Annotated in this window: 38 protein-coding genes and 1 riboswitch; of the genes, 22 read left to right on the top strand and 16 right to left on the bottom strand. The window is 60.4% G+C overall.

Features of this window, described 5'->3' with window-relative positions; translation table 11 throughout:
• The first annotated feature begins 125 nt into the window (after positions 1–125).
• Positions 126–326, top strand: a riboswitch (cobalamin riboswitch).
• 92 nt (positions 327–418) lie between these two features.
• The 6 genes from cobW (at position 419) to NUV89_RS07350 (ending at position 10,553) form a co-directional block, all read left to right on the top strand.
• Positions 419–1,480 carry a cobalamin biosynthesis protein CobW gene (cobW, locus tag NUV89_RS07325; RefSeq protein WP_017738595.1) on the top strand — a complete coding sequence of 354 codons (1,062 nt, stop codon included), beginning with the start codon at positions 419–421 and terminating at the stop codon, positions 1,478–1,480.
• Positions 1,481–1,483: 3 nt separating this feature from the next.
• Complete coding sequence (gene cobN, locus NUV89_RS07330; protein ID WP_257780781.1) at positions 1,484–5,245, top strand: cobaltochelatase subunit CobN; 3,762 nt, start codon at positions 1,484–1,486, stop codon at positions 5,243–5,245.
• Positions 5,245–6,243: an ATP-binding protein gene (locus NUV89_RS07335; RefSeq protein ID WP_257780782.1), complete on the top strand. Its 999-nt coding sequence runs from the start codon at positions 5,245–5,247 to the stop codon at positions 6,241–6,243. Before cobN ends, NUV89_RS07335 begins: the two co-directional genes overlap by 1 nt.
• Before the next feature lie 53 nt (positions 6,244–6,296).
• The gene (locus NUV89_RS07340) at positions 6,297–6,899 is read left to right on the top strand and encodes a VWA domain-containing protein (protein WP_257780783.1); all 603 of its coding nucleotides are present in this window, start codon (positions 6,297–6,299) and stop codon (positions 6,897–6,899) included.
• Between the two features lie 287 nt (positions 6,900–7,186).
• Positions 7,187–9,844 carry a hypothetical protein gene (locus NUV89_RS07345; protein ID WP_257780784.1) on the top strand — a complete coding sequence of 886 codons (2,658 nt, stop codon included), beginning with the start codon at positions 7,187–7,189 and terminating at the stop codon, positions 9,842–9,844.
• 1 nt (position 9,845) lies between these two features.
• On the top strand, positions 9,846–10,553 hold the full coding sequence (locus tag NUV89_RS07350) for a hypothetical protein (RefSeq protein WP_257780785.1): 708 nt from the start codon (positions 9,846–9,848) through the stop codon (positions 10,551–10,553).
• Positions 10,554–10,739: 186 nt separating this feature from the next.
• Here NUV89_RS07350 and NUV89_RS07355 read toward each other — a convergent pair whose 3' ends face one another.
• Positions 10,740–11,687: a DUF1853 family protein gene (locus NUV89_RS07355; protein ID WP_257780786.1), complete on the bottom strand. Its 948-nt coding sequence runs from the start codon at positions 11,685–11,687 to the stop codon at positions 10,740–10,742.
• A 145-nt stretch (positions 11,688–11,832) separates the two neighbouring features.
• Between NUV89_RS07355 and NUV89_RS07360 the strand changes: the two genes are divergently transcribed.
• The 8 genes from NUV89_RS07360 (at position 11,833) to NUV89_RS07395 (ending at position 20,107) form a co-directional block, all read left to right on the top strand.
• Entirely contained in the window at positions 11,833–12,723 is an 891-nt protein-coding gene (locus tag NUV89_RS07360; RefSeq protein WP_003217892.1) for an NAD(+) kinase, read from the top strand.
• Positions 12,723–13,694, top strand: a complete 972-nt coding sequence (locus NUV89_RS07365; protein ID WP_257780787.1) for a metallophosphoesterase — start codon at positions 12,723–12,725, stop codon at positions 13,692–13,694. Before NUV89_RS07360 ends, NUV89_RS07365 begins: the two co-directional genes overlap by 1 nt.
• Complete coding sequence (locus tag NUV89_RS07370; protein WP_257780788.1) at positions 13,691–14,566, top strand: rhomboid family intramembrane serine protease; 876 nt, start codon at positions 13,691–13,693, stop codon at positions 14,564–14,566. The genes NUV89_RS07365 and NUV89_RS07370 overlap by 4 nt, the downstream gene beginning before the upstream one ends.
• A 13-nt stretch (positions 14,567–14,579) precedes the next feature.
• Positions 14,580–14,840 (top strand): YeaC family protein, encoded by a 261-nt coding sequence (locus NUV89_RS07375; protein WP_017738604.1) that lies wholly within the window; start codon positions 14,580–14,582, stop codon positions 14,838–14,840.
• Positions 14,837–15,667 (top strand): DUF2797 domain-containing protein, encoded by an 831-nt coding sequence (locus NUV89_RS07380; RefSeq protein ID WP_257780789.1) that lies wholly within the window; start codon positions 14,837–14,839, stop codon positions 15,665–15,667. Before NUV89_RS07375 ends, NUV89_RS07380 begins: the two co-directional genes overlap by 4 nt.
• Positions 15,668–15,680: 13 nt before the next feature.
• The gene (gene pepN / locus NUV89_RS07385) at positions 15,681–18,338 is read left to right on the top strand and encodes an aminopeptidase N (RefSeq protein ID WP_257780790.1); all 2,658 of its coding nucleotides are present in this window, start codon (positions 15,681–15,683) and stop codon (positions 18,336–18,338) included.
• Positions 18,339–18,343: 5 nt separating this feature from the next.
• Positions 18,344–19,450: a cell division protein ZapE gene (gene zapE, locus NUV89_RS07390; protein WP_257780791.1), complete on the top strand. Its 1,107-nt coding sequence runs from the start codon at positions 18,344–18,346 to the stop codon at positions 19,448–19,450.
• Positions 19,451–19,615: 165 nt separating this feature from the next.
• Entirely contained in the window at positions 19,616–20,107 is a 492-nt protein-coding gene (locus tag NUV89_RS07395; protein WP_257780792.1) for a GNAT family N-acetyltransferase, read from the top strand.
• A 96-nt stretch (positions 20,108–20,203) separates the two neighbouring features.
• Here the strand turns inward: NUV89_RS07395 and NUV89_RS07400 are convergent, their stop codons facing one another.
• The 4 genes from NUV89_RS07400 to NUV89_RS07415 all read right to left on the bottom strand — a co-directional run bounded on the left by NUV89_RS07400 (position 20,204) and on the right by NUV89_RS07415 (position 25,003).
• Positions 20,204–20,425 carry a hypothetical protein gene (locus NUV89_RS07400; RefSeq protein ID WP_257780793.1) on the bottom strand — a complete coding sequence of 74 codons (222 nt, stop codon included), beginning with the start codon at positions 20,423–20,425 and terminating at the stop codon, positions 20,204–20,206.
• 152 nt (positions 20,426–20,577) lie between these two features.
• Positions 20,578–22,815 carry a TonB-dependent siderophore receptor gene (locus tag NUV89_RS07405; RefSeq protein ID WP_257780794.1) on the bottom strand — a complete coding sequence of 746 codons (2,238 nt, stop codon included), beginning with the start codon at positions 22,813–22,815 and terminating at the stop codon, positions 20,578–20,580.
• A gap of 128 nt (positions 22,816–22,943) precedes the next feature.
• The gene (locus NUV89_RS07410) at positions 22,944–24,686 is read right to left on the bottom strand and encodes a phosphoethanolamine transferase CptA (protein ID WP_257780795.1); all 1,743 of its coding nucleotides are present in this window, start codon (positions 24,684–24,686) and stop codon (positions 22,944–22,946) included.
• A gap of 140 nt (positions 24,687–24,826) precedes the next feature.
• Positions 24,827–25,003: a DUF6026 family protein gene (locus tag NUV89_RS07415; protein WP_256204497.1), complete on the bottom strand. Its 177-nt coding sequence runs from the start codon at positions 25,001–25,003 to the stop codon at positions 24,827–24,829.
• 269 nt (positions 25,004–25,272) lie between these two features.
• Here NUV89_RS07415 and gnd point away from each other — a divergent pair, with 269 nt between their 5' ends.
• From gnd to NUV89_RS07430, 3 genes are read left to right on the top strand one after another with little or no spacing between them, the layout of a single operon-like run.
• Positions 25,273–26,256: a phosphogluconate dehydrogenase (NAD(+)-dependent, decarboxylating) gene (gene gnd, locus NUV89_RS07420; RefSeq protein WP_257780796.1), complete on the top strand. Its 984-nt coding sequence runs from the start codon at positions 25,273–25,275 to the stop codon at positions 26,254–26,256.
• Positions 26,253–27,776, top strand: a complete 1,524-nt coding sequence (gene zwf / locus NUV89_RS07425) for a glucose-6-phosphate dehydrogenase (RefSeq protein WP_257780797.1) — start codon at positions 26,253–26,255, stop codon at positions 27,774–27,776. Before gnd ends, zwf begins: the two co-directional genes overlap by 4 nt.
• On the top strand, positions 27,773–28,597 hold the full coding sequence (locus NUV89_RS07430; protein ID WP_257780798.1) for a Cof-type HAD-IIB family hydrolase: 825 nt from the start codon (positions 27,773–27,775) through the stop codon (positions 28,595–28,597). Before zwf ends, NUV89_RS07430 begins: the two co-directional genes overlap by 4 nt.
• A 75-nt stretch (positions 28,598–28,672) precedes the next feature.
• Here the strand turns inward: NUV89_RS07430 and NUV89_RS07435 are convergent, their stop codons facing one another.
• On the bottom strand, positions 28,673–28,933 hold the full coding sequence (locus tag NUV89_RS07435; RefSeq protein ID WP_257780799.1) for a hypothetical protein: 261 nt from the start codon (positions 28,931–28,933) through the stop codon (positions 28,673–28,675).
• A gap of 345 nt (positions 28,934–29,278) precedes the next feature.
• On the opposite strand from NUV89_RS07435, the gene NUV89_RS07440 reads away from it, so the two are divergent.
• Entirely contained in the window at positions 29,279–30,604 is a 1,326-nt protein-coding gene (locus NUV89_RS07440) for a sigma-54 dependent transcriptional regulator (RefSeq protein ID WP_257780800.1), read from the top strand.
• 64 nt (positions 30,605–30,668) lie between these two features.
• On the opposite strand, the gene NUV89_RS07445 is transcribed toward NUV89_RS07440, so the two are convergent.
• The 7 genes from NUV89_RS07445 to NUV89_RS07475 all read right to left on the bottom strand — a co-directional run bounded on the left by NUV89_RS07445 (position 30,669) and on the right by NUV89_RS07475 (position 36,692).
• Positions 30,669–31,976 carry a hypothetical protein gene (locus tag NUV89_RS07445; RefSeq protein WP_257780801.1) on the bottom strand — a complete coding sequence of 436 codons (1,308 nt, stop codon included), beginning with the start codon at positions 31,974–31,976 and terminating at the stop codon, positions 30,669–30,671.
• Positions 31,977–32,025: 49 nt separating this feature from the next.
• On the bottom strand, positions 32,026–32,772 hold the full coding sequence (locus tag NUV89_RS07450) for a hypothetical protein (protein ID WP_257780802.1): 747 nt from the start codon (positions 32,770–32,772) through the stop codon (positions 32,026–32,028).
• A 38-nt stretch (positions 32,773–32,810) separates the two neighbouring features.
• Positions 32,811–33,491 carry a C39 family peptidase gene (locus NUV89_RS07455; protein WP_017738620.1) on the bottom strand — a complete coding sequence of 227 codons (681 nt, stop codon included), beginning with the start codon at positions 33,489–33,491 and terminating at the stop codon, positions 32,811–32,813.
• A gap of 62 nt (positions 33,492–33,553) precedes the next feature.
• Positions 33,554–34,291 carry a hypothetical protein gene (locus tag NUV89_RS07460; RefSeq protein WP_124529715.1) on the bottom strand — a complete coding sequence of 246 codons (738 nt, stop codon included), beginning with the start codon at positions 34,289–34,291 and terminating at the stop codon, positions 33,554–33,556.
• A gap of 67 nt (positions 34,292–34,358) precedes the next feature.
• On the bottom strand, positions 34,359–34,910 hold the full coding sequence (locus NUV89_RS07465; RefSeq protein WP_257780803.1) for an adhesin: 552 nt from the start codon (positions 34,908–34,910) through the stop codon (positions 34,359–34,361).
• A complete protein-coding gene (locus NUV89_RS07470) occupies positions 34,907–35,344 on the bottom strand; it encodes a hypothetical protein (RefSeq protein ID WP_257780810.1) in 438 nt (145 codons plus the stop codon). The genes NUV89_RS07465 and NUV89_RS07470 overlap by 4 nt, the downstream gene beginning before the upstream one ends.
• Before the next feature lie 352 nt (positions 35,345–35,696).
• Positions 35,697–36,692 carry a FecR family protein gene (locus tag NUV89_RS07475; RefSeq protein ID WP_257780804.1) on the bottom strand — a complete coding sequence of 332 codons (996 nt, stop codon included), beginning with the start codon at positions 36,690–36,692 and terminating at the stop codon, positions 35,697–35,699.
• Between the two features lie 141 nt (positions 36,693–36,833).
• Between NUV89_RS07475 and NUV89_RS07480 the strand changes: the two genes are divergently transcribed.
• Positions 36,834–37,103, top strand: a complete 270-nt coding sequence (locus NUV89_RS07480; RefSeq protein ID WP_257780805.1) for a PepSY domain-containing protein — start codon at positions 36,834–36,836, stop codon at positions 37,101–37,103.
• Between the two features lie 18 nt (positions 37,104–37,121).
• On the opposite strand, the gene NUV89_RS07485 is transcribed toward NUV89_RS07480, so the two are convergent.
• Positions 37,122–42,290 (bottom strand): dermonecrotic toxin domain-containing protein, encoded by a 5,169-nt coding sequence (locus NUV89_RS07485; protein ID WP_257780806.1) that lies wholly within the window; start codon positions 42,288–42,290, stop codon positions 37,122–37,124.
• A 204-nt stretch (positions 42,291–42,494) separates the two neighbouring features.
• Here NUV89_RS07485 and NUV89_RS07490 point away from each other — a divergent pair, with 204 nt between their 5' ends.
• Positions 42,495–43,535 (top strand): Ldh family oxidoreductase, encoded by a 1,041-nt coding sequence (locus tag NUV89_RS07490; protein ID WP_257780807.1) that lies wholly within the window; start codon positions 42,495–42,497, stop codon positions 43,533–43,535.
• Positions 43,536–43,568: 33 nt separating this feature from the next.
• Here the strand turns inward: NUV89_RS07490 and NUV89_RS07495 are convergent, their stop codons facing one another.
• Positions 43,569–43,889 (bottom strand): YqjD family protein, encoded by a 321-nt coding sequence (locus NUV89_RS07495; RefSeq protein ID WP_017738628.1) that lies wholly within the window; start codon positions 43,887–43,889, stop codon positions 43,569–43,571.
• 163 nt (positions 43,890–44,052) lie between these two features.
• Here NUV89_RS07495 and NUV89_RS07500 point away from each other — a divergent pair, with 163 nt between their 5' ends.
• Positions 44,053–44,307, top strand: coding sequence for a hypothetical protein (locus tag NUV89_RS07500; protein WP_003190904.1), 255 nt, complete (start codon positions 44,053–44,055; stop codon positions 44,305–44,307).
• On the opposite strand, the gene NUV89_RS07505 is transcribed toward NUV89_RS07500, so the two are convergent.
• Entirely contained in the window at positions 44,300–45,193 is an 894-nt protein-coding gene (locus NUV89_RS07505) for a LysR family transcriptional regulator (protein WP_257780808.1), read from the bottom strand. The two genes, NUV89_RS07500 and NUV89_RS07505, sit on opposite strands and share 8 nt — an antisense overlap.
• 82 nt (positions 45,194–45,275) lie before the next feature.
• Here NUV89_RS07505 and NUV89_RS07510 point away from each other — a divergent pair, with 82 nt between their 5' ends.
• A complete protein-coding gene (locus tag NUV89_RS07510) occupies positions 45,276–46,202 on the top strand; it encodes a carbon-nitrogen hydrolase family protein (protein ID WP_257780809.1) in 927 nt (308 codons plus the stop codon).
• Positions 46,203–46,271 lie beyond the last annotated feature (69 nt).

Consider the following 46,271-nt stretch of genomic DNA (forward strand, 5'->3'; position numbering starts at 1 on the left):
CTTTGGGGCTTTTCCAAAGTGACCCGCCGTAAGGGCGGAACCATAAGTGGCCGTTGCCTAAAAAACGGATATGTACACAAACCAAACCAATCCCAGCCCATCATTGACCATCCCCCAAGCACTGCGTAGCCTTGCACCCTCGAGGTTCTTCAGCCCAGGCCGAAGCTAAGAAGGGAACGCGGTCCAAGCCGCGGCTGCCCCCGCAACTGTAAAGGGTTCATCTGACTGCCACGCCACTGCCAAACCGGCGGGAAGGCGCAATCAGCGCCGGTCGCAAGACCTGCAAGCCCCAAGCCAGGAGACCTGCCTCGCAACCGATTTTTCAATTCAACCGGGCGGGGTGATCCGGTGACGAAATCCGCTGCTGCGCGCCGTCGCAGGGCCTATCGTCCCGTATGCCCGCCCCCAAGGGCATCCGATGAAAACACTGGCCAAACTCCCCGTCACCATCGTCACCGGCTTCCTCGGCTCGGGCAAGACCACCTTGCTGCGCCATATGCTCGACAACGCCCAGGGCCGTCGCATTGCGGTGATCGTCAACGAGTTCGGCGAACTGGGCATTGACGGTGAAATCCTCAAGCAATGCTCCATCGGTTGCACCGAAGAAGAAGCCAATGGCCGTGTCTATGAGCTGGCCAATGGCTGCCTGTGCTGCACCGTGCAGGAAGAGTTCTTCCCGGTGATGCGCGAATTGGTCGCCCGTCGCGGCGATCTCGACCATATCCTCATCGAAACCTCCGGCCTGGCCCTGCCAAAGCCTTTGGTACAAGCCTTCCAGTGGCCGGAAATCCGCAGCGCCTGCACGGTTGACGCGGTAATTACCGTGGTCGACAGCCCGGCCGTGGCTGCCGGCACCTTCGCCGCGTTCCCGGATCAAGTCGACGCCCAGCGCAAACTCGACCCGAACCTGGACCACGAATCGCCACTGCACGAGCTGTTCGCCGACCAACTGGCCAGCGCCGACCTGGTGATCCTCAACAAATCCGACCTCATCAGTGCCGAAGACCTGGCCCGCGTGCGCCTGGAAGTGGCCGAAGAGCTGCCGCCAGCGGTCAAGATCATCGAAGCCAGCAGCGGTCGCCTGCCGCTGGACGTGTTGATCGGCCTGGGCGCCGGCTCCGAGGAACACATCGACGGCCGCCACAGCCATCACGATCATCACCATGAAGGTGAAGACGATCACGATCACGACGCCTTCGATTCGATCTCCATCGACCTGCCGCAAGCCGACGAAGCGCTGCTGCTCGACGCCTTGACCCAGTTGGTGGTGCAGCACGGCATCCTGCGCGTCAAAGGCTTTGCCGCGATCCCGAACAAGCCGATGCGCCTGCTCATCCAGGGCGTGGGCACGCGTTTCGACAAGCACTTCGACCGCGCCTGGGCAGCCGATGAAGCACGCATCACCCGCCTGGTGCTGATCGGCCAGGACCTCGACGCGGCGGGCCTCGAAGCGCAACTGCGCGCCGCCCTCAGCGTTTAACCCATGCACCTGCTCAGGACCCAGCCCGGCGGCTTTGTTTCGGACGACAATATTGCCGACCTTGGCCAAACTCCCGCTGAACTGGTGATCCTGTGCAGCGGTGATTCCAGCCTGGCGCTGCTGGCCGAAGCGGCGCAGCAGTTGCCCGACGACTACCCGAGCCTGCGCCTGGCCAACCCGATGCAGGTGCAGAACCACGCTTCGGTCGACCTGTACGTCGATGAAGTGCTGCGCCATGCCAAGGTCATCCTGATCTCGCTGCATGGCGGCATCGGCTATTGGCGTTATGGCATCGAGCGTCTGGTGGAGTTGGCCGAGCGCGGCGTGCGACTGATCCTGGTGCCTGGGGATGATCGCCCGGACCCGGAACTCAGCGGCCTGAGCACCGTCGGTGTGGCCGAGCGCGACCGCTTGTGGCACTTCCTGCGCCAGGGTGGCTTGGGCAATGCGCTGGATTTCTATCGCTGCCTGGCCACTACGTACCTGGGGCGCGACTACGCCTGGGCCGAGCCGCAAACCTTGCCGCGCACGGCGATCTATCACCCGCACAAAGCCAACGCGCGCCTGCACGACTGGCAAGCGGACTGGCACGCCGAATGGCCGGTGGCGGCGGTGCTGTTCTATCGCTCCCATTTGCAGGCGGCCAATACCGGGTTTGTTGATGTGTTCTGCCAGCGCTTGCAGGCGGCGGGCCTTAATCCGCTGCCGATGGCGGTGGCCAGTTTAAAAGAGCCTGGCTGCCTGACGGTGGTCGAGGACCTGCTGGATGAGGTGTGCGCGGCGGTAATCCTGAACACCACCGGTTTTGCCCAATCCAGCCCTGAAGCGCCGCACTTGCGCCCGTTTCGCCGCAATATCCCGGTGATCCAGGCGATTTGCGCCCAAGACAACGAACCGGGCTGGCAGGCCAGCGAGCAGGGCCTCGGCCCGCGGGATTTGGCGATGCATATTGCCTTGCCCGAACTGGACGGGCGCATCATCAGCCGGCCGATCAGCTTCAAGGACCTGGCCTGGCGCAGCGAGCGCAGCCAGTCGGATGTGGTGTGTTATCGCGCCGCGCCCGAACGCATGGATTTTGTCGCCGAGCTGGCGCGGCGTTGGGTCGAATTGGCGCGGGTGCCCAATCGCGAAAAACGCATTGCGCTGATCCTCGCCAACTACCCGACCCGCGATGGCCGGATCGGCAATGGCGTCGGCCTGGACACACCGGCTGCGGCGTTGAATATCCTGCGCGCCCTGCAAGCCGAAGGGTATCCGCTGCCTGCCGACTTGCCGCAGAGCGGCACGGCACTGATCCATGACTTGCTCGGCGGCGTGACCAACGACCTCGACAGCCTCGACCTGCGCCCGTGCCACCAAAGCCTGGGTCTTGACGACTACGAGGCGATGTTCAAGCGCTTGCCCGAAGCCAACCGCCAAGCGGTTATAGAGCGCTGGGGCACGCCCCACAATGATCCGATGTACCGCGACGGCCGCATGATGATCGCCGGCCTGCGCCTGGGCCTGACCTTCGTTGGCATTCAGCCGGCGCGGGGTTACCAGGTGGACGCCAGTGCGGTGTATCACGACCCGGACCTGGTGCCGCCCCACGGCTACCTGGCGTTCTATTTCTGGCTGCGCCATACCTACGGCACCCACGCCGTGATCCACGTCGGCAAGCACGGCAACCTGGAATGGTTGCCGGGCAAGGGCGTCGGCCTGTCACAATACTGCTGGCCCGACGCGCTGCTGGGGCCGTTGCCGAATATCTACCCGTTTATCGTCAACGATCCAGGCGAGGGCGCCCAGGCCAAGCGGCGCACCCAGGCGGTCATCATCGACCACCTGATGCCGCCGCTGACCCGTGCCGAAACCTACGGGCCATTGCGCGACCTGGAGCTGTTGGCCGACGAATATTACGAAGCACAGTTGCTTGACCCGCGCCGCGCCCTTGAGCTGCAAAAAGACATCCTCAAGCTGGTGCGCGAAACCCGTATCGACCAGGAACTCGAGCTGGATAACGATGCCGACGCCGCCATCTGGCTGCCGCGCCTCGACACGTACCTGTGTGACTTGAAGGAATCGCAGATCCGCGACGGCCTGCATATCTTTGGCGAGTCGCCCGAAGGCCGTTTGCGCATCGACACCTTGCTCGCGTTGCTGCGTATCCCCCGTGGCGATGGGCGTGGCGCGCAATCGAGCTTGCTGCGGGTATTGGCCAAGGCGTTCGAGTTGGGCTTCGATCCGTTGGATTGTGCCCTCGCCGAACCCTGGACCGGCCGCCGCCCGCAGGTGTTGCAAACCATAGATTTGCAGTTGTGGCGCACCGCCGGGGACACCCGTGAGCGTCTGGAATTGTATGCGGCGCGGTTGATCGAGCAGGCACTGCAAGGCCCGCTTGAGCAGTTGGAAGAACCCGGTTGGGAGGACGTGAAGGCCGTTATCGAGAGCCTGCGCATCGTCGTCGCGCCGCGCCTGGATGCCTGCGGCCCGGCCGAAATGCGTGGTTTGCTGGATGCCCTGGGCGGCCGTTTTGTGCCGGCGGGGCCAAGCGGTGCGCCGAGTCGCGGGCGTTTGGATGTGCTGCCCACCGGGCGCAACTTCTTCACCGTGGACGTGCGCAACCTGCCGACCACCACGGCCTGGCGCATCGGTTTCCAATCCGCCAACCTGATTCTTGAGCGGCACTTGCAGGACCACGGGGATCATTTGCGCCAACTCGGCTTGTCGGTATGGGGCACTGCCACCATGCGCACCGGTGGCGACGATATCGCCCAGGCCATGGCGCTGATGGGCGTGCGCCCGGTGTGGGCGACCGGCAGCCAGCGAGTGGATGACTTTGAAATCCTGCCGATCAGCCTGCTGGACCGTCCGCGAGTTGATGTAACGCTGCGGGTGTCGGGCTTCTTCCGTGATGCGTTTGCCAACCTGATCCGCCTGTTTGATGCGGCAGTGCAGGCGGTGGCGGCGTTGGATGAGCCGGACGACATGAACCCGCTGGCCGCCAAGGTGCGCAGCGAGCGGGCCGCGTTGATCCAGTCCGGCCTGGACGAAGAGGCCGCCGCGAAACAGGCCGGCTGGCGCATCTTTGGCGCCAAGCCCGGCGCCTATGGCGCGGGCGTGCAGGGCGCAATTGATGGGCGCTTGTGGCAAAGCCGCGAGGACCTGGCCGAGGTGTACCTGAACTGGGGCGGTTATGCCTACGGTGGCGCCGACGAAGGCACCGCCGCCCGTGAACAATTCGCCCAGCGCTTGAGCCAGGTGCAGGCCGTGTTGCAGAACCAGGACAACCGCGAGCACGACCTGCTCGACTCCAACGACTACTACCAATTCCAGGGTGGCATGCTCGCCGCCGTGGAAACCCTGAGCGGTGACAAGGCCGCCAGTTACCATGGCGACCACAGCCAGCCCGACCTGCCGAAAATCCGCACCTTGAAGGAAGAGCTGAACCGGGTGATCCGTTCCCGCGCCGCCAACCCCAAGTGGATCGAAGGCGTGAAGCGCCACGGCTATAAGGGTGCGTTTGAAATGGCCGCGACCGTGGACAACCTGTTCGCCTTCGACGCCACCACCGCGCTGATCGACGATCACCAATACGCCTTGCTCGCCGACGCTTATTTGCTCGACCCCGACACCCGCGCCTTTGTGCAACAGCACAACCCCGATGCCCTGCGCGACATGACCGAACGCATGCTTGAAGCCCAGCAGCGCGGCATGTGGCAAGAGCCTGGGGCCTACCGCGAAGCGTTGGAAAACCTGTTGCTGGATATAGAAGAAGACAGCTGATGACTGAGATCCCCCATTTCCCGCTGTCCGCCGTGGTCGGCGCCGACGAATTGAAACTGGCGCTGTGCCTGACCGCCATCGACCCGAAGATCGGCGGCGTGCTGATCGAAGGCCCGCGCGGCATGGCCAAGTCCACCTTGGCGCGGGGCTTGGCTGACCTGCTGGCCAGCGGGCAGTTTGTCACCCTGCCATTGGGCGCGACCGAAGAACGCCTGGTCGGTACCTTGGATCTGGACGCTGCGCTGGGCGAGGGCCGGGCGCAGTTTTCGCCGGGCGTACTGGCCAAAGCCGATGGCGGTGTGCTGTATGTGGATGAAGTCAATCTGCTGGCCGACCACCTGGTGGACCTGCTGCTGGACGTAGCCGCCAGCGGCACCAATCTGATCGAGCGCGACGGTATTTCCCATCGCCATTCGGCACGTTTCGTACTGATTGGCACGATGAACCCGGAGGAGGGCGAGCTGCGCCCGCAACTGCTCGATCGCTTCGGATTCAATGTAGCCTTGAGCGGGCAGACCTTGCCGACGGAGCGCGGGCAGATCATCCGTCGCCGCCTGGACTTCGACAGCGATCCGGTGGCGTTCTGCGCGCAGTGGGCCGGGCAGCAAGCCGCTTTACAGGCGCGTTGCACCGCGGCGCGGGCGCGGCTCGATGCCATCGAGTTGGATGACCAGGCCTTGGCGCAGATCACCGAGCGCTGTTTTGCCGCCGGTGTCGACGGCTTGCGCGCGGACCTGGTCTGGCTACGTGGCGCCCGGGCCCACGCGGCATGGCGCGGTGCTGATGCCATCGCCGAAGAAGATATCGAAGCCGTCGCGGAGTTTGCCTTGCGCCATCGTCGCCAAGCGCAATCTCCATCGGCCAGCCCACCGAACCCAGGGCAATCCCCCCAGCCCAGCGACACCTCGCCGGGCCAAGGCCAATGGGGCGACATGCCCGCACCCGCCTTGCCCACCGGCGCACGTCGGGAAGTCCCCACCTGGCCAAAAAAGCCCTAGGCATTCGCCCTCGACCTGACGCGGGGGCGGATGCCCGACCCAAGGCTGGACGATTGGATCACGGCAGGCAGGGTAAAGCGCGCAGCGCACAGCGAGGCTCGATCAACTGGCCCGGCACCTTGCTTGGCGGCCGCCCGCAGACGAGGGAGGAATTGCTGTTTCACCTGCGCAGTCGCTCGGCCCACGAATTGTGGCTGGTGATCGTCGACGCCTCGGCCTCCACCCGCCGCCATCACGCGTTGACCGACGCCAAGGGCTTGTTGGCCCAGTTGTTTGACGACGCCTATCGCCAACGCGCGCGCATGGCGTTGCTGACGGCCAGTGGGCAATCGCCAACGTGGCAGGTGCAAGGCCTCAAGGCCGCCAAGGGCCTGACCGGCTGGCTGGAACAACTGGGGGCCGGCGGCGGCACACCGCTGCTCGCAGCGCTGACCGAAGCTGGGCATTGGCTGGTGGCGCGGCGCAAGCGTTATCCGGCTGAGCAACAGCGGTTGCTGGTGATTACTGATGGGCGACTCAAGGCTATCGATGGGTTGCCGGTGTTGGAATGCCCTGGGTTGCTGGTGGATATCGAGCGCGGGCCGGTCAGGTTGGGGCGGGCGCAAGCGCTGGCTGCGGGGCTGAAGATTGATTACCGGCATATCGATGGTTTGTAGGTTTTGAGGGGCGATTGGGAAGGGTCGGTCTTTTAAAGTCGAATCTTCTGACATTCATCGTTGATAGCGACTCTTTACTCTTTGGGCTTTCACACGTTCAGGGGTAAAGGGATGAATTCCTGCGTATTGCCGACTTTATTTTCTGATATCAATCCGGGCAAAACCGCCAGCTTCAGTCTGCCCTTGCCCAAGATCAAATCTCAGCCCCCTCAACTGACCGAGCACACGTCTGTGCCCCCCGGGTTTTTCTTGCTGTTTTCTTTGCGAAACCAGGAGTGAAGCACCCCATGGCCAACTTGTTTTCCCGGTTTTTCGAGCTCTTCAACCCCGCTCGAAACACGCCGATTTACTTGCCCGAATTGCCCACTGCAGAGAGTCGCTCTAGTCAGTCAGATGCGCCCTCGTCAACACCGTTGCCACTGAAGAACTGGAGCCATCCCTTCAAGGATAAAACCCATCCGATTCTACAATTGACCCAACTGGCCAAGGCCGCAGCGGGTTACTACCCGGTAGGCCGCAACGGTCTGTGGCACGGCGGCGTGCATTTCGACGGCGGCACTGCAGGGACTCTGGATCAATCCGGCGTGCATTGCCTGGCTGATGGTGAAGTGGTGGCTTATCGCATCGATCAGCACTCGCCTACCACGACCTACTTCTTTGAAAAACTGACCGTACAAAAGCCGTTTTCACGCAACTTCGTGTTGGTTCGCCACCGCCTTGAAGCACCAAAAGTCGAGGGCAACACAGACACCCCGCCAAGCCTGGTCTTTTACAGCCTGTATATGCACTTGCGCGACTGGGCGGTGTACCAGACGGATCCAGCTATCGTACGGCCAGGATTCTGGCCTGAAGCGCAGGTGCGTCGGGTCAAGGTCACGGTAAGTGATGTCCATGCCGATTATCCCGGTCAGCAAGGTCTGAATGTGTACGGCCAGACTCGGCGTGGCAAGGCGCTGGCCATGCTGCTTCGGGGCGCGGAGGTGATGGTCAGTGGGGTGGGGGAATACCGTAAGTTGGAGGGCAGCGATGGGCCTGAGGTGCTGAAAGACGCGGAGGGTCGCCTGCAAGGTTATGTTGCCCAAGAGTATCTGGTCCCGTTTGGTGGGGGAGAGTATCGGGTCAAAGCCAGTTCACTGAATGTCCGGGCCGAAGCGAGTGCCAATAGCCGAGTCCTGATGCGCTTGCCCCAGGGCACGGAAGTCTGCGTCAGTGGTGAAGGCACCTTCCGCAAATTGGAGCGTGTGAACCAGTATGTTCACTTCGATTCCTTGGAGGGGGCACGCGAACCAGTAGCGGATCGCATCACCGTCCTTGACCCGCCTGTCGCCATCAAGGCCGCCGATTTGGTGGGTCACATCGGCCTGTATCAAGACTGTGCAGCCGATTACCCAGAGGAAAAACTGCATCTGGAAGTGTTCAGCAGTGATGATGTTGAAACGTTCATCGACGATTGCCGCGTCTGGGCCGGGCGATTGCCAACGACCAGCAAAACCTGGCTGAAACTTGCCAAGGGCAGCGTTGTGGTGGCGCATCAAGCGTCTTTCAGCGCAACCCAACCACCGACTCTGAACGCGGCCAGCACCGCCAGCGATGCCGATTTATGGGTGCCCAAAACCTTACTGGACGGGCTCCCAGCCGAGAAAAAAATCCAGGTAGCGGCGATGCCGGGTCGCGGGGCTTGCAACTGGTATCGGCTGGAAGGCCTGCTTCACGACGCAGACCGTAATCTGCTGGACGGTTGGGTTCGCGAAGAGGTCGGCGTCACCCCTTGGGTCAGTCCCTGGTCATGGGACGGCTACGAGGTAATCTTCAACTACGACACGCCTCGCCAGTCCCTTTCCTCCTTTCTCCGGGCGGCAAAGCGTTTCAGTCCTGAGCAAGTCGAACGTCATGGTGCCTTGGCGGACATGGCAGATAGCGGCCCGCTCAAGACGCGGCTCTACGACATGATCGACCGCAACCGCGATGGAAGCATGGGCGCCGAAGAGTTGCAGTCCGCGATGGCGTTGCCGGCGTATGCACAGTCACTGGCACAACTGATCATCTTTTATGAAAGTGAGTGGCGTCATACGCCGAGTAAGTGGGATGGGCTGGACGAGATATTGGGTCATAACGGCTCGACACCGCAGTTGAATTGGGTTACGGAGAAGGGGCGGATCAACGCGATGAGTTGGTGGGATAAAGTGGCGGCAGGGGTTGGGTTACCGGGGCATGGGCAGGTTTATCATTTGCATCCGGTGGGGTTAGGTGGACGTTTTAGGGGAGTGAGCGGACTTATTGATGTGGACGAGTTCTTAAAGTTATATGTATACGTCCATACAGCCTTCTCACCAGGAACGCGGCCGTTGAGTCAGCAGTCCGAGGGGAACCTGAGGAAAATATTAATTGCTATAAATACCTTTTATGAGCCTACTCAGCATGAGGCGAATTTGTATGAGGTGGCGTATATGCTCGCGACTGTCAGGCATGAGGCATATCATTTTCCTACGGGAGAGTATTTCAGCGAGAAACCGGAGGTGGGTGGAGTTTCTTACTTTAATAAATATGATCCGGTTCTTGCTTCTGATTCTGCGGGAAGAGAAAGGGCTAAATTAAATGGGAATACTGAGGAAGGGGATGGCTATAAGTATAGAGGTCGGGGCTGTGTGCATTTGACCTGGAAAAATAATTATCGAAAATTTTCTGATTTGTTAGGTGTTGATTTTGTTAAAGAGCCTGATCGGGCGGCAGTATTCGAGTACTCTATACCAATTATGATAGTGGGTATGACCAATGGGCTTTTTACGGGTAAAAAATTGGGCCACTATATTAATGCTCAAGGCGTGGACTATCTCTCGGCTAGGAAAATTATAAATGGTGTTGATGAGCAGCGCTTGATTGCTTCCTATGCTGGTGAATTTGAGGCTGTTCTTCGGAAGTCTTCCAGGTTGTCGTTGGAGTTTTAATGTGTCTAAAAGGTCAGGGGTTTTGTTTTTTTTTCTAGCTTGGTGTGATGTTGTTTTAGGCGGGATTTTGCCGGGGGTGCGTCCCGGAAGTGTCGTGTTATACGACGAGGGGCGTGAAAGAATATATGAAGATATAGTCGGAGATAAAGAAGGCTTTGGCCGTTCATTGATAAGTGTAAATGGGGCTTCTGCGCTGCATGTAAGCTCAAGGTATGACTACTTCTATACATTGGTAGTTCAAGAGGGGCGTGTGTTTGTCGATTGCGCGTATTTTGATGTGCGAAATTCTTACAATGGAGCAAAGGCGTCTGGAGGAGTATGTGGGCTGAATACGCCTCTGAATAATGATTATGATGAGATTGCCCAGGTTTACTCGAATGAATGGAGGTCTTCGATCTTTTCTTTTGATACTAGGGCGGTGGTTGAGAGTGGGCAGGGCAGGGACTTTTTGTTGGGGAGGATAGGGGAGGTTGAGATTTTTGATAGATATGTATCTGCTGATGCTTTGAAAAACGCATTACCTCAAAAAATCATTCGAAGTCGCTCGGGATGCTTCAACTTTCGCGAGGCTGTTGGTTTTCTGATTTTACTCGATAAAAATGAGTCAGGTTTCAAGTATCTTGACGTCCTGCGTTCAGAAGAACCTATGTTGCTTCAGCGGATGCAGGAACAGGACTTAAAGGATATAGCTGTGGAGAGGTGCCCTTGACGCCGCACAGTAAGTTTGGTTTCGCGCCGATATCAGTGCTGTTTGGCTGTGCGCCTTGAATAGCGGGTCCGCAAGCCTTTAAGCAATTAGGGGAAGTTGATGATGAAATCCCTGTTTCTGAATAGTGTACACACAAGGACTCAAAGACTTGGATGTCTCGCAGGGATGCTCCGGCGCGAAGTGTGTTTAACCACCCCCCGGCACATCCGGCCAAAGATCCGCCACCAAAAACAACCGCTCCGCCTCTTCCCAATCCTCACCCACCTGCACCATCCGCACCAACAACTGCGCCGGCGCCATCGGGTCTAGCGCTGCCAGCCAGCCTTGCATCTGCGCTTCACTCCACACATCACCCGCACCATAGTGCGCCGGCGCCAGCCACGCATGGCGGGGCAGGGGTTGCCAGCGGCCTGGCGCGCTGGTGCCGACAAAGTTTGGCCAATCCCGTTGATGCAGCCAGCGGCCGCGCAGGTGCTGCGGATGGGCGCCAGCCGGGGCTTGGGCCTGGCCGGGCCAGGGATAGAGTAAATACCCGCCCAGCCATAAATGTGCGTCGAACTGCTGGATATCCAGTGCGGCCAGTGCTTCGCGGCTTTCCGGGCGTGCGGAGATGGGCAACTGATGCTGGGCCAGATGCGCGAGCTTGCGGTCCAGCCGGTCATGGCATCCAGGCCCCAGCCACAAGGCGCTGTCCTGGCCGTTCCCGTCCTGCGGCCCGAGGTAGAGTTTGATCGCCAGTTCCAGGTGATGCACGCCATCGCGGTCGCGCAGGAGCATATCCAGTTCGCCCAGGGTATGCCCGCCACGGCGGATGGGCAGGTTGGCGGCCAGGAGTTCCACGCCCGGGGCATGCTGCACGGCGAATTGCCACAACCGCTCGTAGTACAGGCCCAATCGCCGGGAGCGGGACAGGCTTAGCCAGTGTTGCAAGGCGCGGCTGTCTTGATCGAGGTGACGCAGCCAGCGCTCAAGCAAATCCGGCGCTTGTACCCAATCGCTGCCCGCCAACGGATGGCGCTGTGGCCACGGTGTTTGCGCGAGCATCGGTGGGGCGAGCATCACCCACGCCAGATCGCGCACCTCAGGGTGGCGCAACTGGCGGGGCAGGTTGTGCAGATCCGGGAACACAGTCATGGTCCGAGCATAGCCGCTTAAGTGTCGCACGGGTGGCTGAGAACCATTGTCATCAAGGCTTCGCGGCGACAAAGGGTTTTGCCTGGCGCGGCCTTTCGCCCATAATCGCGGTTTTCCGCCACACCGCACATCCCGCAGGAGCCCCATGGAGCAATTTCGCAATATCGGCATTATCGGTCGCCTGGGCAGTACCCAGGTGTTGGACACCGTCCGCCGACTGAAAAAATTCCTGCTGGAACGCCACCTGCATGTGATCCTCGAAGACACCATCGCCGAAATCCTGCCGGGCCATGGCCTGCAAACCTCGTCGCGCAAGATGCTCGGCGAAGTCTGCGACATGGTCATCGTGGTCGGCGGCGACGGCAGCCTGCTCGGCGCCGCCCGGGCGCTGGCGCGGCACAACGTGCCGGTGCTGGGGATCAACCGTGGGAGCCTGGGGTTTCTCACCGATATTCGCCCCGACGAGCTGGAAGTCGAAGTGGCCAAGGTGCTCGACGGCCATTACCTGGTGGAAAACCGCTTCCTGCTGCAAGCCGAAGTGCGCCGTCACGGTGAGGCCATCGGCCAGGGCGACGCCCTCAATGACGTGGTGCTGCACCCGGGCAAGTCCACGCGGATGATCGAGTTCGAGCTGTATATCGACGGTCAGTTCGTCTGCAGCCAGAAGGCTGACGGCCTGATCGTCGCCACGCCGACCGGTTCCACTGCCTATGCGCTGTCGGCCGGCGGGCCGATCATGCATCCCAAGCTGGATGCCATTGTGATCGTGCCGATGTACCCCCATATGTTGTCCAGCCGGCCCATCGTGGTCGATGGCAACAGTGAGCTGAAAATCGTGGTGTCCAAAGACATGCAGATCTACCCGCAGGTGTCCTGTGACGGGCAGAACCATTTCACCTGCGCCCCCGGTGACACCATCACCGTAAGCAAAAAGGCGCAGAAACTGCGACTGATCCATCCGCTGGACCACAATTACTACGAAGTGTGCCGCACCAAGCTGGGCTGGGGCAGCCGCTTGGGGGGTGGAGGCGACTGATGCTCGATCCCGCGCGTAGCTACGACCTGATTGGTGACGTGCACGGTTGCGCTCATACCCTTGAGCACTTGCTCGACCAAATGGGTTACCAGAAGATCGGCGGCGTCTGGCGGCACAAGTCGCGGATGGCGGTGTTCCTCGGCGATATCATCGACCGTGGCCCGCGCATTCGTGAGGCGCTGCATATCGTCCACGACATGACCGAGGCCGGGCAGGCGCTGTGCATCATGGGCAACCACGAGTTCAACGCCCTCGGTTGGACCACCCTCGCGCCCCCCGGCAGTGGCAAGCAGTTCGTGCGTGAGCACAATCCACGGCATGCGCGGTTGATCCACGAAACCCTGACCCAGTTCGAGCACCACCCGGCCGACTGGCACGACTTCCTCGGCTGGTTCTACGACATGCCGTTGTTTGTCGATGCCGGACGTTTCCGCGTGGTGCACGCGTGCTGGGATGACGGCTTTATCGCGCCACTGCGTGCGACATTCCCGGACGGCTGCATTGACCCGCATTTCCTGCAGGCCGCCGCCGTGCCCGGCAGTTTTGCCTGCAACGCCTTTGACCGCTTGCTGCGCGGCACCGATATGCGCCTGCCGGATGGCTTGACGCTGACCGGTGGCGATGGGCTGACGCGCTCGTTCTTCCGCACGAAGTTCTGGGAGGACGACCCGAAAACCTACGGCGACATCGTGTTCCAGCCCGATGCACTGCCTGACCCGGTGGCACGTACGCCGTTGTCGTCCACGGAAAAGAATTCCTTGCTGCGCTACGGCGTCGACGAGCCGTTGTTGTTCGTCGGCCACTACTGGCGCAGCGGCAAACCGGCACCGATCCGCGAGAACCTGGCCTGCCTGGACTACAGCGCCGTGCTGTACGGCAAGCTGGTGGCTTATCGCCTGGACCAGGAAACCCGCCTGGATCCGAACAAATTTGTATGGGTCGACGTTGAGCGTCCCGAGGTTATCCAATGAGTACCGTGGCTGTATTGCGCTTGCCCCTGAGCGTCGATTTGGGCGGTTTCGTCCAACTGTTGCAGCGCATGCAAGTGCCCCATCGCGTCAGCGAGGAAGCGGGCGAGCAAGTGCTGTGGGTGCCCGAGACCATCAGCGACGACGTGCGCGTGCTGTATCAACGCTTTCCCGCCGGCGACCCGGACCAGCAGCTGGACATTCCCGAACAGCCGCAAGCGCCGGTGACCCGCCCAAGCTTTGTCCAGCAGGTACGCCACAGCCCGGTGACGGCGCTGGTGTTGCTGGCGAGTATTATCGTCGGCGCCGTGACCTTGCTCGGTGACAACCTGCAAGCCATGGCCTGGCTGACCTTCCTGCCGTTTCGCATCCTGGGCGAGTACATCCAGTTCACGCCGCTGGCCGACACCCTGGCATCTGGGCAGTGGTGGCGGTTGGTTACGCCGATGCTGATCCACTTCGGCATCCTGCACCTGGCCATGAACGGCATGTGGTACTGGGAGCTGGGCCGGCGCATCGAAGTGCGCCAGGGCAGTATCAACCTGCTGGGCCTGACCCTGTTGTTCAGCCTGGTCTCCAACTACGCCCAGTACGCTTACGGCGGCCCCGGCCTGTTCGGCGGTTTGTCCGGCGTGTTGTATGGCTTGCTCGGGCATTGCTGGATCTTTCAATTACTTTCGCCAAACCCGGCGTATCGCCTGCCCCGTGGCGTGCTGGTGATGATGCTGGTGTGGCTGGTGCTGTGCCTGTCGGGCCTGGTCTCGATGATCGGCTTCGGCGAAATCGCCAACGCGGCCCATGTCGGCGGCCTGGCGATCGGTTGCCTCACCGGTTTGCTCGGCGGTTTGTACAACCGTCGCAAAGCTTCTATTTGATAAGGAAGAGCTTATGTCCTCTTTTGCTGAAATGATCGAAAACATCACCCCGGACATCTACGAGAGCCTCAAGCTCGCCGTGGAAATCGGCAAATGGTCCGATGGCCGCAAGCTCAGCGCCGAGCAGCGTGAACTGTCGTTGCAGGCGATGATCGCCTGGGAAATCCAGAACCTGCCGGAAGACCAGCGCACCGGTTACATGGGCCCGCAGGAATGCCAGTCGAAATCGACCACTGTGCCGAACATCCTGTTCAAGTCGGATGCGATCCATTGATTGAAATCGGTCGCGGTGCAGTCAGCAAAATGTCGGCGCAACTCGGTGAGCCGACCGTTCAATACGCGTTTCGCCTGGGCGATACCGAGGTGCCGGTCAACCCGTTGATCGGCAGCCATATCCGCCTGGAATACCTCGGCGCCATTCATTGCAGCCATTGCGGCCGCAAGACCAAGACCAGCTTCAGCCAGGGCTATTGCTACCCCTGCATGACCAAGCTGGCCCAGTGCGACCTGTGCATCATGAGCCCCGAGCGTTGCCATTACGACGCCGGCACCTGCCGTGAGCCGTCCTGGGGTGAGAAATTCTGCATGACCGACCACGTGGTCTACCTGGCCAATTCGTCGGGGATCAAGGTCGGCATCACCCGTGCCACCCAGCTGCCGACCCGCTGGTTGGACCAGGGTGCCAGCCAGGCGCTGCCGATCATGCGCGTGGCCACGCGCCAGCAGTCCGGCTTCGTCGAAGATGTGTTTCGCAGCCAAGTGGCCGACAAGACCAACTGGCGCGCACTGCTCAAGGGCGATGCCGCGGCGGTGGACCTCAAGCACGTGCGCGATGAGCTGTTCGCGTCCTGCGCCGAGGGCATCAGCGCCTTGCAGGAGCGCTTCGGCCTACAAGCCATCCAGCCAGTGACCGACATCGAGCCGATAGAAATCCGCTACCCGGTGGAGCAATATCCCGCCAAGATTGTCAGCTTTAATCTGGACAAGAACCCGATTGCCGAAGGCACGCTGCTGGGGATCAAGGGCCAATACCTGATCTTTGACACCGGCGTTATCAATATCCGCAAATACACGGCCTACCAGCTCGCCGTGCATCAGTAGAAGGATTGCAAGCATGCGCACCGAACAACCGAAGATGATTTACCTCAAGGACTATCAGGCGCCGGACTACCTGATCGACGAGACCCACCTGACCTTCGAGTTGTTCGAGGACCACAGCCTGGTCCACGCGCAGCTGGTGATGCGCCGCAACCCTGAGCGTGGCGCCGGCTTGCCGCCGTTGGTGCTGGATGGCCAGCAACTTGAGCTGTTGAGTGTGAACCTGGCTGACCAGGAACTGACGGACGCTGATTACCAGTTGACCGACAGCCACCTGACCGTGCAGCCAAAAAGCGCGACGTTCACCCTCGACACCACGGTCAAGATCCACCCGGAAACCAACACCGCCCTGGAAGGCCTGTACAAATCCAGCGGCATGTTCTGCACCCAGTGCGAGGCCGAAGGTTTCCGCAAGATCACCTACTACCTCGACCGCCCGGACGTGATGAGCACCTTCACCACCACGGTGATCGCCGAGCAACATAGCTACCCGGTGCTGCTGTCCAACGGCAACCCGATCGCCAGCGGGCCTGGCGAAGACGGCCGCCACTGGGCGACCTGGGAAGACCCATTCAAGAAGCCGGCGTACCTGTTCGCGCTGGTGGCCGGTGACTTGTGGTGCGTGGAAGACAGTTTCACCACCATGACCCAGCGCGAAGTCGCGCTGCGCATCTACGTCGAGCCGGAAAACATCGACAAGTGCCAGCACGCCATGACCAGCCTGAAAAAATCCATGCGCTGGGACGAAGAAACCTACGGCCGTGAGTACGATCTCGACATCTTCATGATCGTTGCCGTGAACGACTTCAACATGGGCGCCATGGAGAACAAGGGCCTCAATATCTTCAACTCCAGCGCCGTGCTGGCCCGCGCCGAAACCGCTACCGACGCCGCGCACCAGCGCGTCGAGGCCATCGTCGCCCACGAATACTTCCACAACTGGTCGGGCAACCGCGTGACCTGCCGCGACTGGTTCCAGCTGTCGCTCAAGGAAGGCTTCACCGTCTACCGTGACTCGCAATTCTCCGCCAACATGAACTCGGCCACGGTCAAGCGCATCCAGGACGTGGCTTACCTGCGCACCCACCAGTTCGCCGAGGACGCCGGCCCGATGGCCCACGCGGTGCGCCCGGACAGCTTTATCGAGATCTCCAACTTCTACACCCTGACCGTGTACGAAAAGGGCTCGGAAGTGGTCGGCATGATCCACACCTTGCTCGGCGCCGAAGGTTTCCGTAAAGGCAGCGACCTGTACTTCGAACGCCATGACGGCCAGGCCGTGACCTGCGACGACTTTATCAAGGCCATGGAAGACGCCAACGGCGCCGACCTCAGCCAGTTCAAACGCTGGTACAGCCAGGCCGGCACGCCACGCCTGGCGGTGAGCGAGTCCTACGATGCGGCGGCAAAAACCTACAGCCTGACCTTCCGCCAAAGCTGCCCGGCCACCCCGGACAAAGTGGAAAAACTGCCGTTCGTGATCCCGGTGGCGCTGGGCCTGCTGGACGGGGAGGGCGCCGGCATCGCCTTGCGCCTGGCCGGTGAAGCCACTGCGGGCGACACCTCCCGGGTGATCTCGGTGACCGAAGCCGAGCAAACCTTCACCTTCGTTGACATCCCTGAGCAGCCGTTGCCGTCGCTGCTGCGCGGTTTCTCGGCGCCGGTGAAGCTGAGCTTCCCGTATAGCCGTGACCAGCTGATGTTCCTGATGCAACACGACAGCGACGGTTTCAACCGCTGGGATGCGGGCCAGCAACTGGCCGTGCAGGTATTGCAGGAGTTGATCGGCCAGCATCAGGCAGGCCAGCCGCTGGCGCTGGATCAACGCCTTGTCGACGCGTTGCGTACCGTGCTGCGCGACGAGACGCTGGATCAGGCGATGGTTGCCGAAATGCTCTCGTTGCCGGGCGAAGCCTACCTGACCGAAATCAGTGAAGTGGCGGATGTCGATGCCATCCACGCCGCCCGTGAGTTTGCCCGTCAGCAGCTGGCTGAGCAGTTGTTTGACGAATTGTGGCAGCGTTACCAGGCCAACCGCGAGCTGTCGAAGAAAACCCCTTACGTGGCTGCCGCCGAGCACTTTGCCCGTCGCGCCTTGCAGAATATTGCGCTGTCGTACCTGATGCTCAGCGGCAAGCCGCAGGTGTTGGCGGCGGCGCTGGAGCAGTTCGATGCCAGCGACAACATGACCGAGCGCCTCACTGCGCTGGCGGTCCTGGTGAATTCGCCGTTTGAAGCCGAGAAGGCCCAGGCCCTGGCGGTGTTTGCCGAGAACTTCAAGGACAACCCACTGGTCATGGACCAGTGGTTCAGCGTCCAGGCCGGCAGCACGTTGCCGGGCGGGCTGGAGCGGGTCAAGGCGTTGATGGAGCACCCGGCGTTCACGCTCAAGAACCCGAACAAGGTGCGCGCACTGATCGGCGCATTTGCCGGGCAGAACCTGATCAACTTCCATGCAGCAGATGGCTCGGGTTATCGCTTCCTGGCGGACCTGGTGATCCAGTTGAACGGCTTCAACCCGCAGATCGCCTCGCGCCAACTGGCACCGCTGACCCGCTGGCGCAAATACGACAGCGCGCGCCAGGCGCTGATGAAGGCCGAGCTGGAGCGCATTCGTGCTTCCGGTGAGCTGTCCAGCGATGTGTTCGAGGTGGTCAGCAAGAGCCTTGCGTAACACCCATGGCGTTTGACTCACCCCGCGCGGCCTATCAGCACGCCATCGCCCAGCAGGGTTTCGTTGCCGATGAAGCCCAGCGTCGGGCGGTGGAGGCGCTGCAAGCCTGCCATGAAGCGCTGCATCAAGGCCGCTCGCCGATCACCGGGGTTTACCTGTGGGGCCCGGTGGGCCGTGGCAAAACCTGGCTGATGGACCAGTTTTACCAAAGCCTGCGGGTGCCTGCGCGGCGCCAGCACTTTCATCACTTCATGGGCTGGGTGCACCAGCGTTCGTTTCAGCTCACCGGCACCCAGGACCCCTTGCAGGCGTTGGCCCGCGAGTTGGCACAGGAGGTGCGCGTGCTGTGCTTTGACGAGTTGTTCGTCAATGACATCGGTGACGCGATCATCCTCGGGCGCCTGTTCCAGGTGATGTTCGAAGAAGGCGTGGTGATGGTCTGCACGTCCAACCAGCCGCCCGATCAGTTGTACGCGGGCGGCTTTAACCGCGAGCGTTTCCTGCCGGGAATCGCGGCCATCGAGCAGCATCTGCAGGTGGTGGCGGTGGACGGTGCTGAAGATCATCGCTTGCACCCCGGCCTGGGCGTGCAGCGTTACTGGGTGAATCAGCCCGATGCGCTGGGTGAGGTGTTCAAGCAATTGACTGAGGGGCAGGCCGTGCGCAGTGGGCCGGTCAGTGTCGGCTACCGCTCGATTGCTGCCGTGCAGTCCAGTGATCGTGTGCTCTGGTGCCGTTATGCCGACCTGTGCGAGCAGCCCCTGGCTGCAATGGATTTCATGCAGCTGTGTGATCGTTTTGACGCGATTCTGCTCGGGGAAGTGCCCAACCTGAGCGCGCAAAAACGCCCTGGGCGCATTGCGCGCGGCACCGAAGATGGTGCCCAGCGTGTCGAGGCGGGTGATCGCGAGTTGCCCGAGTTGTCGGTACACGATGACAGTGTGAGGCGCTTCATTGCCCTGGTGGATGAATGCTACGACCGCAAAGTGCCGTTATTCATCGAGGCCGAGGTGCCGTTGGAGTGCCTGTACACCGAAGGTTATCTGGAGTTTGCGTTTCGCCGCACGCTGAGTCGCTTGCAGGAAATGCAATTGCAGCGTTTTGGAGCGTAAGAAAAATCCCCGTAGCTACGCTGTTCACGCGTGTGCATGCGCAAAAGCACCGTATTTTCAGGCGAGAATTTGTAGTTAATCTCCTTCATCTATCGCCCGCGCCGCGCTTACAATCGTCCGCTTCAAAGGGAGATGACTCCCGTGCCGTCGCTATCGAGGAAGGAAATGGACACCCCAGACATTCTGGTTCTGCAAGCCAGCTATACCAATCCCGTGCACGCCGAGGCGATTAGCCTGGTGCTCAACCATTACGCCGAAGACCCGATGGGCGGCGGCCACAGCCTGCCTGCCGACCTGTTGCAGCAACTGCCTGGCGAGCTGGCCAAGCGCCCGCATGCGTTCAGCGTTCTGGCGTTTGTTGGTGGCGAGCCGGCGGGTTTGGTCAATTGCTTCGAAGGGTTCTCGACCTTTGCGTGTCGTCCGTTGGTCAACGTCCACGATGTGGCGGTGATGGATCAGTTCCGCGGCCTGGGTTTGAGCCAGAAAATGCTACAAAAGGTCGAAGAGATCGCCCGTCAGCGCGGTTGCTGCAAGATTACCCTGGAGGTGCTGGAGGGGAATACTGTCGCACAATCGGCCTACCGCAAGTTTGGCTTTGATGATTCCAAGTTTGATCCGGCACACGGGCGCATGCTGTTTTGGAATAAGACTTTGTAATTGGTTAGTTACTGAAGGTACAAAAAAAAGGCGCCAGAATCTGGCGCCAAGTTACCCTGGTCAAAGGAGCGGAATGACAAGGGTGTTACGTGTTAATTAACTTTTCGGTTGTGGCTCATCGCTGTTTTGAACAGTAGGCACTGTTTTTGGGTTCTTCACATTAGTGGCAGCCGTTTGTTCGGCCTTGCTATCCTGCTGGTCTTGCATGAATTTGAAATTGGCATAGAACTCCCGCGAACGCTCGGCGCCACCTTCAGCAAAGGCAGCGGCAGAGGTCAGGGTCATCAGGCCGGCAAGCATCACAGTAGAGAGTTTCATCGTCGGTATTCCCATAAGTTTTTGATCGGCGTCTGTTCGCTTGTTCAGACTCGTGGGGGCGATTATGTGGAGGCTTTATTAAGTGAGGCTTAACTGATTGGCCGCGAAACTTAACGCGGTCGTTAAGTTTCGCGGTGCCTCAGGTGCGGGGTTTAGAGTTTCCAGTCCAGAGCCAGCGTAATAGAGCGCGGGTCGCCCCAATACACGCCGTTGTAGAAACCGACGCGTTCGTAATATTTTTTATCAAATACATTGTTTACGTTAACGGATGCCGAAACGTGCTCGTCGAACTGGTAGCGCGACATCAGGTTGACCACGGTGTAGGCCTGCTGGGTGATCTTGGCGCGTTCGGTGTTCAGGTAGCCTTCCGTGTCCCGGCCGCCACTTGGGCGATCGGCGAACTGGTAGAAATCGCTCTGCCAGTTCACCGCGCCACCCACGGTCAATCCGCGCCATTCGCCGGGCAGGCGATAGGATGTGGAAACCTTGAGCATGTTCAAGGGTACATTGGTGTTGCTGCGCTGCTTGTCACCGTTCCGCGAGTGGGTGTAGCTGTAGCCCGCCGTGAGGTTCCAGTCCGGCATGACCTCGCCTGACACTTCGGCTTCAAACCCTTGCACTTTGCTGCCTTTGCCCCCCGAGGTGTAGAACTGCTCGCGAGTGATGGGGTCCGGTTTGGCGGCGTTATCCAGTTCGGCGACGTTGTCCTGGGTGCTCCAGAAATACGCGGCCGCCAGGTTCAGGCGTTCGTTCAACAGGCTGCCTTTGAGGCCGACTTCATAGTTGCTGCCGACCACGGGTTCAAGGTACTTCCTGCTGACGTCACGCACGCTTTGCGGGTTGAAGATGTCGGTGTAGCTGGCATACACGGTGTACTCCGGCGTGATGTCGTACAGCAGGCCGGCGTAGGGGGTCCACATGTCGTTGTGGGTCTGGCGGGTTTTAGGCGCGCGGGTCAACTGGAAGTTGGCGTCATACTCCGGCGAGACGCTTTCGATGTCCCAACTGCCATATCGGCTGCCCAGAACCGCATGCAGTTTTTCGGTGAGGCTCAAGCGCGTGGCCAGGTAGCCGGCTTTTTGTTTCTTGCGCGAGTGTTCGCCTTGCAGGTGGGTGGTGCGGTCGGGGAATTTGGCGATGCCGCCCATGTGTTTCCAGTCTGCGATGTTCTCGTACCCATCTGGTGTTTCAAAACGCTGGTAGGGCGACGAGTCGCGCTGCTCGGATTCGCCGTAACCCACCATCAATTCATGCTCGCGACCCAGTAGCGCATAGTTGCCATTGAGATTCAGATCGACCACATCCATCTTCGACGTGCCCACCATCTGGTTGGTCCAGGCGGTCATGCCACTGCCATCGGGGTTGGGAAAACCCGAGCCGCCGTAATACACCTTGCCGTCGGTGTCGCTTTGCCGGTGGGTGTAGGCGGCCTTCAGGCGCCAATCCGCAGACAGTTTGTGGTCGATGGAGGCGAAGGTGGTCTTGTCCTTGAGCGGCCAGGAGCTCCAATCGGCCGCCAGGTTGGCCGAGCGTGAGAGCCGGGCCTTGCTGCCATCGCTGTTCCAATAGGGCAGGGTGCCCCAGGAGCTGCCCTGCACATGCTTGTTCTGGTAATCAAAGCCTACGGCGACCACGGTGTCGTCCGTCAGGTCGCCTTCGAGAATGCCGTAGCCGACTTCCCGTTGCAGCGCGTAGTTATCGCGGAAGGACTTGCTGTCACGGTACGCCAGCACCGTACGCCCGCGCAGCCGACCGTCAAATGCCAGCGGCCCGCCCACATCCAGGTAGCTGTAGTAATTGTCATGGCTGGCGCCGCTGACGCCGGTCTGGGCTTGCCACTGGGCGGTGGGGCGCTTGCGAATCATGTTGACCGTGGCCGAAGGGTTGCCCGCGCCGGTGGTCAGGCCGGTGGCGCCACGGACCACTTCAATGCGGTCGTAGATGATGGTGTCGGCGTCTGACTTCATGCGCCCGAAGGTGTTGAGCATGCCGTCGATCTGGAAGTTATCGATCCCGTAGCCACGGGATGAATAGCCCGCGCGATCCGAGTCCAGATGCTGCACGGTAACGCCCGTGGTCTGGCGCAGTACGTCCGTCAACGTATTGAGATTGAAATCATCCATCTGCTGGCGCGTCACCACCGAGATGGATTGCGGGGTTTCCTTGATGGACAGGTTCAAGCGCGTGGCGGTGCTCATCGAGCCCGTGGTGTAGGCGCCTGTGTGCTCGGTGGTTGCGCCCAGGCCTTCGGCGGTGATGCTGGTGCTGCCCAGCTCCAAGGCCTTGGTTGGTGCGGGTTCTGGCTCGGTTTCAGCTAGCAGGCCAGGGCTCAGCACGATGCTGGACAGGCCAAGGGTGAGGGTCATGGAACGGGTGAAAGGCGCGAACATCGCGGAAGACTCCTTGTCGTCTTTGCGGCCTTCTCGGTAAGAAAAGGCCATGGATCAAAGACGAAAGGAGCGACGGAACTTTAGAGCCAGATGAGAATGATTGTTATCTTTTTGTTACAAGCCAACGATTACTTGACCACTACATCCGTGGGTTCGGCCTTCTTCGGCTTTATCAAGCTGAAATCAATCAACGGTTTCTGCTGGCGCAGGTACGGGTTGCCGATCATCTGCGGGCGCGCCTTGAAGCTGTCGCTGACCAGGCTTTTGCTGCGGTCCAGCTCGTCGAAGCTCAGCCCGGCCAGGTCGGCCCAGGTATGGATCAACTGCGAGCTGCTGTAAGGGCGCTGCAAGTCGCCGGCAAAACTCCAGTCGTGGCTCTCGCGCCATTTCGGCGAGGCGTAGGCCATGAAGGGAATGGTGTACATCGGCGCCGTCGGCTTGCCTTCGTTGCGCCCCAGGGTGGTGTGGCCGGCAGAGTCGAAGACGTCTTCACCGTGGTCCGACAGGTACAGCAGGAAGCCGTTGGGGTCGGTCTTGGCGTAATCCTTAATCAGGCTCGACACCACGAAATCGTTGTACAGCACCGCGTTGTCGTAGCTGTTGTAGGTCGGCAACTGATCGTCACTGACCCCGGCCGGCACGCCTTGGCGATCGGTGAATTTGTCGAAGGTCGGCGGGTAACGGTACTGGTAGCTCATGTGCGTGCCGAGCAAGTGAATCACGATGAACTTGCGCTCGGCCGGGTCGGCCAGGGCCTTGGCGAACGGTGGCAGCACGTCGCCGTCGTACTGGCGGGCATTCTGGTTGCGGTTGTTGTTGAGGTAGACCTGTTCGTCAGCCTGCTCGGAGAACGTGGTCAGCATGGTGTTGCGCTTGGTCATGGTCTGCTGGTTGGTGATCCAGTAGGTCTTGTAGCCGGCTTGTTTCATCACGCTGACAATGGACGGCGTCTTGAGGTACAGGTCCGGGTTCTCTTCGTCGGCGAAGGTGAGGACCTGTTGCAGCGCTTCAATGGTGTAGGGGCGTGGGGTGATGACGTTGTCGAACACCGCCAACTGGTCACGCAGCTTGTCGAGTTCCGGCGTGGTGTTGCGCGGGTAACCGTAGAGGCTCATGCGCTGGCGGTTGGTGGATTCGCCGATCACCAGGACCAGGGTCGAGGGTTGGCCGGCCATGTTGTCCTTGAGGTTGCGCAGCGGCGGGATCTGGCTGGCACTGTCGAGCATGCCTTGCATGTTGTCCAACTGCTGGGTGTAGCGGTGGTAGGCGACGATCATCTGCCACGGCACGGCCGGCTCGATCCGCGCTTCGAAGCGGTCGATGGCGTCTTCCATGGTGTCGCTGCGGGCGATTTGCTTGACCAGCGGGTAGCCGACAATCGCAATCACGATGGCGGTAGCCGCCACCAGCGCCTGGCCACGTGGCAGGTAGACCGGGCGTACACGGGACCAGAGGAAAACGGCCAGGGCGGTGTGGGCAATGAACGCCAGCACGATCCACCAGGCGAAGTATTGGGTGGCATATTCGCCGGCTTCAGAGATGTTCGACTCGAACATGATGAAGATGACGCTTTGGGAGAATTCCTGCTGGTAGATGAAGAAATAACCCAGGCTGGCCATGGAACAGGCCCACAGCACCACGCCGATCAAGGCGGCGAGCAAACGGGTGTAGCGCGGGAATACCAACAGGGGCGCCAGCCACAGCGCACTCATGAAGAATGCCTGGCGAAAGCCCGCGAAACCGGAAGTGCCGGTCAGCAGGATTAGCAGTTGGGTAATACCCGAGAAATACCAGAAAAACAGGAACAGCCAGCCAAGGCCGGCCCAATCAAAGCCTTTCGCAGACTTAGTGCTGCGTTTGAACATCGCCATCCAGCGCTCCAACCCGGTGATTTTTCAGTTGTGCGCAGGAATGCACGCAACAGAGGCCACCCTTGCATGGGGTGGCCCTTGGGGGCTGGAGTATCGGGAAGGGGGTGTGAAAACTTCGTGAGTTTTTTGTAAGGATTGCCTTACAGGGCGCTTAACGCCGGGGTCGAGGCCTGATCGAGCTGGGCTTGCAGGTGCGAGCGCAGGCGCAGGACTTCCTGCTGCAATTGCTCACGCTCATTCTTCAGCTGGCGCAACTCATCGCGACGGACAGTGACGTAGAGGGTCTGTGGAGGGCGGGTCATCTGTGCTGTGCTCATTGCTTGCCTCGCAAATAGCCGGTAGATCGCGGTGCCAGAACGCTTGATTCGAGGTTCTCGGCATCAGTCGGGAGCAAGTCTGAATTCTTTTTCGCGGCAAGGGAACTTTTTTATTTTTGATGGTCGTGTGACTTTCACTGCCGTGATGGTGAAACGATGGCTACTTTTTTGTCATGAAACTGAATGGATCTGCACAGTTCTCATCCTCATTAGCCTCATTGCGCTATAAACTATGTCACACATTTTTTAGTAGTTAGGAGCATCAGCACATGCAACTGGGGATTATCGGACTAGGCCGCATGGGCGGGAATATTGCACGGCGCCTGATGCTCAATGGGCATACCACCGTTGTTTTCGACCGTAACGAAGCATTTGTCAAAACCTTGAGCGAAGAGGGCGCCACCGGCGTTGCCGATCTCAAGGCCCTGGTCGCCGGGCTGCAAAAGCCCCGCGCCGTCTGGGTGATGCTGCCAGCAGGCGCACCCACCGAAGACACCATCAACGAACTGAGCGAGCTGCTGGAAGACGGTGATGTAATCATCGACGGCGGCAACACCAACTATAAGGACGACGTGCGTCGCGGTAAGGCGCTGGCGGAAAAAGGCCTGCACTATGTCGATGTCGGCACGTCCGGCGGCGTCTGGGGCCTGGAGCGTGGCTATTGCATGATGATCGGCGGCGACACCGCCACCGTGCAGCGCCTCGACCCGATCTTCAAGACCCTGGCGCCAGGCCTGGGCAATATCCCGCGCACCAAGGACCGCAAAGACAGCGCTGACCCGCGCGCCGAACAGGGCTATATCCACGCCGGCCCTGCGGGTTCCGGGCACTTCGTCAAGATGATCCACAACGGCATCGAGTACGGGATGATGCAGGCGTTTGCCGAAGGGTTTGACATCCTCAAGACCAAGAACTCGGACAACCTGCCCGAAGACCAGCGCTTTGACCTTAACGTCGCCGACATCGCCGAAGTCTGGCGCCGTGGCAGCGTGGTGTCGTCCTGGCTGCTGGACCTGACCGCCGACGCCCTGGCCACCGACCCGAAACTCGACGGTTACTCCGGCTCCGTGGCCGACAGTGGCGAAGGCCGCTGGACCATCGAAGCCGCCATGGAACAAGCCGTGCCGGTGCCGGTGCTGTCCACCTCGCTGTTCGCCCGTTTCCGCTCGCGTCAGCAGAGCACCTACGGTGACAAAATGCTGTCCGCCATGCGCTTCGGCTTTGGTGGCCATGTGGAGACTTCGAAAAAATGACCGCTAACGGCAAGAAGTCCAAGGCCGAACCCGCTCCAGCCACCACCCTGTTTCTGTTTGGCGCCCATGGCGACCTCGTCAAGCGCCTGCTGATGCCGGCGCTGTACAACCTCAGTCGGGATGGGTTGCTGGGCGATGGCCTGCGTATTGTCGGTGTTGATCACAACGCCATCAGTGACGCGGACTTTGCCAAGAAGCTCGAAGACTTCATCCGCACCGAGGCCGCGAGCAAGGTCAAGGGCAATGCCAACAACGCCCTGGACCCACAATTGTGGGCCCAGTTGGCCAAAGGCATCAGCTACGTCGAGGGCGACTTCCTTGACGACAGCACCTATGCCGCCATCGGCCAGAAGATCGCCGACAGCGGCACCGGCAATGCGGTGTTCTACCTGGCCACTGCACCGCGCTTCTTCAGTGAAGTGGTGCAGCGCCTGGGCAGTGCCGGTTTGTTGGCGGAAACCGACGAGGGTTTCCGTCGTGTGGTGATCGAAAAGCCCTTCGGCTCCGACCTGGCCACCGCCGAAGCGTTGAACGCCAGCCTGCTCAAGGTGATGAGCGAGAAGCAGATCTATCGCATCGACCATTACCTGGGCAAGGAGACCGTGCAGAACATCCTCATCAGCCGTTTTTCCAACGTGCTGTTCGAAGCGTTCTGGAACAATCATTACATTGACCACGTGCAGATCACCGCCGCCGAAACCGTCGGCGTCGAGACCCGGGGCAACTTTTTCGAAAAAACCGGCACCCTGCGCGACATGGTGCCCAACCACCTGTTCCAGTTGCTGGCGATGGTGGCCATGGAACCGCCGGCGGCCTTTGGTGCCGACGCCGTGCGCGGTGAAAAGGCCAAGGTGATCGGTGCGGTGCGTCCCTGGTCGTTGGAGGATGCGCGGGCCAACTCGGTGCGTGGGCAATACACCGCCGGTGAGATGGGCGGCAAGCCAGTGCCGGGTTACCGCGAAGAGGCGAATGTCGCGCCGGACAGCAGCACCGAAACCTTCGTCGCCCTCAAGGTGATGATCGACAACTGGCGCTGGGTCGGCGTGCCATTCTACCTGCGCACCGGCAAGCGCATGAGCGTGCGTGACACCGAAATCGTCATCTGCTTCAAGCCGGCGCCCTATGCGCAGTTTCGCGACACCGAGGTGGATGAGCTCAAGCCCACCTACCTGAAAATCCAGATCCAGCCCAACGAAGGCATGTGGTTCGACCTGCTGGCGAAAAAGCCTGGACCGACCCTGGACATGGCCAACATCCAGCTGGGTTTTGCCTACAAGGACTTCTTCGAAATGCAGCCATCGACGGGGTATGAAACCCTGATCTACGACTGCATGACTGGCGACCAGACCTTGTTCCAGCGCGCCGACAATATCGAAAACGGCTGGCGCGCCGTGCAGCCGTTTCTCGATGCGTGGCAGCAGGATGACGGGATCGAGGCCTACAAGGCCGGTGAAGATGGCCCGGCGGCGGCGGACGCGCTGCTGGCCCGTGATGGCCGTACTTGGCACACCCTCGGATGAGTGATGCGGCGATTCATCCCATCCGTTTTATCCTCAGTGACGTGGACGGCACCTTGCTGCACCCGGATCACCGGCTCAGCCAACGGACCCTGGACACCGTGCGCGCCCTGCGCGCGGCCGGGGTGTTTTTCAGCCTGGCCAGCGGGCGCCCGCCCAAGGCCATGCTGCATCTGGTCGAGGCTTTTGGGATCGATATCCCGGTGGCAGGCTTCAATGGCGGCACGTTGATAAACCCCGATGGCAGCGTGCTGGTTGCCCATCACCTGCCTGCCGAGGCGGCGCTGCTGACGCTGGCGCTGTTTTCGGTCGAGCCGGACGTAGAGGTCTGGGTGTTTGCCGACGGCGACTGGTTGCGCCGCGACCCGCCGGGGCCGATGGTGCAGCGCGAGGCCGATGGCTTGGGCTACGGGCCGGTCGTCGTGGAGAGCTTCGAACCGTACCTGGACCGAATCGACAAAATCGTTGCCGCCAGCCTCGATACGCAACGGCTGATTGAGTTGGAAGCGCTGTTGCAACCCAAGGTGCAAGGCTTGGCCCAGGTGTCGCGTTCGCAACCGGTTTATCTGGATGTGACGGCGATGCTGGCCAACAAGGGCGAGGCGCTGAAGACGCTGGCCCGCCACCTGGGCGTGCCGCTGGAGCAAACGGCGGTGATCGGCGATGGTGGCAATGACCCGGCGATGTTTGCGGTGGCCGGTTTGTCGATTGCCATGGGCCAGGCTGAAGAGGCCGTCAAGCGCCATGCCAACGTGGTCACGGGAAGTAATATCGAGGATGGGGCGGCAGAAGCAATCGAGCGGTTTGTTCTGACTGCGCGGTAACCGCTTCAGGTTCTAACACTCAACTTGCGCGCAGTGTTTGGCAGCCATGCACTGCGCGCAAGTTAGCGTGTTGAATTACTTCGGCATTGCCCAGGACTGCAACTGGTAGCCACTTTTATCGAGTTCGGCGCGGGCCTGCAACAGCAAGTCTTCCAGTTGCGCCGGGTCGGTGTAGGCGCTCGAAGACAGTTGTTTGCGGCCAATACGGTTATTGGTGCGGTCGATGACACTCAGGCTGAGGGCGCCATTGCCGTCATGCCAGGCCACGCACTGAAAGGGCTGGAAGGCACGGTCTGCGATCAAAAGAGCTTCGTTGATGCGGAGCGGGGCGTTCATGTGGGTCTTCTCTCTAAATGCCCAATCAAGTGAAGTACCGTCGGTTGGGCGGGCCGTACGGTGAGTTACTTGTACTGATGCACGATGGCGGGGTACGGGTCACATGTTAGAGCAAGAAAAATCAAACTTTCGTGATTGGCGTCATGTAAGCGGCTGTTTTGAAAGCTGAATGAAAGTTTCCCAGCGCCGCAACTTTTTAATCGCCAGCGCAGGGAAGTGGCTTTTTGCCAACACTTATAGCGAAACGGTACAAGACACGCGTCAATACCTTGCTACTGTAACGATCAGGCATCACAAACCGTTGTTTCTAAATAAATTTAACAATTTTGACGCCAAGGAATAGTCATGGTTGTTACACCCGTGCAGCGCCGCTTGCTGGTGGTTGACCCCTGTGATGATTGCCACGGGTTGCTGCCTGGTCTCCGTACCGCCGGCTGGGAAGTCGACAGCTGCGCCCTGGAAACGGTCGGCGACCGCTCCTGCGATGTAGGCCTGCTGCGGCTGCAGCCCTATCACCTGGAACGGCCTGAGGCGGTCAAGGAGCTGATTGGCCGCAGTGGCACCGAATGGATCGCCGTGCTCAGCCACGACGTATTGCGCCTGCAAAACGTCGGCGATTTTGTCTGTGAATGGTTCTTCGACTTCCACACCTTGCCGTTCGACGTCTCCCGGGTGCAGGTCACCCTGGGGCGCGCGTTTGGTATGGCGCGCCTGCGCGGCCAGGTCAACACCCCGGTAGACGAGCCCGAGCACGAATTGCTCGGCGACAGCCGTCCCATCCGTGAACTGCGCAAGTTGTTGGCCAAGCTGGCACCGACTGAATCCCCTGTATTGATCCGTGGCGACAGCGGCACCGGTAAAGAACTGGTGGCCAAGACCCTGCATCGCCAATCCCAGCGCCACGCCAAGCCGTTTGTCGCGATCAACTGCGGGGCGATTCCCGAACACCTGATCCAGTCCGAATTGTTCGGCCATGAAAAAGGCGCGTTCACTGGCGCCCATCAGCGCAAAGTCGGGCGGATCGAAGCGGCCCACGGTGGCACGCTGTTCCTCGATGAAATCGGCGATTTGCCCATGGAACTGCAAGCCAACCTGCTGCGTTTTCTGCAGGAAAAACAGATCGAGCGCGTCGGCGGCAGCCAGCCGATTCCCGTGGATGTGCGGGTGTTGGCCGCGACCCACGTCGACCTGGAAGCGGCGGTCGAGAAGGGCACCTTTCGCGAAGACCTGTATTACCGCCTCAATGTCCTGCAAGTCATCACCGCGCCCCTGCGCGAGCGCCACGGCGACGTCGCCATGCTGGCCAACCATTTTTCGCGGTTCTACAGCCAGGAAACCGGGCGGCGCCCGCGCAGTTTCAGCGAAAGCGCCCTGGTCGCGATGGGCAAACACCCTTGGCCGGGCAATGTCCGTGAGCTGGCCAACCGCGTGCGTCGTGGCCTGGTACTGGCCGAAGGGCGGCAGATCGAAGCCGTCGATCTGGGATTGCAGGGCGAACAGGCAATTGTTGCGCCGATGGCTACACTGGAGGATTACAAGCACCGCGCCGAACACCAGGCGCTGTGCGATGTGCTCAACCGACACAGCGACAACCTGAGTGTTGCCGCCCGTGTACTGGGAGTTTCCCGGCCGACGTTCTACCGGTTGCTGCACAAACACCAGATCCGCTAGGGCGGGTAAACCGAAAAGCCCCGCAACGACCCTTATCGTTGCGGGGCTTTTCCTTGTGTGGCGATCAGAAGTAGTAGGGGAATTTCAGGCTGAAGGTAAAGTCCGGCGCATCGTCGGTCATGCCGATGGCCAGGTTGGGCACGATCGTCAGGTTCGGCGTTGCGGCAATGGTCATGCCGACGTTGAAGTAGCCAGCGTTGGCATCGCTGGACACCACCGATTGCCAGTCGCCGCCATCAGGCTTGAGCTTGCTCTTGCGCTGGATCAGGTCGGAGACCGAGAACGACATACTCATCTTCTCGTTCAGCGCGAAGGCCACGCCGACGCCGAGCTGGAAGCTGTCGCCAAGGGCGACTTTGCCGCCAACCTTCTGGTTGACGTCACTGCTGATGTCGTCAAACGAGCCTTCAAAGTTGTGGGTGTAAGACAGCGAGCCAAACAGTACGGCAGGGTCGAAGGTCTTCACCAGCGAGATGCCCGGTGTGATCGACCAGACGCCGTTACCCGTAGGCAAGTTCTCCGGCACATAAAGGTTGGTATTGCTCGCTGACTGCACCAGCTTGATCCCGAACGGCTCTTTGCCCGTCGGCGCCTTGACCCGCACCGACACTACCGCATCCGGCAGCGAAGGGGTTTCGTCGAGGAACTTGTAGGACACGCCGAAGTTGACATCACCGATGGTTGGATCGCGCGACACCGACTCCTCGGAAGTCGAGGTACCGCTGCCGCCATTGGCGCCGCCGGATTGATAGGTGGATTCGCGGTACACCACCGGCACGTTGACGTCGAACTGCCAGCGGTTGTCGACGTTATAGCGACCGGTCAGGTCCAGGGTCCAGTTGTCGGACTTGATACGGTCCAGGTTGATATTGCCCAGAAAGATCGAGTCCAGCGCGAGGAAACCGTTGAGGGTCAATTGGCGAGCGTCATAACGCGCGTAGGTGATGCCGGTTTCAAAGCTGAAGTTGCCATTGCCGAAAAAGCCGCTGGCTTCGTTATAGAGGTTGCTCACACTTTGCGCGGGCGCCGAATCGTCCTTGAGCGCCTGGCCGTAGGAACTGCCGCCGCCCCCCGCACCGCCGGATGCTGCTGCCGCCCCTGTACCGGCAACGGTGGCGCCGCTGGCCTTCTGGAAGTCTGCCGGGGATTTGGCCAGGCGTTTCGGGGCCGCGGCCGCCGGCTGATCCTCAACCTGGCGCACCCGTTGCTCCAGCACTGCCAGGGCTTTTTGCTGCACTTCGTACCGCTGCTTGAGTTGCAAAAGTTCCTGTTTGAGGGTCTCGATATCGGCGTCTGGCGCGGCATACAACATGGATGCGGGCAAGAGCGTACTTAAACAGACCACCGCACGTAGCGATAACGATCGATGCATGAAATAAGCCGTCCTTTTCTAATGCGAAAGTGTCGAGGGTCAGCGTAGTTCAATAACCGAGAGCGCGTAGGCCTTTGAGTTGGTCCAGGTTGCAGTTCAGCGCTGGGTTGTTCAGTCCGTTATTGCCCATCACCACGTTGAGTTGGGTCATGTTGTTGACGAAGTTGGCGTTGCCGGTTAGGCGGATGGATTGGGCCACGTTACCGCCACCGATCTGCTGGAGACTGTTGCCTTGGTTGTTCTTGGCTTGAATCGCCATTTGCAGGCCGCCGTTTTGCGCTGAAACGGCGATATCACCTGCCGCGCTTGTGCCCCTGACCACGCCACCCGCCAGGAGCACTTCCCCGGATTGCACGACATTGGCGGGCGCAAAGCCATTTTCAGTCACGCTGATACCGACATTGTTGTAGGCCGTGTTGCCATCGCCGGCGGCGCGTACGCTTTGCGTCACGCCCTGGCCGCTGCCCAAGCCGGCGCCCCCGGTTACCGTGCCGGTGCCCGGCCCTTGGCCAGTGCCCGTCCCTGAAGAGCCGTAGGTATGCACATAAAACTGCGGGGTGACCGTGGACGAGTCGATCTGCATGTTGGCCGTGCCGGTGATGATGTTTCCGGCGGCATCTTTGAAGGTGCTGCTCATGACAATGCCAAAGCTGATGATTCGCCCCGGCATCACGTAACGGCCGCGCAGCTCGGCCATTTCCGAATCCTTGAGTTCAATCGGTTTGAACGCCGATGAAGCATAAGCGGGCATTGAGGCTGCCAGGCACATGACCGTCAGCCAACGGTAAGTGTTCATCTTTTGCTCCTGGAGCGTCCTGCTCCTTATTGCGCTTCTTAGAAGAAGTCGCTTTGGATGAAACCGAAGTCCATCAGCTCGGCATCGCCTATGGGCCTGAACTCATTCAACTGGTTCTTGGCGGTCAACGGCAGGGGCGGGTCGAGGAGGGCATTGGCCTTGTCGTAACCTTCGCCCAACACGGCGAAGACGATGCCATTCCAACCTTTGACGAAATCATCGTGTGAGTAGCGTTTATGGCCCAGTACGGGGTCGCCGATATAGACCCAGTCCTTGTCCGAACGCTGCAGGACCACGAAGTGCTTGTAGCCGCGAATCTCTAGCAACACCACCACAGGGATCTTCAAGGTCGCCAGAGTATCTGGCCCGATCTTGTAGCCCCGGGCGCGCATGTTGATGCTTTCGAGGTAGCGCTTCATGTCCAGCATGGAAAAACCCTGGGTGCGTACCAGGTCCTGGTCGGCGTTGACCAGCATGCCTTTGATCACGTGTTCTTCGTCTACGTCGAGCCAATAGCCCTGGCGCAGGATGGTGGCGAGTGCCGCAGCACCGCAGCTGAAATCGGTTTTCTGTTCCACCAGGTTGGCGAATTTGCGTTCACGGATGCTCTCGACCTTCTTGTAGATGACTGCACCGCCAGGCATGGCGGAGATCGCCATGGTGCCTGCCCAGGTTGGGCCGGTGAGCAGCATCAAGAGGGTTAGGGTCGCGAGGCGCATGATCGAATGACCTGTTGGACACTGGAATAAAAAAGGGCCTTGTTGCCAAGGCCCTCGTTACATCAGAAGCGCACGCCGCTGGCGCAGACAGTGCAACCTTGACCAATCGACAGGCTGTTGCTGCCTTGGTTACCGGAACCGGATTGCAGGTTCACACCTACGTTGCCGGAGTTGTGGTTAACCGAGTTGTCGAGGCTGGAGTTGTTCGACACATACTGAGGTTTGCCGTGATGGCCATACCCGCTGGCTGCGGCGTTGAGGTAGCTGTTGGCGAGCGAGTTTTGCTCAGTGTTGGCCGCGGCGGCGATGTTTTTGCCGTCAGCGGTCACGATCGCCAGGTTGTTTTTGCCTTGGTTACCTTGACCGGCTTGACCGTTGTAACCCACGTTGCCGGAGTTCCAGTTAACCGAGTTATCCAGCGAAGCGTTGTTTTGCGTACCTTTGTTCACGAAGCTGTTCAGCCCGCTGTTTTGATTCACATCGACTACGCCGAATACGGTTGCAGCATCGCCTTTAGCGCTGGAGATGGCAGCAGAGTTATCTGCCTGGTTGCCACTGCCGGCTTGAGCGTTGACCCCAGTGTTACCGTTGTTGCTGTTGACCGAGTTATCGGCCGACGCGTTGTTTTCAGTTTTAGTGTCGTCGAACTTGTTCAGCCCGCTGTTTTGCACGTCCGTAACGACGGCGGCAATAGTGCCGGTTGGTTGAGGCGCAGGGTGCCAGCCACCTGCTTGAGCAGCAGCAGCCATGAGTGCGGCGAGAGCGAAAACCATTGGTTTCAGAGCCATTTGAGGTTTCATGGTGTTTCTCCTTGCTTCTAATTAGTTGGTTAAGTGTTGGTACGGTCTAACTAGTGCTACCAAGCCGTTACTTGATAGTGATGCCCAGGGTGTTAGCCATTCGGTTCCCCACCCCTGCACTCTGGTTCACCTGTTGCACTCCTCGGCTGCCTGTGAAGGCCTGGTCGCTTGTGACGACCTGGCGGCTGCCAGTGGTGGGGGTGAGCCCTGAGTCGGTTGCCAGCGTCGTCGTGTTCTGTTGCAACAGGACGCTGTCGTCGATGCTTTGCGGGCCAGGGTTGACGCTGATCCGCACGGCATTGACTAATTGGTTATTGGCCCCGGCGGACTGGTTGATCCCCAACATGCCGTTGCCATTGGTAAAGGAGCTGCCCTCGATCGCCGCCTTGGCGTTCAGCGAAGGATCGACCTTGCCGTCCATGTTCTGGATATTGAGCGTGGTGGCCTGGCCACCGAGCGCTACGGCGCGGTTGTTGGCCGTTTGCTGCTGGTTGCCCGCGGCCTGGTTGATCATCACGTTGCCGCTGTAGTCTTTGCCGCTGTTGTTTATCACGGCGGTGTTGTCGGCCATCGCCGAGGCGCTGGTGAGCAGGGCGAGGATAAGCAGGGAGCGTTTCATTGTTTGCCCCCCAGCATGCCGCCAAGGTTGTTCAGGGGCGCCAAGCCACGCTGGATCGAATTGCTGATCTGCCCACCCATGCCGCCACTGCTTGCACCGCTGCGGCTGGCGGCTGCGCCAGCGCCGAGCGTGGACATGCTGTTTTGCGTGGCACTCAAGCCGGAGAGATTGCCGTTAGTCTGGAGGGAGCGGGTGATGCTCAAGCCGCTGCTGACGTTGCCGAAGTCGCGGTCGCTCAGTTCACCGGAAAGGGCGTCATGGATTTCGCGGCTGGGATTGACATTGGCGGTTTGGGGGTAAGGATCAGGACCGAACGATGCGCGACCCGCCATGTGCGCTTGCACATTGCGGCCGGTCACGATAATGCCGTCGCCTGCCAGGGTCGGAGCACTGATGCCAACGCTGAGTACACAGCTCATCAGCAGTACGTTCATCGAACCTTGAGTGAATGTGATCACGGCGGCATTCCTTATTCTTCGCGCTGACCCTAAACAGCGCTGTAAGGGATAGAGCAGAAGCCGTGCCGCTTTTTAATTAGTGTTGTTATTCAACGGGTTGCCATTTATTCGGGAAAAATCCACGGCAACGCTGTTTCAGCGCTGAGACAGTCGCCGTTCAGCCGGGCATACCCGGCCACACCTGAAGCGCTTCACCTGGCTGTATCAGTGGCGTAACACTGCCAATGACAAAATGATGAATCCGCCCAGCATGGGCGGCACAGAGGAGGGGGTTGTTTCAAAAATGGACACCCCAGGCACAAAAAAGCCCTGGCCTGCCGGCAGGGCTTCAGCCTTTCGGCGTTTTACGCGGAATCGAATTGAGCACAGGATTGCCATCCTGGTTCTGCGTCAAATACACCGGCAGCACCTTGGGCAACGAGGGGACGAGGTTGTTGACCTCATTGATGTTGTAGATACCGCCAATGCGGATCGTGCCGGTATTGGCATCGGCCAGCATCACCGCTTTTTTCAGGTAGCGGTTGATTAAAGGCAGTGCGTCGGCGAGTGCCAGGTTGTCGAGCACCAGTTTGCCCTGGCGCCAGGCCAGGGCTGTGTCATTGGGGTTGAATGCGTTGACCTGGGGGGTCGCATCCCCCTGGCGGTAACTGGCCTGCATCCCCGGCGTCAGTGGCACGCTGCCGTGCACCTGGTCGCTGGCGATCTGCACCGAGCCTTCGAGCAGCATCACGCGCACCTGGTCTTCATACTTCCAGACGTTGAACTGCGTGCCCGTCACCCGTACCTGGCCCGCGCCGGCATGCACGATAAACGGATGGGCGCTGTCATGGCTGACCTTGAAGAATGCCTCGCCTTTTTTCAGGGTGACCCGACGCTGGTCCTTATAGTTGCTGTAGACCAGCTCCGTGCCCAGGTTCAGCTCCACCTGGCTGCCGTCGTCCAGGGTGACTTGGCGCAACCCAGCGGGGGCCTCGAAACGCTCATAGGAACTGGGCAACCAACCCGCTTCCCAACCGGTGAACGCCGCCAGTGGCAACGCCGCCAGGCAGATTGCCGCCGCTACCGCGTAATTGCGCAGGCGGTGGCGGGGTGCGAAGGGCACGACTACCGACGCCGGTTCGTTGCGGGGCAGGTGGTCGGCAACGTCCCAGATCTCCAGCATTGCCGCGTATTCAAAGGCGTGCAGTGGATGGGAGTCATGCCACTGTTCAAAAGCCAGGCGCTCGACGGGTGTACAGTCGTGCGCATGCAAGCGCATGCACCAATGCGCGGCGGCGTCGGTGATGGCGTCATATTCGGCTTCTGAAAGAGACTTTTCTGTCATTTAAACGTCCTGATTTCCCACATTCTAACCTCCCAGGGTCGGTGCCGAGAACTGCCATCATGGTGATTGCACGCCAATTGGAACTTATTCTCGTTTGAATGCACCTAAGCTTTCAGGACATTCCCACAATGGAGTACGAAAATGCTGAAGAAAACCTTAGTCGCCCTGTGTGCAACTTCCGCGCTGCTCAGTGCTGGCGCGGCCCTGGCCGATAAGCCGGGGGCGGGCTGGATCACCATCGAAAAAGCCATTGACGTGGCCAAGACCAAGGCCGGGTACGTTGAGGTCTATGCGGCCGAAGCGGACGACAATGGCTATTGGGAAGTCAAAGGCCGCAAAGCCGATGGCACCGTGTACGAAGCGCGTATCGACGGTGCCTCCGGCAATATCCTGCGCGACCAGAAAGACTGATAGACCCCACGGGGCGGGTCAGTCCCGCTGCCTGCCCACGTGGGTAATCAGGTACGTCACCGAGTCCGCATTCGCCAGGATGATGTCGAGCCGGCGATCCGGATCGCTCATGAACGTTTGCCGGGCCTCGTCGAGCGTTCTTGCGCCGGTGAGATGCAGCACCTTGTCACGTACTCTGACCGACCCGGTTTCGCCAAAGTCCTCCCAGCGCTTTGACAAGCTGTCGTAGGTCTTGAACAGCATGGTGGCTGGCGTCAGTACCGAAAGCGCGGTGCTTTGTATGTTGCTGAGGGTCGTGTATTTCTCCAGGCCGTCGGCGGTGCCGCGACTGACCAGATCCAGAAACGGATGGGGCGCGTCAACGTAGGCAATGTCTTCGGTGTGTGCAACCAGATGACTCATTTCATGAATCAGGGTGGCTGCGCGTACGTGATCCTCGATGTCGAAAGGACCGTTCAGGATTCCAGCGTACAAGCGGTTCATACCCGGCTTGAAGAAGAGGTTCAGCAAATAGATTTTCCGCTGCAGATCATCAGGTATTACAAAAGCCAGGGAATTACGGGTGCCCCGGCGGGCTTCGCCACTGACGAATCGTCCCGAATCCAGCCTGAGCAAATCTTCGGCGCTCAGCCCGTTCTCGATTTCCCTGACGCGTGCGCGGATTTTTTCCACCTGTGCAGGGTTGAAAGTGAGAATCCCGAACATCTCGGTCAGAATGCGCCCGACTCTGGAATCGGTGTCGCGCTGGCGTGCGAACGCCGTCAGGTTGCGCCCGCATGCAATGGTGTAATACAAGGCGATGTTGAGTGCCCGGTCTATTTGCAGCCCTTTGTCCCAGTCCTGTCCGCGAATGGCCGGCAGCCCTACCGCTTCGATATTGATCGACGCACTCAGGGTTCTTCGAGTGGACACGTACCCTCCCAAGCGGGACAGGGCCGGCCCGAAGCGCGGTTCACGCCGGGACAGGTCCAGCACCCATTGGCCCTGTGCGTTGCGTTCAACAAAGGGGCCCAACTCCCTGGCAAGGCTTACCCGCCAGTGCTCGCCGCTTCTTGCCACCGGGTAGACCCGGCCCGCAACAGGCACATAAGTGCGGTTGTTCACCGGCTGGGTATACACATGGGTGCGTGGGTCCAACTGCAGGTCGGTGAGCGCTACCGCCACATCCTCAAACCGGCGCAGGTGCGTGCGCGTGGGCTCTGTCACATCCAGGGTCTCAGCCGTGGTGGCAGGTGCGGGGCTTTCTGGGGCGGCAGGTGTGTCGGGCATCGGCTCCGGTGACAGCGACTCATCGAGTTGCTTTCGCAGCGACGCCAGCGTCGCCACACCCTGGACAAACCGGCGCAGGCCTTCGCCAAAGTGCTGCTCTTGCAATTGCTCGGCCGAGGCTTTGAACAGTTTGTAGCTGCGCCACACCACCAACGGGTATCGGAGCTTGCCGGCAATGAATTGCAACGCCATGGGAATGCCTTCGCGAAACAGGCTGGTGATGCCCTCCCACTGGTGCTTGCCGGCTTTTTCGAACTGGCAAGCGAGCATCTTTATCAACTGCTCGGCATTGTCGTGGAAGAGCTGCCGTAGGAGGTTGCCCCTGATGGGGTTTGACGCCAGGCTGACTTCGTTCTCGGGCTTGTGTGGCGGGTTCACCCGCTCTTTGAAAAGATTGCGGAATTTTGCCTGATCGGGATCGCTCATCTGGCTGATGACCCAATCCTGCACCGGGCCGTCGCTGCCGATGTCCTCCAGGAGCTTTTGCGCCGTGCCGTATTCCTTCAGCGCATTCAACGGCGCATAAGGCGCGTACAGCACCGATGGGCCCGTTTCCCCGTCCTTGGGGCCTATCACGTAGACGCCGGGCACCTTCGCTGGCGTTGCACCCGCGGTGATAACCAGCTCCAACGGGCGAATCATCGCCGTAGCACCACTGACGGCGTCCCGGGCAACGGCGTCCGGCATGTCGAAGATTTGTTGGATAAACCCCCAGGCCGACGAGCTCAGGCGTTCTTCGAGTTTCTCTTCATGGGCGTGGCGCAGCACCTGCCAAGGCAATTGCTGGCAAAACAGGTCGCGGCGCCTGCGGGCGTCGTCGGTGTCGGCGGTCAGGTGGGTGGTGAGCAGGGCGCTAAAGGTTTTGCTGATATCCAACTGGCGCACCAGTTGCACCACCGCACTGCCGTCCAGGGTTTTGGGTAAGGGCCTGGTGCCGCGTGCCTTGGGGGTGAGGTTATCGGGCAGCAGGTCAGGCAAGTGGAGCATGGCAAAGTCGGTCAGGCTTTGGGGGTGTCCATTGAGCACGACGCGTGCGGGGATCAGGATGTTTTCCGGGTCTAGCGCATCATCCGGGTAACGTGCCTTGAGCAGCGCTGTCAACGTGCTGGCAACGTGTTCACGCAACGTTGGCACGCCGTGCAGGTAATCCTGGTTGTCTGGCGCGCTGAGGCGATATTGCTCCAGCAGTTCGGCGTGCCGCAATTGCTCCTCGGTCGAGGCCAAGCCCAGCCACACCGGCAGCCCATGCTGCTGGACAATAGCGTTGGCGATGGCTGTGGCCCTGCCGATGTTCGACGGTGCCATCCGCAGCAGTACGTCATCCAGGCGATCTTGGAGTTGGGTCGGCTCCAGCGACATTGAGACCCAGTGGTCGATGGCATCCAGGTCTCGCGTGAGGTTGCTCTGTAGACGGTTTTCCAGGAAATGCCCGTCGATGCGTTGCAGTGGCCCCAACTGGTAGGTCTGATGGGGCGCCCAGAGGCTGATGGGCAGGTTCTGCAACAAGGCCAGGCGCCGTGTGGGGTGGTTCAGGCGCTGCTTGAGTGATTCGCGCAGGGCGGTCAACGAGGCGAACGGTTCATAGCCCAGCTGGGGCGTCCACAGCACGACGGCCCCCGAGAGGTCGGGGTCGAGGCCGCCCCGTTCAGTCAGTACAAAGCTGTTGGCCAGGGGGCGGAGCAACGGGTCAGCGTTGCGGGTCAGGGTCAACGCGAAGGCGTCCGGCAGGAAGCCTTGATACCCGTGGCGCTTGTCGCGGGTCATGCTGTCGGGGCGCAGCACGGTATCCAGGATCGCAAAGTGGTTCGGGCTCAAGGTGTGGTTGAGCAGGCGCAGTTCGGCTTCACTGCGCAACCCCTGCATCAGGGCCTTGGTCATGTCGGCGGCATGACTGTCCAGAAACAGGCGGGGCAGCGTGCGGACATCGTATTCCAGGAAGGCGGGACGAACCTTGCGGATGATCGCATTGAAGAGGCGGTTGTCCAGGTTGTGCCAGCGCACGGATACGCGTCTTTGCGGGGCGTGATAACAGCCAATGTGCGGCTTTTTACCGATATCCTCGTCGGTGTCGGCCAGGTGCTTGATGAAGTACTCGACCATGCTCAGCGATGACTGCGGCGTACGATCTTCAATATCCCGCGCCTCGCTGGCATAGGTATTGACGTAGATGTCGTTGGCATCCTGATACAAGAACTGCGCCTTTATTTCGTTGTTCAGCGCTTTGCGGGCCTTGCTGCGCAGGGTCGGATGCTCGGCCCGTTGCTTCAGCATGCGGTCTTCTTCCGGTTGCAGGGCAGCCAGTTGCAGCTTGGCGCGCTCGGCCTGTACGGTTGAGGGCCGGCCGTTGCCACCGTTGACCGGGTGCAGGCTCCAGCGGCCTGCGGCGTCCAGCTTGAGCAAGCGGCTGTCGAGCATGTGGCGGATGTCCAGGGAGCAGTCGAGCAAGGCCGCCAGGTCCACCGCGCCGTCGCTGCGGCGATAGATCGCGAGTGCGTGCTGCAGGTTGCTCAATTGTTTAGCCTGAATGTCGCTGACCATCTCGCCAAACACACTGCCCTCAAGCGGCAGCCCGCGGATATGCACGTTTTTCATGGCGAGGTACAGGCTGCGCTCGTCCAATGACAAGTAATTGAGCAACTCGTCCTGATAGTGCGCAGCGTCGAGCATGCTCAACAGGGTTTTGTTCAGGTCGTCGACGTCCTTGAGTACTTGCAGGCCCCCCGATTGGGTATAGAGGTAGGCGTGCTGGTCGCTTATCAACAGGGTTGCGGCCAGTTCCACATAATGTTGATAAGGCGCGGCGATACTGACCTTTTCGATGCGCAAGCTATCCTGCCAGGCGCTGCGTTCAGCCTGGCTGGGGAGGAAGACGGCCAGCAGGTTGCGGGCTTCCTGCGAAGAAACAATCGCTTCGCGACTCTGGCGCTTGAGCAAAAGGTCCTGGCGAAACTTGTCGCTCATGACTTGGGTAAACAGGTCCGTGCGCGACTGCCCCGAGGGCGACTTGTCTTTGCCGAGGGGTTCGTGCCACCACGTCTGCAACAGCGCGTTGAGCAATTTGGAGAGAATGCCGGCAGCTTGCGGCACCAGGCGCTCCCAGCGCTGTGTATCTTTTTGATGCTGAGCCTTGGTGAACGTGCTCTTTTCGTGTTTTGGATTGGTAAAGGTGCGTGTGCGGTTGGCCGGCCAATCCTGTTTCACGTAGTACTGCAGCACGGTTTGCTCCAGTGTTGCCGACTCTACCCAGCGCAGAACGCCGTCTCCATTGTGATGGGTCGAGGGTATGAAGCTGTTGACCCGGGTGTCTCGATGATCGAGGTGAGGAAAGTCGGTGAACTCGAACACATCGAACACCCCCTCCATAAATTCCGCGAGTGTGGGGATTGTGCGCAACTCCTCCAGCATGCGTTGAACATTGTGTGCCTGATTGGCCTCCAGGGTGGCTTCCTGGTCTTTGAATACCCCGCCTGGAATCGTCGTGGCGGTCAGGGTGAACGGGCTGTCGTGGTTGAATTCAGCACGTTGCTTGATAGAAAAAAATCTAATTAAATCAGTCTTTAACGTCGCACTTTTCAAGCGTTCTGTAACTTGTGAGAGGCAGTCGGCGCGGTCGAGGAAAACCTCCAACCCTGCGTAAGGCGTATACAGGACCGCCTTCTTGTCGCTGGGGGTAGGGCTCATTATGAAGGCGCCGGCCAAGGGTATGTCAGGCTCGCCCGACCGATTGATAGCCAGTTTCTCGACGACCATCGGTTCGGTACGGTCGCTACGTCCGGCATGGCTTGCGCTATAGACCGTACCCAGCCAGTTGAGGTCTTCGAGGGTCAAGCCCAGGGCGCGTTCCCGTTTGGTCGGTTGCTTCCTGGTAATCGGGCGGTGGTACTCATCAAAAAAATACGGGGGGGTTACGCTTGCCATGGGCTGCTCTCCGTGTGGGCCAACGTGGCGCTGGGTTGAGCGGCAGGTTAGGCGGCAGGGCGGCCGGTTCTGAGGTAGATAACTGCTGCAAAAACAATCGGGCTGGCAAACGTCGATTGACAGCAGGCGGCGGGCGCGTTGTTTAATCACGGGCCTGGGTTTCTCGTCTTGTCGCGCCTTCCAATCATAAAATCGGAGCTTCAGATGTCTACGCCGTCCAAGATAGTCGAGGGTTCTCGTGTCGCCATCACGGTCACCGAGCTGGAGGGTTTGCTGCAACAGGTGTTCGTGCGCCACGGCACTTCGTCCGAGGTCGCCGCAATCCTCGCCCACAATTGCGCCAGCGCCGAGCGCGACGGCGCCCACAGCCATGGCATTTTCCGGATTCCCGGCTACGTCAGCACCCTGGCCAGCGGCTGGGTGAATGGTCGGGCAGTGCCTCAGGTCACGGATGTGGCCTCAGGATTCGTGCGGGTGGATGCCGGCAACGGCTTTGCCCAGGTGGCGCTGGCGGCCGCACGCCCGCTATTGGTGGAAAAAGCCCGCAGCGCCGGTATCGCGCTGCTGGCGATCCACAACTCCCACCATTTCGCTGCCTTGTGGCCGGATGTCGAACCCTTCGCCGAGCAAGGCCTGGTGGCATTGAGCGTGGTCAACAGCATGACGTGCGTGGTGCCCCATGGCGCCGACCGTCCGCTATTCGGCACCAACCCCATTGCCTTTGCCGCGCCGCGTGCCGATGGCCTGCCGATTGTGTTTGACCTGGCCACCAGTGCCATCGCCCACGGCGACGTGCAGATCGCGGCGCGCAACGGCGAGCGCCTGCCACCGGGCATGGGCGTCGATGGCCTGGGCCAACCGACACAAGACCCTAAAGCCATCCTCGAAGGCGGTGCCTTATTGCCGTTTGGCGGGCACAAGGGCTCGGCGCTGTCGATGATGGTCGAGCTGCTGGCGGCGGCGTTGACGGGGGGCAATTTTTCGTTCGAATTCGATTGGTCGGATCATCCCGGCGCGCGTACGCCCTGGACCGGCCAACTGCTGATCGTGATCGACCCCAGCAAGACCAGCGGCCAAGTGTTCGCCGAGCGCAGCCAGGAACTGGTGCGACAGATGCATGCGGCGGGGTTGCGACGGTTGCCGGGGGATCGGCGTCATCGCACGCGGGCGAAGTCCGATCAAGAGGGGATTGTGGTGGATGCCGAGGCCTTGCACAGCCTGCGGGCGTTGGCAAGCGCCGACTGAAACGGCTGCGCCCAGAGGCGCAGCCGGTTGTACTTAGTTGCGACGGCCCAGCAACAGGCCGACCACCAGGCCAAAACCCGCGGAAATCGCCACGGTCTGCCAAGGGTGGCCACCGATGTAGGTTTCGGTGGCATCCACCACCGGCTTGCTGCGTTCGCGCACGCTGGACACCGAGTCCAGGGCTTGCTTGAGCTTGATGGCCACCTGTTCGCGCAGGGTTTCACCTTCTTCACCCACCAGCGCGGCGCTGCTTTTGAGCAGTTTGTCCGACTCTTCGATCAACGCCGTCAGTTCACTGAACGCTTGATCCTTGATTTGTTCTTCGACAGCTTGGGCGGCAGTTTTGCGGGCCATGGGGTGACTCCTTGCAAGTGAATGTGACAGTGAACAATGGAGTGTCGGGCGTCGGCAAAAGTTGCAGTTTTTTTCCCGGCGGGTGGTTTTGCGCAAAATCCGAATCAGGAAAATTCGACCTACAGTGTAAGATGTCGCCTATTTGTGCAGCAGGTAATTCAACATGAGCTTCAATCTGGCCAACAAGACCCTCGCCGAACGCGCCGAGCTGGAAGATGAAAAGTCCCGCCTCTACGACCTGTGGCAAACCAACCTGGGCAAGGCCAAGGGCGAAGCGGCGCGGTTGTTCGGCGAGCGCGCCAAGCGCAAGGGCAAGTGGGCCGAATGGGTACGTGCGGAGCTCGACGGCATGTCGCCGCCGGAGTTCTCCAACATGGTGCGCAGTGAAGTCAACAAGTTGATGGCTGCGGCTAAATAAAACTCGCCACAATCGCTTCACGCACCTTGAGCAACAGCGGGTCCAACTGCGCCTGGGTACGCCAGCCCAATTCCACCGGGTAGCGCGGCAGCGCCAGCGGGCAGGGCACTACCCGCAGGCCGGTCATTTCGGCGATGGCCTGGGCCGCATGCCCGGGAATGGTCGCCACGGCCTGGCTGCCCTTGAGCAGAAACGGCAACGCCGCGAAGTGGCTGGTGGAGGCGCAGACCTGCCGGCTCAAGCCCTGAGCCGCCAAACCCTCATCGGTAATCCCGATAAACCCGCCGGATGACACCAGCACATGTTCGCGGGTGATGAACTCGTCCAGGTCGATGCTGGCCTGGTCCGAGTCCAGCAGGCAACGGTAATCACCTTCTCCCAGCACCTGGCGGCTCAACCGGCCCTGGGCAAAACCGCCCGCCGTAATCGCCAGGTCCAGGCTGCGGTCGAGCAGGGCGGCAGCGACAATCTGGCTGTGGGTCTGGCGGAAGATCACCCGCAGCTTCGGCGCCCGCTGTGCGATGGCCGCCATCAGCCGGCGCCCGTAGGCAATTTCGAAATCATCGGACAGGCCCAGCACCACCGAACGGCCCTGGTACTCCTGGTTATCCGGATTGACCATGGCCAGGCTGTGCCGGCAACGGTCCAGCGCCTCACTGATAACCGGCCGCAACTGGTTGGCCCGCACCGTGGGCGCCAGGCCACGCCCGGTGCGCACAAACAGCTGATCGCCATACACCTCGCGCAAGCGCCGCAGCCCTGCGCTGACGGCCGATTGCGTCACCCCCAGGCGCAACGCCGCGCGGCTGGCGCTGGACTCATCGTGCAGGGCTTCGAAGGTTTTCAGCAGGTTGAGATCGATTCGGTCGATATTCATTTGGCGCATATCATTCAGCACTGAAGTGGGCTTTATTCATGATCGCGGCGAGCGGGAGAATGGGCAACCCCCCCTACTCGGAGTGATCGAGATGCCTGTATCCACAGTCGCGGCCCTGCAAATCGGTGCCTTGCCCGGCGGCAAGGCCGAAACCCTGGCGCACATCCTCAGCTATGAAGACGAGATCCTGCGCAGCGGTGCGCAATTGGTGGTGATGCCCGAGGCGTTGCTCGGTGGCTACCCCAAAGGCGAAGGGTTTGGCACGCAACTGGGTTATCGCCTGCCAGAAGGTCGTGAAGCGTTTGCCCGCTACTTTGCCAACGCCATCGATGTGCCGGGCGCCGAGACGCAGGCGCTGGCCGGCCTGTCAGCACGCACCGGTGCCAGCCTGGTGATCGGTGTGATCGAGCGCAGTGGCAGCACGCTGTATTGCACCGTGTTGTATTTCGAACCCACCGGCGGCCTGGTGGCCAAGCACCGCAAGTTGATGCCTACCGGTACCGAACGGCTGATCTGGGGCAAGGGCGACGGTTCGACCTTGCCAGTGATCGACAGCGCCGTCGGACGTATCGGTGGTGCGGTGTGCTGGGAAAACATGATGCCGCTACTGCGCACGGCGATGTACGCCAAGGGCGTCGAGGTGTGGTGCGCGCCCACGGTAGACGAGCGCGAGATGTGGCAAGTGAGCATGCGCCATGTGGCCCATGAAGGGCGCTGTTTTGTGGTGAGCGCGTGCCAGGTGCAGGCGTCGCCGCAAGCGTTGGGCGTGGAAGTTGCCAACTGGCCGACGCAGCGGCCGTTGATTGCCGGCGGCAGCGTGATTGTCGGGCCGATGGGCGATATCTTGGCGGGGCCGTTGGTGGGCGAGGCGGGGTTGTTGGCGGCGCAGATCGATACCGACGAGTTGGTGCGTGCGCGGTATGACTATGACGTGGTGGGGCACTATGCCCGGCCGGATGTGTTTGAGTTGGTGGTAGATGAGCGCGAAAAGCCCGGCGTTCGCTTCATCACTGATTAAACGCAGTCCAAAATGTGGGAGCGGGCTTGCTCGCGAATGCGGTGTGTCAGTCGAAGCATATGTAACTGA

Origin of the sequence: Pseudomonas sp. 18.1.10 (genome assembly GCF_024655625.1) — a bacterium.
GTDB lineage: Bacteria > Pseudomonadota > Gammaproteobacteria > Pseudomonadales > Pseudomonadaceae > Aquipseudomonas.

Coding starts and splice junctions, on each gene's coding strand:
- cobW (WP_017738595.1), top strand. CDS start 419: ATGAAAACACTGGCCAAACTCCCCGTCACCATCGTCACCGGCTTCCTC.
- cobN (WP_257780781.1), top strand. CDS start 1,484: ATGCACCTGCTCAGGACCCAGCCCGGCGGCTTTGTTTCGGACGACAAT.
- NUV89_RS07335 (WP_257780782.1), top strand. CDS start 5,245: ATGACTGAGATCCCCCATTTCCCGCTGTCCGCCGTGGTCGGCGCCGAC.
- NUV89_RS07345 (WP_257780784.1), top strand. CDS start 7,187: ATGGCCAACTTGTTTTCCCGGTTTTTCGAGCTCTTCAACCCCGCTCGA.
- NUV89_RS07355 (WP_257780786.1), bottom strand. CDS start 11,687: ATGACTGTGTTCCCGGATCTGCACAACCTGCCCCGCCAGTTGCGCCAC.
- NUV89_RS07360 (WP_003217892.1), top strand. CDS start 11,833: ATGGAGCAATTTCGCAATATCGGCATTATCGGTCGCCTGGGCAGTACC.
- NUV89_RS07365 (WP_257780787.1), top strand. CDS start 12,723: ATGCTCGATCCCGCGCGTAGCTACGACCTGATTGGTGACGTGCACGGT.
- NUV89_RS07370 (WP_257780788.1), top strand. CDS start 13,691: ATGAGTACCGTGGCTGTATTGCGCTTGCCCCTGAGCGTCGATTTGGGC.
- NUV89_RS07375 (WP_017738604.1), top strand. CDS start 14,580: ATGTCCTCTTTTGCTGAAATGATCGAAAACATCACCCCGGACATCTAC.
- pepN (WP_257780790.1), top strand. CDS start 15,681: ATGCGCACCGAACAACCGAAGATGATTTACCTCAAGGACTATCAGGCG.
- zapE (WP_257780791.1), top strand. CDS start 18,344: ATGGCGTTTGACTCACCCCGCGCGGCCTATCAGCACGCCATCGCCCAG.
- NUV89_RS07395 (WP_257780792.1), top strand. CDS start 19,616: ATGGACACCCCAGACATTCTGGTTCTGCAAGCCAGCTATACCAATCCC.
- NUV89_RS07400 (WP_257780793.1), bottom strand. CDS start 20,425: ATGAAACTCTCTACTGTGATGCTTGCCGGCCTGATGACCCTGACCTCT.
- NUV89_RS07405 (WP_257780794.1), bottom strand. CDS start 22,815: ATGTTCGCGCCTTTCACCCGTTCCATGACCCTCACCCTTGGCCTGTCC.
- NUV89_RS07410 (WP_257780795.1), bottom strand. CDS start 24,686: ATGGCGATGTTCAAACGCAGCACTAAGTCTGCGAAAGGCTTTGATTGG.
- NUV89_RS07415 (WP_256204497.1), bottom strand. CDS start 25,003: ATGAGCACAGCACAGATGACCCGCCCTCCACAGACCCTCTACGTCACT.
- gnd (WP_257780796.1), top strand. CDS start 25,273: ATGCAACTGGGGATTATCGGACTAGGCCGCATGGGCGGGAATATTGCA.
- zwf (WP_257780797.1), top strand. CDS start 26,253: ATGACCGCTAACGGCAAGAAGTCCAAGGCCGAACCCGCTCCAGCCACC.
- NUV89_RS07430 (WP_257780798.1), top strand. CDS start 27,773: ATGAGTGATGCGGCGATTCATCCCATCCGTTTTATCCTCAGTGACGTG.
- NUV89_RS07435 (WP_257780799.1), bottom strand. CDS start 28,933: ATGAACGCCCCGCTCCGCATCAACGAAGCTCTTTTGATCGCAGACCGT.
- NUV89_RS07440 (WP_257780800.1), top strand. CDS start 29,279: ATGGTTGTTACACCCGTGCAGCGCCGCTTGCTGGTGGTTGACCCCTGT.
- NUV89_RS07445 (WP_257780801.1), bottom strand. CDS start 31,976: ATGCATCGATCGTTATCGCTACGTGCGGTGGTCTGTTTAAGTACGCTC.
- NUV89_RS07450 (WP_257780802.1), bottom strand. CDS start 32,772: ATGAACACTTACCGTTGGCTGACGGTCATGTGCCTGGCAGCCTCAATG.
- NUV89_RS07455 (WP_017738620.1), bottom strand. CDS start 33,491: ATGCGCCTCGCGACCCTAACCCTCTTGATGCTGCTCACCGGCCCAACC.
- NUV89_RS07460 (WP_124529715.1), bottom strand. CDS start 34,291: ATGAAACCTCAAATGGCTCTGAAACCAATGGTTTTCGCTCTCGCCGCA.
- NUV89_RS07465 (WP_257780803.1), bottom strand. CDS start 34,910: ATGAAACGCTCCCTGCTTATCCTCGCCCTGCTCACCAGCGCCTCGGCG.
- NUV89_RS07470 (WP_257780810.1), bottom strand. CDS start 35,344: ATGAACGTACTGCTGATGAGCTGTGTACTCAGCGTTGGCATCAGTGCT.
- NUV89_RS07475 (WP_257780804.1), bottom strand. CDS start 36,692: ATGACAGAAAAGTCTCTTTCAGAAGCCGAATATGACGCCATCACCGAC.
- NUV89_RS07480 (WP_257780805.1), top strand. CDS start 36,834: ATGCTGAAGAAAACCTTAGTCGCCCTGTGTGCAACTTCCGCGCTGCTC.
- NUV89_RS07485 (WP_257780806.1), bottom strand. CDS start 42,290: ATGGCAAGCGTAACCCCCCCGTATTTTTTTGATGAGTACCACCGCCCG.
- NUV89_RS07490 (WP_257780807.1), top strand. CDS start 42,495: ATGTCTACGCCGTCCAAGATAGTCGAGGGTTCTCGTGTCGCCATCACG.
- NUV89_RS07495 (WP_017738628.1), bottom strand. CDS start 43,889: ATGGCCCGCAAAACTGCCGCCCAAGCTGTCGAAGAACAAATCAAGGAT.
- NUV89_RS07500 (WP_003190904.1), top strand. CDS start 44,053: ATGAGCTTCAATCTGGCCAACAAGACCCTCGCCGAACGCGCCGAGCTG.
- NUV89_RS07505 (WP_257780808.1), bottom strand. CDS start 45,193: ATGCGCCAAATGAATATCGACCGAATCGATCTCAACCTGCTGAAAACC.
- NUV89_RS07510 (WP_257780809.1), top strand. CDS start 45,276: ATGCCTGTATCCACAGTCGCGGCCCTGCAAATCGGTGCCTTGCCCGGC.